This window comes from Tenacibaculum caenipelagi (assembly GCF_004363005.1).
GTDB classification, from domain to species: domain Bacteria; phylum Bacteroidota; class Bacteroidia; order Flavobacteriales; family Flavobacteriaceae; genus Polaribacter; species Polaribacter caenipelagi.
Window position 1 is genome coordinate 288,357 of sequence record NZ_SNYH01000001.1, and the last position, 57,671, is coordinate 346,027.

A 57,671-nucleotide genomic window follows, 5' to 3' on the forward strand; every position below is an offset into this window, starting at 1 on the left:
TACCTTCAAAAGAAAGCATAAAAAAAGCCCCAACATAGTTGAAGCTTTTTCCACTCTTAATTCAAATTCAATTCAATGAGATAGTTTGATTTCGTTTTAACAACTGTTAGCGATTTGGAAAAATTAATCAAATATTGAACTGTTTCTTGTTTTGGTTCCATTCTAAAATCCGAAGATTTTTCAGAGTAAATCTGCATCATATATAATCCCTTTTATTATTTATAATCAATGATTTAACGAGGGATTTTTGTAAATATTGTCTAATTTACTAAAATAATTTTATTTTTTTCAATTATTTTTCTGAGGTTAATTAAAGCATAGCGCATTCTACCTAACGCCGTATTAATGCTAACTCCCGTATTTTCTGATATTTCATTAAAACTCATATCATTATAAATACGCATTTTTAATACTTCTTTTTGTTCTTCAGGAAGCTCTTCTACCAATCCTTTTACATCAGATAAAATCTGCTCTTTTATAATTTTATTTTCTGCATTTAATGTTCCATCACTCAATACCGAAAAAATATCGAACTCATCGCTGTTATTAAATGTTGGAATTCGGTTATTTCTTCTAAAATAATCTATGATTAAATTATGAGCTATACGCATAACCCATGGTAAAAACTTTCCTTCTTCATTATAATTTCCTTTCTTAAGCGTACGTATTACTTTTATAAAAGTATCTTGAAAAATGTCTTCTGTAGTATCTCGATCTTGTATTTTGCTGTATATAAAGCTATACAATCTCTGTTGGTGGCGTTTAATCAATAATTCAATAGCCAATTCATTACCGTTAATGTAATTTTTTACTAATACACTGTCATCTACTATGTTTTGCATAATAATTACTTTTTTAAAAGAGTAACTAGATAGTTCTCTTTTGGTTAGGGGATTTTAAGTTATAAAAGTAATTATCTAACTATAGGCTTTATTTATTGATTAATAATAAGTTACAAAGATTAAATTTTTTATTATAAAATACAAAAAAAACTATTAAAAAAGAGAAAAATACTGTTATTTACTCAATAAAATCACTATAAATTGGTACTTTTATCGCTTATTTTTCGAGCACATGAAGACTGATATTTTAACAGCAAACCCTAAAGAAAACATCATTATAAAAGGAGCTAAACTCCACAATCTAAAGAACATCGATGTCGTTATCCCTAGAAATAAATTAGTGGTAATTACTGGACTTTCTGGATCGGGAAAATCTTCATTAGCTTTTGATACGTTATATGCAGAAGGACAACGACGCTATGTTGAAAGTTTAAGCTCGTATGCTCGTCAGTTTTTAGGTAAACTACACAAACCAAAAGTAGATTACATTAAAGGAATTGCCCCCGCAATTGCTATTGAACAAAAAGTAAATTCTACCAACCCTCGTTCCACAGTAGGAACTTCGACTGAAATTTACGATTACATCAAATTATTATACGCCCGCATTGGCAAAACCTTCTCTCCTATTTCTGGTAATGAAGTAGAAAAGCATACTGTTTCGAATGTTATCAATCATGTAAAAACTTTTGATGAACGCACCAAACTTTTACTACTTTCACCTATCGCTATTAATGAAAAAAGAGACGTTAAAACCGTTTTACAAGTACTAAAGCAACAAGGATATGCACGTTTAAAATATAAGGATACGGTGCATAGAATTGAAGAATTTCCTTCGGATGATTTTAATGGCGCTACCTTATTTTTAGTAGTTGATAGAATTGTAGTTCAACACGAAGAAGATTTTTACAACCGCTTAGGAGATGCCATTCAGACAGCATTCTTTGAAGGAAAAGGAATCTGTTATATTGAAAATTTATCTGACGGAAATACTACTGAATTTAGTAACAAATTTGAATTAGATGGGATTTCCTTTTTAGAACCCAACACACATTTGTTCAGTTTTAACAATCCATATGGTGCCTGTCCAACCTGTGAAGGTTATGGAAATGTGATAGGTATCGATGAAGATTTGGTAATTCCTAATACAGGATTATCTATTTATGAAGATGCTATTTTTCCATTTAAAACTGATAGCTATAAAAAATACAAAAACGATTTAATTATACATGCCGAAGAATTTGGAATTTCTATTCACAAACCTTGGTTTGAACTTTCTGAAGAACATAAAAGTTTAATTTGGAACGGAACTAAAAAGTTCAAAGGAATCAACCATTTATTCAAAAAACTAGAAGAGAAAAGCTACAAAATTCAAAATAGAGTAATGCTTTCTCGCTATCGCGGAAAGACAAAATGTACCGAATGTGAAGGAAAACGTCTACGAAAAGAAGCAAATTATGTGCAAGTATACGGTAAAACAATTTCCGAATTAGTTACACTTCCATTAGACGAATTAGCTGTATTTTTCAATAGTATTCAACTAAGTAAGTATGAAGAAAAAATAGGAAAACGTCTATTAACTGAAATCAACAATCGCTTACAATTTTTAACCGATGTTGGATTGAGTTACCTAACCTTAAACCGTACTTCAAACACGTTATCAGGAGGTGAAAGTCAACGTATTAACTTAGCTACTTCTTTAGGTAGTTCATTAGTAGGCTCTATGTATATTTTAGATGAACCAAGTATTGGTTTGCACCCTAAAGATACCGAAAGATTGATTGGTGTTCTGAAAAATCTACGTGATTTAGGTAACACTGTAATTGTGGTAGAACATGATGAAGACATCATGAAAGAAGCCGATTATATTATTGATATTGGTCCTGAAGCTGGAACTTATGGTGGAAACGTAGTTGCAGAGGGAACTTTTGATGAAATTCTACAATCTGATTCGTTAACTGCCAAATATCTTTCAGAAGAATTAAAAATTGAGATTCCAACAACCCGAAGAAATTCTAAAAATTTCATAAAAGTTATAGGGGCACGCGAAAACAACCTAAAAAACATTGATGTTACTTTTCCACTAAACAACTTAACCGTTATCACAGGGGTTTCTGGTAGTGGAAAAAGCACTTTAGTAAAGAAAATTTTATATCCTGCTATGCAGAAAAAACTGATAGGATATGGTGATAAATTAGGGCAACATACGGATGTTACTGGAAGTTTTGAAACCTTGAAACATGTAGAATTTATAGATCAAAATCCTATTGGGCGTTCATCTCGTTCAAATCCTGTTACTTATATCAAAGCATACGATGATATTCGTAAACTACTATCGGATCAAAAGTTATCAAAAATTAGAAACTATCAGCCTAAACATTTTTCTTTTAATGTAGACGGTGGTCGTTGTGAGGTTTGTAAAGGTGAGGGTGAAGTAACTATTGAAATGCAGTTTATGGCCGATGTACATCTAGAATGTGAAACTTGTGGTGGAAAACGCTTTAAAAAAGAAGTTTTAGAAGTTACTTTTGAAGGAAAGAACATCGATGATATTTTAAACATGACTATCGATGATGCTGTCGCATTTTTTACAGCACATGAACAAACGAAAGTTGCCAAAAAGCTAAAACCTCTACAAGATGTTGGTTTAGGTTACGTACAGCTTGGTCAGTCATCTTCTACCCTTTCTGGTGGTGAAGCACAACGTATAAAACTAGCTTCCTTTTTAGTAAAAGGAAATACCAAAGACAAAGCTTTGTTTATTTTTGATGAGCCTACTACCGGATTACACTTTCATGATATTAAAAAATTATTAGCTTCTTTTAACGCACTAATTGAAAGAGGACATTCTATCATTGTTATTGAGCACAATATTGAACTGATTAAGTGTGCTGATTATATTATTGATCTTGGTTTAGAAGGCGGGAAAAAAGGTGGAAACTTAATCTTTTCTGGTACCCCAGAAGACTTAGCTAAAAATAAAGAATCCTATACCGCTAAATATTTAAAAGAGAAGTTGATTTTTTAAAAAATTGTAAAAACAGGAAAGCCACCCAACCTCTCGGTCGGACAGTCTTTCACAACAAAAATTAACAAAATTTAATAATTACTGAAAACTTTTATCTCCAGCATTAGAGTTATACACATAGTTAAATGTATAATATTGGGCTCCTGAGTTGACAGGATCTGCTGAATTGGAACTATCCATATCTTTATAATAACTTAGAATTTCCATTTTAGCATAGTGACCATCAACCGTTTTAACAATTATCACCTTTCCTGCCGTTGCACTGACCAAATGATTTGCTGGATTGTATGTATACCACGTTCCTTTTGGTAAGGCTAGTCCTTCCTCTGAATCTTGTACAAAATCAGTATCTGTGGGCGCTACCGTAATATCTGCGAAAACACCTTCTTCTATCGCTAACGCAGCATTACCAGTTCTTTCTGGTTCACCTGAAATTCCTGTTTTATCTCCTCCATTTACAAGAATTGTAGTTCCTCTAAAGGCAATATCCCAGTTATTCCCTGTTACTATTCCTCCTGTTTTGAAACTAAACTTCACAAATTCCCCCGACACTAAAGGTGGACTTACCGAATAATCGTTAGTTTCTTTTGCATGTAAATTTTCTACTTTTTTAGACACTACTGTTTCTAGTGTGCTTTCATCATTATCACTACATGAAACAGTTACAAAAGCTAACATAGTTATTGCTAAAATTGATTTTAAAATCCTCATTTTTTATTGATTTATATTAAAAATTAAATTGAATTCTTCCGTAATAAGTTCTCCCCAAGCGCAACACACTGTCGTTATTTGTAAAACTGTCTTTATTTTCTAATCCTCTTTCGTCAAAAAGATTGTCAACACCTATTTGAACATTCATTAATTTGAAAATAGTTTTATCTACAGCCATATTTACTTGAGTATTGGCTGAAACAAAATCATCAAAATCGTCTATAATTCCTTGGCTATCATTTGTATCAAACAAAGCATATTTACTTCGGTATATCACTCGAATATTTGCCGAAAAATTATATTGAAAATTCTCGTAGAACACCTTTAGATTTCCCATATGTTTTGATCTATTTGGTAATCCATAGTAGTTAAACAATGTCATTCTTTGAGCAGGTGAAGCAAGAGTTTTTCTAAAGAAAACAGTACCAGATTTAATTTTCTCTTCTTGATTTTTGTCTCCAGTATCTAAAAACTGATACCCCCCTAAAATTCTAAAGTTATTACTAAGCTTGTAGTTTACATCTACCTCAACACCTTGCGTGTATACCTCATCAATATTTCGATATGAAAATGTTCTTGTTCCCGATTGTAAGTTTAATTCAGAAGCTTTTAATTGTGTATCAAATGTATCTATCAAATCTTTAATATCATTTCTAAACAGATTGATATTCAGTTTCAAACTTGACATGGGTTGTGCCTGAAAACCAAAGTTATAACCAATAGAACTTTCTGGTTTTAATTCTTTTTCTATTGTTTGTACTGTTGACAAATCTCCATACAAATCATATAAAGTCTGTGTACCCAACACAATATATCCACTTGCTGTATTTTTAAAATTGAAGTATAATTGGCGGAAATCTGGAGCTTTGAATCCATAACCTACAGAAGCTTTAGCCATTAACCAATCATTTATCTGATAACTAGAAGATATTTTAGGAGTAAATGCTGATTTGTATTGATTGCTATCTTCAAACCTAGCTCCTATAATTACATTCAAATTGTTGATTGGATTAAAGTCAAACTGACCAAAAACATAAGGAGTGTTAAACTTTTTTACACCTTCAAACTCCGTTCTTTCTAAACTTTCTAAGTTAGCCCCCACTCCAAAAATTAAAGTACCTGTATTGAATGTGTTTTTGGATTTTATCTCTGGTCTTAACAGCGTTTGATCGTAATTCGTTTTTTCATTATTAAAAATACTTTCTGCGTTGTACTTAGTTACGTAAAAAGTATAATCTACATTCCATTCATTTGTTATTTCATGAGATAATTTTGTAGTAATATTCCAATCTTCTTGTTTATTTTCTTCGGAATTATTTCCTTGTATTTGAGAAAAGTAACGTTGAGAAATTGTTCCTTTTAACTTATCAGAAAAATCATACATGACTTTTAAATTTCCTGTAAAATTTTGGTGAGGTGCTGTTGTTCTTGAAACTGTTTCTGGCGATAAGTCAAACCCTTCACTAGAATTTAAGTTCACTCCAGCTACACCCCCTAACTTTTTCTTTTTCCAAACAACGTTTGTGTTTATATCCAGTTCGTTTTTTGCTCCACCTCTTGCAAAATAACTTAATGAACCTTTAAACTGCTCGTGCTTTGGTTTCTCAGTAATTATATTAATTACACCACCAATAGCTTCCGAGCCGTATAAAGAAGAGGAAGGTCCTTTTACAATTTCTATTTGTTTTATATTATTAACGGTTAATCTATTTAGATCAATATTTCCTGAAGTTCTTCCAACAATTGGTACACCATCTAGTAAGATTAAAGTATAATCGGCAGCAACACCCTGTAACTGCACTCCTTCAGAATTTCCAAAGTCTGAAACAATGGTAATTCCAGTTTGTTCTAATAGAATATCTCTCAACCTAATCGATCCCGATTTTTGTAATTGCTCTTTAGTTATTAGCGTAACTGGCATTGGAACTGAAGATAATTGGCGTGATGTTCTAGTGGCAGTCACAATCACTTCATCTAAATCATAGCTAGAAGTCACATTCTTCACAACACTAGTGTTTTCTTGAGAAAAACCAAAAAAACTTAGTAACATAAAACTTAGTAGTACTTCTTTATTTAGAAACATTCTTAATAATTTTCCTGCAAATATATTCTTTATTTTTAATCAATCTAAATAAAAGTTATATTTTTGTCGAAAAATAAATTCAAACAAAACTCATGATGAAAAAAATAATATTAGGTAGTTTATTAATACTATCTGCACTCACTATTAATGCTCAAAACAAGAAGAAAAAAGATAGAGAAGCTATAAAAAAAATGTGTGGTTGCTATGAAGTAACCTTCAACTTTGCTGAAACTTTTAACAATAGTAAAGATTCTCTTTACATGCCTTCAAAAACAAAAACAGATAAAGCTTTAGAATGGGCAGAGTTAATTGTTGACGAGAACAACAAAATTTCAATTCAACATTTATTACAAGTTGGAAGTCCATCAAATCCACATATAGTCAAGCATTGGAGACAAAATTGGCTATATGAAAACACTGATTTTTACATGTATAATGGCGATAACAATTGGCTATTCCAAACCAAGTCTAAATCAGAAGTTAAGAAACAATGGACTCAAAAAGTATATCAAGTAGATGACAGTCCAAGATATGAAGGTTCTGCTACTTGGGTTCATGTAGATGGTAAAAGCTACTGGGAAAATACTACTGATGCCCCATTACCAAGAAGAGAATACACTAAAAGAAGTGATTATAATGTAACTGAAAGAGGAAACCGTCATGAAATTACAAACTACGGTTGGTTACATGATCAAGATAACAAAAAAATTATTAGAGAAGCTAGTAAGAAAGATGTTGTTATTGCATACGAAAAAGGGTACAACACCTATGTAAAAGTAGCAGACAGCAAATGTAAAGCAGCACAAAATTGGTGGAAAAAGAATACAAATAAATGGCAGCTAGTTAGAAATAAGTGGTCTGAAGTTTATGGAAGAAATACCAACCTTTCTTTAAAACAAAAAGTAGATGATAAACCTTTATACAAACACTTATTTTCTGAAAAGACTTCAGAAAAAGCACAAATTGATGAAGCTATAGAATCTTTTGTAAAAAAGTAATCTAAAGATTAAAAAAGCTCTCAAATAGAAAAAAACTACAGTAACTATTGTTTTAAAAAAGGTAGAATTATTATGATTTGCGTTCTATCGGAATACTAAAGGATATTAATAGTGCATTAAAAAAATTAAATCAAAACTAGAAGATAAAAAACCACTTATTTACTAGAAAACATTCAAAATATTTAGATTACCCAATCATTAGGTTACTGGATGATTGGGTATACTTTTTTCTATATTCTATTACCTTTCACATAAAAAATAACGAATTCTAATTTATCTACTACGAATTCTAATTTACTCCCAATTTACCTATGCATCTGTGGTAATTTTGATCATATAAAAACAACAATTATGTGGTCAAATAACAATTATTCATCGGTATTAAAAATGTATTTAGGAAAATACACAAGCTTAAAATTACAAGTTAACACAGACGGATTAATCGCTTCTGTTGAAAAGCAAGAGAACGGTCAATGGGTTAGCGATAGAAACTTACCTAACATCTTAAATAAACTATCAACTGATTTTAATTTAGGTAAAGATGTAACCATCATCTTACAACAATAACATTATAACTATAACCTTAAAACAAAAACTATGAAACAAAACATTTTAAAAGTAGGTACAGTAATGGGATTACTACTACTTATCGGAGTATTTGCTAGCTGCAACGACACAAAAAAGAACGACAAAAACCAAGAATTGGGAAACATTGCTCAACTAGAAGAAACTACTAAAAAATCAGTAGTAGAACTAAGAAAACCAGTGGTTTTTATTACTGGGAATGACAAAGGAAGTAGTCATTTCTATGATAGCGCTCGAGTTTATTTTAAAGAAAGAAACTATGAAGTTATTAATGGTAAATATTCTTTAGAGGAAATTATTTCTTGGATGAACAAGAATGCTACCAAAAATCCTTATGGAGAAGTTCATATTGTAAACAACAACAACCCGTTTAAAGCAATGAACTTAGAAACAGTAGTAAATGGTGAAAAAGTGACTGTAGAGAGTTTGCAAAAAGCTATAAACGAAGACAGATTACCCTCTTTAAAAGATGAAGCGATAACAGACAGTACAAAAATTATTTTCCATACCAATCAGTTAGCAACAAACACTAATTTGATAAACACATTAAAGAGTGCCTTTATAACAGAAAATAAAATACCTCAGGTAGTTGCCTCTCCTTATTACAATATATTTGGAGGCGAGTTTTCAAACCATTATTTAGCACAACCTTACTATGTGTTTTATCCAACAGCAAACTCTCCTGGAAAAGTAGATTTATCAAAAGAAATTGCTAAAAAATATCCAGAAGAGAAAGAAATTGATTGGTACGATGCTTTGAATAATGAAAAAGAGCGTTATGTAGGTGAACCATACACTATTCAATATAGTATTCCTGTAAACCTAGAGTTAGACTATCATAATTCAGACAATGAAATTCCACATTTTGTAATGCAAGAAGAAATCATGGATTTTATTGCTAGTGAAGAAGCTTTAATGAAAGAAGTACAAAAAACAAACATTCCTGTAGAGAAATTTAGATGGACATACATTGTGAAAGACAGTCAATTAATTATCAAAGGAAAGTCATCAGCTTTATGTGTCTTAAAACCTTTAATTAAACCATATGGTGATTTAGAACATGTAAAACCAGACACCAATAACAAGCGTTTATATGCTATGAAATAACTGATAATTGTTGAACAAACGTCATTACGAACAAAGCAAAATCAAATTACTTATAAAAGTAACAACTCGACCCTCTTGCTTTCGTAATGACGTTTAATTTAAGTATGTTTGTTACAATGAAGTTTCTTAGCCATAAAATTAATAAAACAACCTCTAATACCAATTTTGTATTGAAAGCTCACAAGCTCTTGATACAAAATTTCATGTGTACATTCTTGTGTGTTTTTTTGATTGGTATAACAAACTCATTAGCTCAAAATTTTCATCTAAAAAACTTCTCCCAAAAAGATGGACTTCCTAGCTTACACATTCAAAACTGTACACAGGATAATACAGGCTATTTATGGATAGCTACAAACAAAGGATTGGTTCAGTATGATGGAAGTGATTTTACAATTTACACTACAAAAAACGGTTTGATTTCTAACAATGTAAATGTTATTTCTACAAAAAACAATACCGTTTTTATAGGAACCAACAAAGGACTCAGCATTAAAAGCTATACTGGATTTAAAAACTTCGAAAGCAGTAACGTAAACTGTATTTTAACAGTTAAAGACCACACCTTTTTAGGTACAAACAAAGGGATTGTTCGTGTTCGTGAAGGCTACCTTTCTCCCATTCGTACCAATTTCCAAATCGATTTAAATCAAGTAAATGACATACAATTTGACGGAAGCTTTTATTGGATCACTACCAACAAATCACTTTGGAAGCTCGATAAACTTATCAGTCCTACTGTTTTAAAAAGAATAGATCTTGACAATTACACCTCTATTCTTATCAACAACAAAACTGTGATTGCCACCACCTATGATAACGGCATTAAACTTATTACAGAAGGTGCAATAGAAACACTAACTACTACCGTACAAAATATTAAAGGAATAAAAAAAATCAATAATCAATTTTGGGTTATTTCAAAAGATGAAGGTATTGAAGTATTGGATGACAGTTTTAGTTTTGAAAGAACTATTAACAAATACAATTCATTAACTACAAACCAAATAACTTCTATTTTTCAAGATACTGATAAGAATACTTGGATTAGTACTGAAAATAATGGACTTTACCTTATAAAAAACGACAAACCAATACAAAGGAAACCTACTATTTCTTTTGAAAACATTTCCGTTGTTTATCAGACATTAGATAGTATCAACATTAACAATTATCCTAAAACTCTACAACTTCAACCTAATAAAAATCACATCTCTTTTTACTATAAAACAGTCGATATTAACAATCCTAACAAAATAGAATATCGCTATAAACTGAATAATCAAGCGAGTCCATGGACAACAAAAAATTCGGTTGACTTAGCCTATTTAACTCCCGGGAATTATACCTTTTCTGCCCAATCAAGAGTTGGTAAATCAGAAAGCACCCCTATTGAGTTTAACTTTTTTATCGATACCCCTCTTTATAAAAAGAAATGGTTTATATGGTCTAGTGTAGCTTTAACCTGTCTTATTTTAAGCTTATTTATTTGGCTATACATTAGAAGAATACAAACAAAGAACAAAGCCAAGGTAGCTAAACTACAATTAGAAAATCATTTGTTAGCGCTAGAACAAAAAGCACTTCAATTGCAAATGAACCCACATTTTATTTTTAATGTTTTGAACGGAATTAAAGCGTTAGGTAATTCTGGGAATTCTGTAGAATTAAATTCAACCATTAGTAAATTTGCAACACTCTTACGTGGTATTTTACACAATTCAAGACAAGAAGAAATAAGTTTAGCAGAGGAAATTAACACTCTTAAAAACTATATTGAGTTAGAACAGCAAATGAACTCAAATATATTTGAATACACAATATCAACCAATCTCACTATAGCTTCTGAAGAAATCTTAATTCCGCCAATGCTCATCCAACCTTTTGTTGAAAACAGTATTAAACATGGTATTTCTTCAGTAAAAAACGGAAAAATTGATATTAATTTCTCTATTAAAAATGATTTTTTACATTGTAAAATACTAGATAATGGTATTGGTATTCATCAATCAAAAAAATTAAAAAAAACAAGTACTCATCAATCTATTGCTCTGAGTGTTACGCAAGAAAGAATTCAAAATTTATCTAAAGAGAGTACTTTTTCTATTAGCGAAATATATAAAAACAATGAAGTAACAGGAACGAAAATTTTATTTAAAATTCCTTTAAAAACTGACTTTTAAACATGACAAAACTAACTGCAATTTTAGTAGACGATATGCCAACAGCCTTAGAAATGTTGCAAAATGACCTTACTCAATTTCATCCTGAAATTGAAATTATAGGTACTGCTAAAAGTGTAGTAGAGGCTTCTAAGGTTTTGCGAAAACAACAACCTGATATCTTATTTTTAGATATTATGCTGGGAGATGGTACTGGATTTGATGTGCTTGAAATTCACCCAAATTTATCTTCAAAAATTATTTTTGTTACTGCAAGCGACGAGTACGCTATCAAAGCTTTTAAATTTGCTGCAATTGACTATGTATTAAAACCTTATTCTAATGAAGATTTAGCCAATGCTATTCATAAAGCAAAAAGCCAAATTCGCCCCGATAAAGAACAGCTAACTGTACTACAACAATCCATTACCCAACCTAATCAAAGACCTAAAAAAATATCATTAAATACCTCTGATAAGATAATGGTTGTGAATTTAGATGATATTATTCGTTGTCAATCCGATAATAATTATACTGAGTTTTTTATGAGCGATGGACAAAAAATATTAGTAGGTAAAACCTTAAAATATTTTACCGATATACTAAAAGAATATGATTTTTTAAGAGTACACCAAAGTCATCTTGTTAATATTCAATTTATTAAAGAATTCATAAAATCTGATGGTGGATATTTGGTATTAAAAAATAAAACTACCATTCCTGTCTCTGTAAGAAAAAAAAATGAAGTCGTTGACATTTTAGCTAAAATGTAATCACCGTTTTTTTCCTCTTTTTACCCGTATTTTAACATTTTTGTTAAATTTTTATTAAATTTTTATTTACCTTAGTGTTTATAAATTATAAAGCATGGTCGTACTTAAGCCAGAAAAAGGTAGATTATTAATTGCTGACCCAGCAATTTTGAATGATTGTTCTTTTAAAAGAACCATTGTTTTGCTTACTGAACATACTTCAAAAAGTTCGGTGGGTTTTATTTTAAATAGACCTTTAAATTACGTACTTAAAGATTTAGTTCCCGAAATAGATTGTGAATTTACTGTTTACCAAGGAGGACCTGTTGAACAAGATAATTTGTACTTTATTCATAAAGTACCTCACCTACTTCCTAACAGTATAGAAGTAGCTAAAGACCTCTATTGGGGTGGTGATTTTGAGCTTTTAAAAGATCTTCTAAATGATAAGCGATTAAAATCAACAGACATTCGTTTCTTTTTAGGGTATTCTGGTTGGGCAGCTGACCAATTAAATGAAGAGCTCCTTATAAACTCTTGGTTTATTGCCGAGAATGATTACGATAATATTTTAACCGCTAACGACCAAAACTTTTGGAAAGACAAACTACTTCAAAAGGGAGGAAAATATAAAATCTGGGCTAATGCCCCTAGTGATATTCAAATGAATTAACCTGTTACTATAGCTAGCTGTAAACTGCTTTTTATCTTATCTGTAATCTCTGTTACAAACTCTTTTTTGCGATAATTAGTTACAGATTGAACTCCTATAATTGCATTAGTGATAAAAACTTCATCAGCTTTTTGAATTTCGAAAGGAGAAATAGTCGTTTCTTCAATAGTATACTTTGGATGCTTCTCTATAATTTCAATAACTTTTTTTCTAATAATTCCTTTAATACATCCTTCAGTTAAAGCAGGTGTTTTAACCACATTTCCTTTAATGATGAAAAGATTCCCATTGATTGCTTCTACCACTCCTTTTCGCTCATTTAACAAAATGCAATTATCCAAATCATTTTCTTCTGCAAAAACTGCGGCTAATGTATTTAACATTCTATTAGTTGTTTTTACTGTTGACAACAAACCAGAATAATTATAAAAATCTTTATATATATCAATCTTGTATACTTCTTTCTTAATTACTTCAAGTGGAGCTCCTTCAATAATGTAATCTACCTCATTAGTAACAGGTGTATACAAACCACCATCTTTTCTATAAACAGTTAATCGTACTCTATATATTGATGAGCTTGGTAATTCTCTTGTAAGTTTTAAGATTTCTTCTTGTAAAAATTCAAGAGTAAATTTCATAGGAATTTTCATACGAAGCATACGCATCGAAGCCATTAATCTAAAATAATGATCTTCAATAAAAACAACTTTACCATTTGTAACTTTAATAGTTTCAAAAATAGCATCACCATATTTAAATGCTCTATTTTTTGTTGAAAGTTGTACTTCGTTATCAGAAATTAAAGTTCCATTAAAATTTACCATTTCTTTAAAAATTTGAAATGCAAACTTACAATTTAGGGAAGTATTAGCCACAAAAAAACTCGACAATTTGCCGAGTTTTTCTTTTTAAATACATATATAAAATGTCTTAAGCTCCTATATTATGTTTTAATTCCTCTATTTGATTTTCCCAAAGCATTTTTGCTTCTTCTACATCATCTTCATCATCGGCAAAATCAGTTATTATCACTGCTACATCCTTTGTTAAAGGATCTACCTGAATTTTAAACTCAAAATAACTTTCATCATCCTCACTTTCTGTCCATTTAAACTTAATACGTTCATCTGTTTTCTTAGTAATTATCTTCGCTTCTTCTTCAGAATCTTCCCAAAAAAAAGTGATGATTTTACCTCTTGAATTTACTTTATCTGCAAACCATTCTTCTAAACCTGCAGGCGTTGCAAAATATTGATATAACATGCTCGGAGAAGCATGGATAGGAAACTCTAGTTCAAATTTAACTTTACTCATCTATTTTTTTGTTTGAGTGACAATATATATAATTATTTTTTAAAAAAAAATTTTAATGTTTTGTTGTCTAAAACTAAAAAGTATTTATATTTGCACCCGCAATCAGGCGAGGTAGCTCAGTTGGTTAGAGCGCAGGATTCATAACCCTGAGGTCACGGGTTCAAATCCCGTCTTCGCTACAAAACCCAAATCTTAAGATTTGGGTTTTTTTATGTTTATATTTGAGCATACATTTTATAATGAGGACCTACTTTTTTCACTTCAAACTCCTCACCTATAACCTGAAAACCGAGCCCTTCATAAAATTTTGCAGCTTCTTTTCGTGCATTGCACCATAGAATAGTTATTCCCTTTTGCTGTAAAATTTCTTTTGCTTTTTCTATTAGTTTGCTTCCATATCCTTTTCCTCTAACTTCTGGTAAAGTTGCCATTCCTCTTAATTGATATTGACTTCCTTCAATATCATTTATATTGTTTTTTATAAAAGTTGCAATACCTACTAATTTCTCTTTATAAAAAGCTCCTAAATGAAAGGTATCCATATCTTTATCTTCCAAAAACTTATAAGGTAAATCAATATTATTTCGTAAAACCGTTAATCGTATATTATAGGTTTCTTGAGCAGATATATTTTTTATTTTTATCATATTAATTTCTTTAATTCAAAAATACAGAATGAATATTCATTTTAAACCCATACATAAAAAAAACATACTAAGCATTCTTCCTCTTTTACAAAAAATCAACACAACTACTCCTCTTGATATCTTAAAAATAAGAGTTTTAGAAATGATTGATTGTTCAAACTACGAATGTGTTGGAGTATACGATGAAAATAAGTTGATTGGTATTTCTGGTCTTTGGTATAGTGTTAGGCATTATGTTGGTAAAAGTGTAGAACCAGATCATGTAATTATTGACGAAACTTATAGAGGCAATAATATTGGCAAACAGTTTTTTAACTGGATTTATGAATACACAAAATCAAAAGGCTACGAGGCCATTGAATTAAACACCTATACTGGCAACAGAAAGTCTCATAAATTTTATTATAATGAAGGCTTTGAAATCTATGGTTTTCACTTTGTGAAAATTCTAAGAGATGATAATACCTTTTACTAGAAAATATAAAATACTGTCCCTTAAAAAAAAGTAACGCAAAACCTTACTTATATTACGGTTTATTTTCTTTTAACTCATTTTAAATAACTTAAGTTTAAAAAACTTAAATTATTTTACCATGTTAAAAAACATTTCAAACTTAGGAACCACTCTAAACAAAACTGAACAACAATTTATTAATGGAGGAAAAAAACAATGCCTTCTTCCTGACAATACTTGTTCTGAAATTTGGATTGGGTGTGGAGAACCGCAGTGTCAACCACAACCTTTTTAAAATACTAAGCAGGGTTTCCTGCTTTTTTATTCCCCTTTAATGCATTAACCATTCAATCTACACTTTTATTAGGGCGACAAAAATCACAATTAAAAAAGTTTGTTTTTACGGTTAAACCTTACTTTTTTTACGTTTTTTTTATTCTAGTATTCATTAAATTCTAGGTATCTTTGTAGTGCTTAAGAGACGTCTTAAGTTCTTTTTCATAGCAATTTTCCCACTCAATCTTTTTGAGTGGGTTCTTTTTTTATCACTCATACTATCTTTTTATTTATAAATTAATTTCATGTGTTTAATAACACCCACATTAATGGATTATTCTTCCTACAGTTTTGCTCTATTTTTTTTACTAATTTTGAGTCATGTATGAAAAATTTCAAATCACATTATTTTGGTTGTTCGCTTTCTTCATTATAAGAGCAGGAGGAAATTTCATTGTTAATAAACTTCATCAATCTCATAAAAAGAGTAAAACAAAACTTGCTGATAAAGAAGAATTATTCAACGTATTCAAACTCTTTTTTAACTATTTCTCATACTTCTGCATCCTGTTTATAATGCTTTTATGGCTAAATTTTATTTAACTACTGTTTTTTTAACCTTGTCACTATTTTTTTTAATGTTTTTGTATTATCTCCTAGTTGTTTTTATCTTTGATAGAAAAAAAAATGGATTTTCAAAAAGAATATGATCGTATCGCAGATCAAATAGGCAGAAAAAACATTCTATTAAGTTTTTTATACAACAATGAAAATAAGACAATAGAATATCCTAATGCCAAGATAGAATACTTACCAACAGGAGAAATATACCTTGGTGATATATTTGATGATAAACTAGCCAATGCTTTGTACGCTATCAAACAATTAAAAAGAGATTTAAAATAATTTTTCATTGTTACTACTGTTTGTTTATATTTGATTCATGGATAATATTCTTGAGCTCATTTATAACATTTTAGATTTCTTTTTTTCACCTCCTGATTCTTTTCCTAAAAAGAAGAAACGTAAAAAATAACTACAGTTTAACCTTACTCCTTTTTTGCTATTTTTACTTCATGTTTGTAATATTAGTATTCGGAATTTTCTTTATAATTGATGTAATATCAAAAGCTAATCACTTTTCTATTAATTATGTTGTAAACAAACTTGGTAAACAACAAGAAAGACTTTTAAGGATACTTATTGGAATTACTCTTATTATAACATCTATCTACCTCTAAATTCTACAGTTTAAAAGCACAACATATAGTCCATATTCTATTTATAACTCTTGAGTTTTGAGTTTAAATTCGATTTTATTTTAAAAGATGATTCGTTTAAAAATTGAACATAAAAAAAAGACTATCTTTTCAGATAGTCTCTTTCGTATAATTATGTTTAGTTATAAACTAACCACAACTTTAGTCTAAAATCTCTACATTAAAAGCGTTTAAGCCTTTTTTACCTTGTTCGGTATCGTAACGTACTTTGTCATTCTCTCTAACATCGTCAATCAATCCTGAGTTATGTACAAAAATATCTTCTCCTGATTCTGATGATGTAATAAACCCAAATCCTTTTGAGTTGTTAAAAAATTTTACTGTGCCTTCTTGCATCTTGCTTAAGTTTTAAATTATTATGTAATGTTTTGTAAAAGAAGAACCTTTATATAACCTCCTATAATGTAATTACATAATTACAAAGGCTATCATGCTTATAAACACTTAAAAAATAAAGGAATAATGAGATAAAAAAAGACAAGAAGAGAATAAACTCAAAAAACTAATTACTATATACTACTTTGAAATAATTAAGATGTTCTACTTGAACGACACAAAGATACTCTTTTTTAATTGATTATTGGGAAATTAGCTTCTTTTTAATTTTAAACACCATAATTTCATACGCTACACGTATAATAAAAACCAATTTTAATACTCTTTTTTACTATACAAGATTATATTTTACATTCACATTTATAAAACTACCCTTGCAACTTATAAAATCTTTATAAACCTATGTTATTCACTTTCTGAAAGCTACCTATTAAAGATATCGTTTTTGTTATTTTTTTCAAAAAAATATTTGCAGATATTAGAAACAGTCTTATATTTGCAACCGCTTTACTGCGGGAGTAGCTCAGTTGGTAGAGCGTCAGCCTTCCAAGCTGAATGTCGCCAGTTCGAACCTGGTCTCCCGCTCAAATTTTTACATAGTTGTAAGAAATTACAAAAGTCTTTACCGCGGGAGTAGCTCAGTTGGTAGAGCGTCAGCCTTCCAAGCTGAATGTCGCCAGTTCGAACCTGGTCTCCCGCTCAAATTTTTACATAGTTGTAAGAAATTACAAAAGTCTTTACCGCGGGAGTAGCTCAGTTGGTAGAGCGTCAGCCTTCCAAGCTGAATGTCGCCAGTTCGAACCTGGTCTCCCGCTCAAAAAAAACCGAAACATTAGTTTCGGTTTTTTTTATTTATTTAGTTTTAATTTATCTCCAAAGAAAAATAACCCCAGAATAATTAGCGCCATAATACCAACCATTATTGTATGATTTGTTATTACACTTGGTCGTAACACTAATGTTATCAAATATCCACCAATAGCACCTCCTAAATGAGCTGAATGACCGATATTACCTACTTGGTTTTTCATTCCATAAATTGAATACAACAAATACCCTATACCAAAAACATACCCTGGAATTGGAATTGGTATCGGCAACATAATCAACTCCATACTTGGGTACAACATTATTGAAGAGAAAATAACTCCCGAAACTGCACCTGATGCTCCCACAGCACTATAATACAATTCTCTTTTATGCTGATACAACGAATACATACTCCCAGCAATTAAACTGGCAAAGTATATTAACACAAAATTGATTGTTCCAAAACTAGAATCTACCACTTTTCCAAATAAATACAATGCATACATATTAAACCCTAAATGCAACCAATCTACATGTAAAAAACCAGATGTAAGCATTCGTTCTTTTTCTCCTCCTAAAATTCTTTGTATTTGAAATTTATAGCGATCAAAAAAAAGAGAACTACTAAAACCTTTAGCAGATACTAATACATTAGCTACAATTAATCCAATAATAATTTGACTCATAATTTATTTATATACCCACAAACATAAACAAAAGTTAATAAAGTAAATGATTGATAATTTAATGCGATATTTGCCCCAAAATATAACTTAATGAAACTACTCATATTTATTATTGTCTATCCACTAATATGGATATTATCAATTTTACCCATGAGATTATTATATATAATTTCTGATTTTTTTCGTCTTGTTGTTTTCAATTTTATAGGATATCGCAAAAAGGTTGTTATTCAAAATTTAAAAATGGCTTTTCCTGACAAAAATGACAAGGAAATAAAAAGCATTGCAAAAAAATTCTACAAACATTTTATCGATTTAATTTTTGAAAGTATTAAATCTTTTACCATATCAAAAAAGCAAATTGAGAAAAGATATGTGTACAAGAATATAGAGGTAATAAACAATCTAGCTGCCCAAGGTAGAAGTATTATTTTATCGGGTTCTCATCAAGCGAATTGGGAACTGTCTTTCGGTCTTCCTCTTAAAGCTAATCTTAGCTGTTATGGAGCCTACACAAGAATTCAAAATCCTTATTTTGAAAAAGTCATCAAATCATCTAGAACAAAATTTGGCTACGATGGTGTACCCACTGGACTTTTCAATAAAAAACTAGAAGAACGAGTAAAAAACAATATTCAAAGTTTATATGTTTTACTAAGCGACCAATCTCCCCAAGTACATAAAACTAGGTATTGGGCTACTTTTTTAAACAACTGGGTTCCTGTACACACCGGGATGGAAATTTTAGCTAAAAAATACAATTTTGCTATTGTTAATATGAATGTTACTAAAGTAAAAAGAGGATATTATGAAGCTAATTTTGAACTCATAACTGAAACTCCAAAAGAGTTTGAAAACTTTGAAATTACTGATAAATACTTAAAAATTACTGAAGCCCACATTAAAACTCAACCAGAGTTTTATTTATGGACACATAAACGTTTTAAGCATAAAGACAAATACGAACAATGGCTAGAAAACAGAAAAGCTTCTCAATAAACTGAGAAGCTTTTTTTTATTCAATCCTAATTTTAAAAGGTAAATTTAAAACACAAAAAAACCTTCTCAAATTGAGAAGGTTTTGGGTGAAAGACCGGGTTCGAACCGGCGACCTCCGGAACCACAATCCGGCGCTCTAACCAACTGAGCTACAATCACCATGTAACTTGCGGGTGCAAATATACAAGCTTTTCATATTTTGACAAAATTTTTTTTTAAATTAATTTACTTAAATTTTCAACAGCAACGTAACGTTCTGAATTAAAACCTTCTGCAAAATCAACTCCAATCAATCTTCCTAGATCTCTTGCTCTGTATTCTATACTATCTGTAAAGTTTCTGCTTGTAATCGGGGTTTCTGGCTCCTCACTTTTTGGATCATAAAACTGTGATGAGTACGCCATGACTGAAGCTACTTTTTTATCTATAAAACCAGTTACATCTACCACAAAGTCAGGTTCTATATTTTTCCATTGAATGTAATGATATACTTGCTTCGGCCTCCATTTTTCTTGTTGAACTCCATCCAATTCTGTTTCTATCTTTAACAGCCCACTTAAAAAACAAGCATCAGACACTAATTGACTTCCTTTAGGATGGTCTATATGACGATCATCAATAGCATTGCACAACACTATTTCTGGTTGATACTTGCGTATCATTTTGATAATTTCTAACTGATGTTCTTTATCATTCCTAAAAAAGCCATCTGCAAATCCTAAGTTTTCTCGTACTGAAACTCCTAAAATGTCGGCTGCTATTGATGCTTCTTTATCTCGTAACTCTGCAGAACCTCGTGTTCCTAACTCACCTCGAGTTAAATCGACTATTCCTACTTTTTTCCCTAAAGAAATTTCTTTGGCTATGGTGGCTGCACATCCTAATTCAACATCATCAGGATGCGCACCAAAAGCTAATATATCTAGTTTCATTATTTCAATTTTAAAATTGATATTACTACAAAAACAACCATTTGAAAAGCAAACATCAACATTTCATCTTTCGTTACTCTTCTTTCTTGAAAAAAATCATACCTACTCCCTTTGCACGGCATTACAAATTCTTTTCTATTAAAATACAAGCTATACACTCTTAATAACTGGTATAATAAAAGATAAAACCATGTCATACTCATTTGTGATATGGCTATTCCTCTTTTCATTTGCACAAATGAAAAGTTCCTTATTTTAAAATATAAATATAAATGAATTAATGAAATAAAAAGCCAATACAAAAACACATTGAGCTTTCTCATTGAGGAGTAATTAAGCATTATAATGAACAAAATAGTCCCTGTTGAATAAAATAAGTAGAACTCAGAGCTATATGAAAATAAATCTGGGTAAAAAACAATAATGAAAGTCAAAATTGAATATACGGACATTGAAACCTTATCCCATAAATCGAGTTTTCTCACATAAAATAAAGGTAAACCTTTAACCTTTACCTTTTCTAATATTTTATTAACTCTAACTAGACTTGAACTGTTTTCCATTTTCCTTTTCTAAAAAGCCAAATTCCTACAATCGCAATTAAAACTTCAGCTAAAGTTATCGCTGCAAATACACCAACAGGACCAAAACCAAAGGTTATTGCCATCAGATACGCAAATGGTAACTGAAATAACCAAAAACACACAAAATTGATATAGGTTGGTGTTTTGGTATCTCCTGAACCATTAAACGATTGAATTACTACCATACCGTAAGCATAAGCTATGTATCCTGCTGCTATAATTTGTAAACATAAAGCTCCGTTTTCAACTACCATTGTGTTCTCAGAAAACCACCCTAAAAATGTAGGAGCAAAGAACATATAGATTAACGAAACAACTCCCATAAAAAAGGCACAATATTTACTAGTTATCCAAACCGATTTTTCTGCTCTTTCTGGTTGTTGTGCTCCTAAATTTTGACCCACTAAAGTTGCTGCAGCATTACTCATTCCCCAAGCAGGCATTAAGGTAAACATCATAATACGTATCGCTATTGTATAGCCAGCTAAAACTTCACTACCAAACTCAGATATAATACGCATTAAAAATACCCAGCTAGAAGTACCAATAATAAATTGTCCTATTCCGCCTAACGACACTTTTATTAAGTTTACCATTACAGCTACTCTTATTACTAAGTCTTTTACTACTAGTTTTATTTTCCCTGCTCCAAAAAATAGTATTGACAATTGTGTAATTACAGCAGTTCCTCTACCAATAGTGGTTGCTATTGCCGCTCCTTCTACCCCATAAGCAGGTATTGGACCTAATCCAAAAATGAATATTGGATCTAAAATAATATTCAATCCGTTTGACAAAATCAAAGTCCACATCGCTATAGAAGCATTTCCTGCTCCTCTAAAAACAGCATTGATTAAAAAGAGTAGCATCACAGTTATATTCCCTCCTAATAATACACGTGTATAACCGTATCCTTCAGCTATTAAATCAGGTTCACCACCCATCAACTCTAAAATTTCCTTAGGATATAAAATTCCGACAATACTAATAAGGACTGAAATAAATATTCCTAAAAAGATAACTTGTACAGCTGTTTGATTTGCTCCTTCACTATCTTTTTCTCCTGTCCTTCGAGCCACCAATGCGGTTGCAGCCATACTTAGTCCGATAGCCACTGCATATACCAAAGTTAATACCGATTCGGTTAATCCAACTGTAGCTACCGCATTCACGCTCACTCTTGAAACGTAAATAATATCTACCAGGGCAAAAATAGATTCCATTAACATTTCTAAAATCATCGGAATTGAAAGCATGAATATTGCTTTTTTTATGCTTCCTGTGGTAAAATCTTGCTGCCTACCTAAAACAGCATCTTTAAAAAGTGAAAATATAGTTTGTTTTGAAGTTTGATTGTTATTAGTCATTATAAGTTTTTTAAATACATTAATCTCCTTAAGAAAAACTTAAGGCGTAACTACTTGTTGCTCAAGCAACGGTGCTATGTGTGCGACTTATACAATCATAATGATACAAATATGCAAAAATAATTTTAATTAAATTCAATATCTTCGTGCTATGATTAAGATTGCCATTATAGGGGGCGGTAATGTAGCTACACATTTAGCCAATGCTTTTAGCAAAACAAACTATGTATCACTGGTACAAGTTTGCGCTAGGAATATTGAGCAAATTGAGCATTTAAAAAACGTTACTTCTATTACAAATAGTATTGAATTATTGAAAAAAGCTGACGTATATGTTATTGCCGTTTCTGATGATGCTATAGGAAGTGTTTCAAATAAAATTAATCACCAAAACAGCTTGATAGTCCATACTTCGGGAAGTGTAGAAATGCAATCGATTCAAACCAAAGGACGTAAAGGTGTTTTCTATCTTTTACAAAGTTTTTCTAAAAATAAAAAAGTGAATTTTGATGAAATTCCATTTTGTTTAGAAGCTGAAAACGAAAGTGATTTACAATTATTAGAAACTCTAGCCAAATCTATCGGGAAAAAGATATATCATATCAATTCAGAACAGCGAAAACAATTGCATGTCGCTGCTGTTTTTGTAAATAATTTTACGAACCATATGTATAAAATTGGTGCTGATATTTGTAACAAACATCAAGTTCCTTTTGAAGTATTACAGCCTTTGATTAAAGAAACAGCTCAAAAAATAACAAAACTAAGTCCTGAAGAAGCACAAACAGGGCCTGCCAAGAGAAATGATCAAAAAACCATTCAAAACCATTTAGCGTTATTGAATGCTGAACAGCAAGAAATTTATAAACTTATTACAAAATCAATCCAACAGAATGGAAAAAAGCTATAAAGAATACTTACCTCAAATAGATACCTTTATTTTTGATGTAGATGGTGTACTAACTAACGGAATTGTAACTGTTTTTCCTGACGGACAACTCGTACGCCAAATGAATATTAAAGATGGGTATGCTTTAAAAACTGCAGTAAAAGCTGGTTTTAAGGTGTGTATAATCTCTGGAGGAAAAAATGAAGGAGTTCGTACTCGTTTAGAAGACTTAGGGATTACAGATATCTATTTGGGAGCTCACGATAAAATTCAACAATTCAACGAGTTGATTGAAAAATACAAATTGAACCCTGAGAATGTGGTATATATGGGAGACGACATTCCTGATTATCCAGTTATGAAGTTAGTAGGTATGCCTGCTTGTCCTAACGATGCTGCTCGTGAAATACAACAAATCTCAAAGTATGTTTCTGATAAAACTGGCGGTAATGGTTGCGCTCGCGACATTATAGAACAAGTTTTACGTGTGCAAGGAAAATGGGATAACAACTTTGATGCACAATACGATTAATTGGAATAATTTTTGAAAAAGATATCTCTAAAAATTTATACATGATGAAAAAAACAATTTTTACTTTAGTACTTACTGCTATTAGCTTTTCTATAAACGCACAAACTATTTTTGGTAAATGGGAAAACCGTGACGAAGAAACAAACAAAGTAGACTCAGTAATTGAAGTATATGAAAAAGACGGAAAAGCCTACGCCAAAATTGTGGAAATCACTAATAAAAAACGCCAAAAAGCAGTTTGTGATAAATGCAGCGGAAAACGTAAAAATAACCCAATTTTAGGTATGAATATTTTAACTGGTTTATCGAAGGATGGTAATGAATGGAGTGGTGGAAAAATTTTGGATCCTAAAAACGGTAAAGAATACAAGTGCTACATAAAACTAGATGGCAAAGACAAACTAAAAATTAGAGGTTATATAGGTTTTGCTGCTTTTGGTAGAACAGCCTATTGGCACCGTAAAAACTAAACTTTAATACACGCAATTTAAAGCATCATTTTTAATGGTGCTTTTTTTAAAAAAAATAAAAGACAAACATATCTTTTATAAAAGAAATTGATATCTTTGTCCCATAAATAAGTATATGTTTTCAAAATCTTGTGAATACGGTTTAAGAGCAACTATTTTTGTTGCAGAACAATCTAGCTTAGATAATAAAGTTGGTGTAAAAGCAATTGCTACTGCAATTGATTCTCCAGAAGCTTTTACGGGAAAAATATTACAAATTTTAACGAAGAATAATATTATCGATTCTATAAAAGGACCGTATGGCGGATTTGTAATTAATAAAGCTAACCTTAAAAAAATTCGTTTAAGCGACGTAGTTCGTGTATTAGATGGCGATAGTATTTATACAGGATGTGGATTAGGATTAAAACAATGTGACGATAGCTCTCCCTGCCCTCTTCACTTTAAATTCGTAGAGATTAGAGATAACTTAAGAAAAATGTTAGAAGAAAACACGCTTTACGATGTATTATACACCAATGATAAAAAAAATACTTTCTGGTTAAAACGTGAATAAAAAAATTTACAATAATAAAAGACAAAAAGGTCTTTTTATTTTTTATAGAATATAAACTGAAACAAAATGGAAATAAATAACAACTCAATAGTAGCAGATATAGTTGCAAACAACTATAAAACAGCTACAATTTTTAAACTATATGGTATCGATTTTTGTTGCAACGGGAACAGAACAATTCAAGAAGTTGCTACAAAAAAAAATATTGTTCCAGATACCTTGATAAATAAACTTATTCGTATCGACAGAGGATCTAAGTCAAATATCGATTATCAAAACTGGTCCTTAGATTTTTTATGCGATTACATTTACCAAAATCATCACACATATGTTGAAAAACAAATTCCTGAGATTCTAGAATACCTAACTAAAATAGCTAAAGTACATGGTGACAACCATCCTGAGTTACACGAAGTTTTACAGCTTTTTAAAGAAAGTGCAGGGGAACTTACCACACATATGAAAAAAGAGGAACTCATTTTATTCCCTTTTATAAAAAAATTAGTTGAAGCGAGTAACACAAATATTCCCCTTCCTCCTCCTCCATTCGGTACGGTAGAGAATCCTATTAATATGATGCATACCGAACATGATAATGAGGGTAGTAGATTTAGAACAATTTCAAAACTTACCAATAATTATACTCCGCCTGAAGACGCATGTAACACATACAAAGTTGCATTAGCTATGCTACAGGAGTTTGAAGAAGATTTGCACAAACACATTCATTTAGAAAACAACATTCTATTTAAAAAAGCAATCAACGTAGAAAATCAATTAAATTAAATAATCATTAATCAATGAGAAAAATTTGGACTGGATTTATTGCAGTAGTGGTATTATCATTTATTGCATTAATATGGGTAGGTACAGAAATTTATCAAACCCAACCCCCTATTCCTGAAACAGTAAAAGTTAAGGGAAGTAACGAAACTATTTACACTAAAAAAGATATTCAAGATGGACAGAACGTATGGGAGTCTATTGGAGGAATGGAAGTCGGCTCTATCTGGGGACACGGAAGTTATGTTGCTCCTGATTGGACTGCAGATTGGATTCACAAAGAAGCCGTTTATTTATTAAACTATTGGGCTAAAAAAGATTTTAATACTAACTATGATGCTTTAGATGAAGAAAACAAAGCTGCCTTAAAAGCTCGTTTGGTAAAAGATATTAGAACCAACACTTTTAATGAAAAAGACCAATCAATAACGATTTCAAAAGAACGAAAAGAAGCCATTGAATCAAACTCTGCATACTATGCTAACATTTTTTCAAAAGGTCATGAAAAATATGCCATTCCAGAAGGTGCATTAACCGATACTGAGAAACTAGCTAAACTTAATGCCTTTTTATTCTGGACTTCTTGGGCTGCCAGTACAGAAAGACCTGGTCAAGAATATACCTATACATCTAACTGGCCTCACGAACCGTTAATTAATAATACAATCACTCCCGATTCTCAAATTTGGTCAGGGTTCTCAATAATTCTATTACTGTTATTTATAGGAATATTGACCTATTATTATATTAGAAATCATGAAAAAGGGGAAGCCGTTACCAATCCTGGTAAAGACCCATTACTTGATTTAAAACTATTTAGATCGCAAAAAGCCGTACTAAAATACTTCTTAGTCATTTCTTTATTGATAGTATTACAAGTAGTTTTAGGAATTATTACTGTACACTATACAGTAGAAGGTCAAGCTTTCTTTGGTTTTAATTTATCTGAATATCTTCCGTATTCAATCTCTAGAACATGGCACACGCAGCTTGCCGTTTTTTGGATTGCCGCTACATGGTTAGCAACAGGATTATTCTTAGCGCCAATTATTAGTGGTAAAGAAATGAAATATCAAGTTTTCGGAATCAACTTCTTGTTTATCGCCTTGTTAATTATTGTCTTAGGCTCTATGTTAGGAGAATGGCTAGGGGTACATCAGTTTTTAGACTTAACCACTAATTTCTTCTTTGGTCACCAAGGGTACGAGTACATGGATTTAGGTAGATTTTGGCAAATATTCTTGGGCATCGGTTTAATTTTATGGGTTGTCATGGTAGGACGACACGTATTATATGGTATCCATAAAAAAGACGATTCTAAACATTTACTTTCCATCTTATTAATAGCCGTGGTTGCTATTGGTATGTTCTTTTTCTCTGGATTAATGTATGGAGAAAACAGCTCATTACCCGTAATTAATTATTGGAGATGGTGGCTCGTACACCTATGGGTAGAAGGGTTCTTTGAGGTATTTGCTACAGTAATTATCGCCTATATTTTCTCTCGAATGAAAATTATTTCAACCAAAACAGCAGGAAAAACCGCTATTGCTTCCGCAACAATTTTCCTAGCTGGTGGTATCATTGGTACTTTACATCACTTGTATTATTCAGGAACTCCAGTACAAGCTATTGCCTTGGGAGCTACCTTTAGTGCTTTAGAAGTTGTACCACTAACCTTAATGGGCTTTGAAATCAGGGAAAACTGGAACCTATTAAAAAAGAACGTCTGGATTCAACGTTATAAATGGCCGATATTTTTCTTTATTGCGGTTGCTTTTTGGAATATGGTAGGAGCTGGTGTATTCGGATTCTTAATCAATCCTCCTATTGCTCTATACTACATCCAAGGATTAAACACCACTGCGGTACATGCCCATACTGCCTTGTTTGGAGTATATGGTATGTTAGGTATGGGCTTTATCTTAATCTGTTTACGCCTGTATTCGAACATTCCTTGGAATGAAAAATTAGTAAAAAATGCATTTTGGTTTTTAAATGGAGGATTGATATTAATGGTCGTATTAAGTTTGTTACCAGTAGGTGTAATTCAAGCATATACTTCAATTACCAAAGGGTACTCTTTTGCCAGAGACCCAGAATTGCTATACAATCCGACCGTACAAACACTTAAATGGATGCGAATGATTGGAGATATTGTATTCTCTTTGGGTATTGTGTGTTTCTGTTGGTTTGTGGTAAAAACTACCATCAAAGCAATAAAACAAAAATCGTAACCCCTATTTATTTTACTAAAAAGCCTGTATGGAATGCTATCTATACAGGCTTTTTACATCAAAAACTTAAAGTACCTTTTCAAAAACACGCCTTAGTCGCAACAAAATAGAAAATATTTTATGGTTTTCCCTTATTTTTTTACGGTTTTATTCAACCATTTAATATCTCAATACTTTAAGTTTGAGAAATTAAAAATTCAAATTATGTTAAAGAACATTTCAAGTTTAGGTTTCACCCTAAACAAAAACGAGCAAAAAAATATTAAGGGTGGTACTTATCGCGAACAAGAAGATTCAAAATGTGGTCCTGAAATGTCAGCAGAAGAACACAATCATTGCTGTTTAGTTGATCCATTTAGCATTTATTGTTAAAAATCTTTTTAAGCGAACTTTTGTTCGCTTTTTTCTTTTTTATTTACATACTTTCTTTGAAACAAGAAAACCGTCAAACTCCTACTTTATGGAGTTTTTTTAGTTTTAAGCATAACTTTTAATCAGAGAGAGAGAGAGAGAGAGAAAAATGTTTAGTTCTACGAATATAAATCTCTTTAAAAATAAGTAATTCCATTTCTCAAGATTTTTTCGCTCTTGATGAGCTTAATAGAAAAGCAGATTGCTTCGTCCTACCCTCCTCGCAATGACGAAAACTAACAAAAACAACGTCATTACGAACAAAACGCAATGGAGTGATATAATCTTAAAAATAAAATAACTGTCATTTCGAGTGATAACGAGAAATCTCATAAATCAGAGTAACTTATACAATCTTAAGATTTCTCCCGCTGGTCGAAATGACGATAATCAAGAAAAGATTGCTTCGTCATACCTCCTCGCAAAGACGGAAATCAACAAACAGCAACGTCATTACGAACAGAACGCAGTGAAGTGACGTAATCTCAAAAATAAAATAACTGTCATTTCGAGTGATAACGAGAAATCTCATAAATCAGAGTAACTTATACTATCTTAAGATTTAGCTCCACTGAATCTTAAGATTTCTCAGTCGCATACTCCTTCGAAATGACGAAAATCAACAAACAACAACGTCATTACGAACGAAACGCAGTGAAGTGACGTAATCTCATGAATCTAAAACGGTCATTTCGATTGATAACGAGAAATCTCATGAATCAGAGTAACTTATACTATCTTAAGATTTCTTCCGCTGGTCGAAATGACGATAATCAAGAAAAGATTGCTTCGTCCTACCCTCCTCGCAATGACGAAAATCAACAAACAACAACGTCATTACGAACGAAACGAAGTGGAGTAACATAATCTCATGAATCTAAAACGGTCATTTCGAGTGATAACGAGAAATCTCATGAATCAGAGTAACTTATACTATCTTAAGATTTCTCCTACTGGTCGAAATGACGATAATCAAGAAAAGATTGCTTCGTCCTACCCTCCTCGCAATGACGAAAATCAACAAACAACAACGTCATTACGAACGAAACGCAGTGAAGTGACGTAATCTCATGAACCTTAGTTACTCATAACATTAAGATTTCTCAGTCGCTCATAAAATCACTTCTTCGAAATGACGGTCACCAAGAAAAAAGATTGCTTTGTCCTACCCTCCTCGCAATGACGGAAATCAACAATCAACAACGTCATTACGAACAGAACGTAGTGAAGTGACGTAATCTTGTGAATCTTAGTTACTCATAACATTAAGATTTCTCAGTCGCTCATAAAATCGCTTCTTCGAAATGACAGTAATCGAGAAAAAGATTGCTTCGTCCTTCACTCCTCGCAATGACGGTAGTTAGGAAGCAATTTATTTCAATCGTTAACACTCCTTAACAATGACATACTAAACCTACGGAAATCCACATTTATTTCTTCATATATCACCTTTTTAATCAACTTATTATCAGATAATTTTGCTGATATATAAAATATGAATTATGGAAGAGATTGTTTTTAAAACCTTATTATCAGACACTAAGTTTAGCAGAATAGAAAACTTTATTCAAGACGTTATTAGTAGTAATAAAAATAATGGAGCTACCTATGAAACAGTAAGGGAATCCCTTATAAAACTGATTTTATATCGATTTATCAAAATAGATACTAACGCTTCTAACGATTGTATTTTAAAAGAACCTAATTTTTACCAAGCTCGTGAATTAGGAAGTGTGAGTTCTTGGTTAGAAAAGCGACGCGCTTATAGATCTTCTTAATACAATTACACAATAGTCCCCCACTTTTAGGAGGGTTTAATGCTTTCTTATTTGATTGTAAACAAAACCTTTGTTAGATTTTAGAAAGCGAACTTCGGTTCGCTTTTATTTACAGTACAACATCTTTTTAGGTAAATATAAACTCTTAACATAGCGAGAAGTTTTTAACAATAAAACAGGCTATCTTAATAAATTTAAGGGAAACCCTTACTTATTTTATGGTTTTTCAAAAGCTTAAACCATATCTAGATTCTATTTTTAAGAAATTAAAAAACAACCTATTATGTTAAAAAAAATCTCAAATTTAGGATCAATACTAACTAAAGAAAGCCAAAAACTTGTGCAAGGTGGAGCTATACAATATTGCTCTATATGTTTAAACCTTTGTAGAGCACAGAACTTTCCAACTAAAGAAGAGTTTAGCGCTTGTTATAATGATTGCAAACAAGAATTTTGTTAAACTTCAAAAGCGGACTAAGTCCGCTTTTCTTTTTTATCATATTCCTCTAAAATACCGTTCTTATAGATTCTTTATGTATTTATATGGTAATACCAACTTTGATAATTGTATTAGTGGCAACTGAGTTTCGGTTACCGCTGAGAATACAGATAAATCAAATGAAAAATAGGCATCTGTTGTCATAGGCTTATTCTCTTCGTACCATTTTTCTAACGCTTCTGCTAGTTGACATACAAAAGGCGTACTAGTTGTAATTTCTCGAGAACATCCACCTTCTGGTATTGTATAATCTTCAGGAATCATAAAAGAAAAAGGAGTATATAACAATATCGGTAATTGAATTGATGGTAAATCACTTTTCGTTTTATCTTGTAAATAGTAATTCCATGCTCCAGTTATTTTAATTGTTTGCTCTTGCAACTCATCATAAGTAAAAAATGTTTTAAAGAACGTTGCCAAGTGCTCTGATAAGGATACTGTGCTTCCGTTTTCATCTATTATTTTAGCGATATTAATTTCTGTATTATTACTCAATAGTGGTATTAATTTATTCGAAAATTTTACCAAAGGAGTTCTGTAAATAAACTTAGTATTTGTAGGATTATCTTCTACCAATCCTTCGTTTCTAATGACAGCAATTCCTGCCCAAGTATTTTGAAATTGTAATATATTTAATCCATTTACCTCAACCGTTCTATTTGGAATTTCAAAAGAACAAGGATATCCTAAATATTCCTTCGGATTGGCTTCAGGATCTTTTACATACCAATATGAATTTTCAATAGGTGTACCAGATTCATCCGTCGCTTGTACTCTTGTGTAATCTTTTATATTAATTACGGGAATATCTGGAATCTCAGCCTGTTGAACAGCTAATTCATCTATAAATAATTTCTTATCTATTTCAGACATATCTTGAGGAGGAACTATAGTTACCACCAAACGCTTACACTCTTCATTGCCTTGACAGTCGCAAGTAGTCGTAAAATATGGATCTTCTTTTTGCTGTATGATAAAATCGTAGGCACTTATAGTTTCTTGAGACGATTGTAAGAGCATTGTATTTTTATTGTGCTCTGTCCAAGCCAAAGCCAAGTTATGGGTTAATTGCACCATTGTTTGCATGGCATAAAATGCATTATTAAGATTTGGATCAGTCTCATCAGATGCAGGTGAGATAAGTGTTAAATATTTGGTCATATCATTTAGCACTGGCGTCCATACACTTACCATTTGAGCCATATCGTTAAATAGATCTCGAGAACTACTATAACGTGAAGCTTTATTGTTTTGACTATCAAAAGTATTAAATCTAATATCAGAATAAATCTGATCTTGTGCAGCCTGATCTTCAGAGTAAGTGTACATAAAATTCCATTCAGAAGCTTTTTCAAGTTTCTCTTTGGTTGTATCACCTGTTACCGATACCGCTGTACCTTCTTGTGTAGTTAAGGTTGGTGGTTTAGGATAGTTACGAAGTACAATAGGAATATCTACAGTACCCAGAGATTGCTGTAACGGAGAATTGTCAAAATCAGGTTCAGCGGTCTCTGCTAAATTAATAGGAACTATAAATGTTAACCATTTTGACGCTTGATATCCTTTTACATCAGGAACATCAGTAATATCAAATTCAATATGAGTAATTTGATAATCCATATCAAGAGAAACAGTAGTAAATTCTTTACTATTTTTAGTTGAGAAGATAAAAGACATATCTGATGTTTCTTCTCCTCCTTCATAATCCAACTGTATTTTAGCATTCGAAATCGAATACAGTTTGCTCTCTCCTTCTGGGTTGTTAACAATACTCGGAGTACCATACAAACGAGGAGCAATCTGATCTTTACCTTCTCTTGCTATTCCAGATTGAGCAGTCACTTGCATCTGTACCACAGCATTAATAGAATAGGTGTTTCCTAATTGCATGAGTAATTGTTGTTTAAACTTTTCCTGAGCACTTAAAACTTCTGTCTCACTTACCTCAGGTGCTGTAAGAATTGGGACTACCTTGGTTGAAATGGCTTCTGCCAGTAATGATTTAGCATTAGTAATAGCCTCAAGGTAAGATGTAGCATCAATTTCTTGTTCTTGTAAAAATGCTTTTTCTTCTTCAGACTTTAATTGGTCTACCAAAAATCCTGGTACTGCATATTCTGAACTTAAGAAAAGATCTATTGCATCTAAGCATTGTTTTCCCCAAATATCCATATCAATACCTGTAAAATTCTTTACAGAACCTTTCTCACAATCTAGCCCTTTACCTGTAACGTAAGAACATATCGGTACATCTTTTTTAGATGTTAAACTAGTAGAAATTGGTAACGGTGCATAAAAAGACGCATTTAATAGGCTATAAGTATAAATCTGTATCTGATATGTGGTAAACTCTTCATTGGTTAAAACCCCTTGTAATGCTTCATCAAAACTGGTTTTACTCAAATATATAGTTCCGATTAACGGTGTAAGTTTATCCGTTACAGAAACAGGAACTCCTACTGCTGTTAATTTAGAAATAGAATCGCTTGTAAGTTCATAAGACCCTGAAGGTTCAACACTCCAGTAAATACCATTACCCGGCTTTAATCCCATTCTTACAATATAAATAGATTCATCTTTTTGACTTCCAACCAACTCTTCATTTATACCTGTAGCAATTTTAAGTATATATTCATTTTCTTGATAGAACGTTTTTTCAAAATTGATAGCAAATTCAGTTAATGAATAATTTTGAGTTTTCTCACCAGCACTATTTTCTTGCCCAATAGTTGGAACATAAGTATTAGGCTGAACAAAAGTACTTGTTGAAGTAACCGATGGACTATCTTTAAAGTCGTTATTAACAAAAGATAAATCTCGTTCCATATGCAGCACAACTGTTAGTTCAAAAATAGAAGCTGTTTCCAAGTTTTCTATTGCTACTGGTTGTTTTATTGAACTCATTGTTGGAGCTGTAGGTACCGTTTGACAGTAAGCAATAGTATATAAATAAGAGTAAATTTCTTTTACAAAATCATTAATTGGCTCTAAATCTACATCAGTTTCAATCTCTGGAAGTAACGAAGTACTTAATGTAAGTGCAACCGTGTTTTGACCTTCTTTATAAGGGTTGTATTGATTTATTTGATAATAAATATTAGTATATACAGCTAAGTCGTGTAATGCATTTTTTTGGTACTCTGGAGCATCTGGATCATTAGGATCTGATACGCAAGGTTTACCATCTGTATTTTGATATCGTGTAATATCAAAAGAGAAATTTAATAACAGCTCTCGGTCTGTATCATTTTCTAAGGTTACATCATAAGTGATAAACAAACTTGGCCATTGCGAGAACCCTTTTAATTCATCAAGATACCCTACTTGAACTGGTGGATTGTTAAGAGGCGATTTTGTATTTAGTTCTGGGTCGCTAAATGGTGTTACTGTCTCATTACCATAATAATCAACCCAATCAAAATGTATTTGTAATGTGTTTCCGATACCTCTATATGGGTTATCTTCTTTTTGAGGAAATCCTGCAGGATAAGAATTATTAGGATTGTCTACCGCATATTCTGCAATAGGAATTACTTGATTATAATTCCAAGGCGAATCACTGTTCTCTTCGTTTTGATCATCAGTACTCTCCGGACCAGAAGGTAAACCTACAATACTTTTGTTAAAATACCTATTGGCTACTATTTGATAGTTTAACAGATTGTATAAATTATTCAAATAGATTTCGGCATAACCAGAATCATTTGGGTTATCTGGCGGAGTTCCAGGATCTGTTCGAGTTAACTCAAACCCTGCTGTACCTTGCTGTATTGATGATACTTTATGAACTACCTGATCAACTATAGCAAATGTTGTATTGACATCAAAAACAGCTGCATCTTTAATTATAAAAGATAATGTATCAACATCAATAAAGTAGTAATTGGCTATACTTTGCATCGTATTACCTGGAGTACCTTCTCCTGTCGTTATCTGATAAGTAACTGTAGGTATTTCTACCAATTGCCACACAGGTAAACTATCCCAATTGTCAATATTTGGATTAAGGTTCTTAACATCATCTGGATTCACATTAAAATATTCTGCAATGGCAGTTAAATTATTAGACGGTGTATCAGTTGAAAGACCAACCTCATATTGCAATCCGTTCAAAACAATTGGCTTTGCTGATGTATTAAGTTTTACATCCGTTTCATTAAGGTTAGCGAGCTCACTAATTAATATATTATATTGAAATGAAATGCTTTGTAACGTTTCATTTGCTGAAGTCGTTGTATAGCTTAAATCTTTTTGAGCTTTAGACTCTGCATAAACAATAGAAGATGACGTATCGATTTTATCTCCCGTTACAGCACAATTCATAAAATCTTTAAGAATATTATTGTATGAATTACTATAAGTAACCAGTAATGAAATTGTCCCATTTCCTGAACTGTCAAAAATAGTATCAGGGAAACCAGTATTTCCTTCAATTTCGTTGTATAATAAATAATATCCTCCAGACCTCGTAATACTACACTCCCATAATAATTTTACAAAATCGTATAATGTGTTTAAAACTCCGTTAGGTTTTATAGCTTCCGCTTCTTTCCCTAAATAAAAGGCAGTAGGTTGTGCAGGGTTTGTTTCTGTTGATAAATTAGATTGAACAATAAATGTTTTCATATTTAGGTTTCCAACAGAAAGTAATCCATCACTTCCTTCATACAACCACTGTATATCTTCTATTACTCCTTGATTATTATTAGAAGAATTTGAATCTAAAACTCTTAATAATCTCTCCAAAATTTGTGTACCAGATTCATTCGCCCCAATTAATTCGTACGTAAATGCACTTGTTCCTGGAGCAGTATCATCTGCCTGTTTTTTAATATCTATTTCTAAGAGCGTAGACCAACCATAATAATCAGAATTTTTATAATCCATAACTCCTTTTGCGGCATTATACGTTCCTATTTGAATATCCATTGCAGATCCAGCCTTTTTAGGTAACGCTATTTGCTGTAAAAGACTTGATGGGAAATTCCAAATTAAAGGAGAAATTTCTGTTTGATTTCCTAAACTACCATAAGGAAGATTTACTACTCCTGAGGTACTCCATTGCGTAACGGTTTGAAAAGTATATTGAACTGGAGCTAAATTATAAGGTGTCATAGCTGCCAGTTTTAAAATATCTGGTTCTATTCCTGTTGTCTGAGCATAATTAATCACTGTAGAAATTTGTGATATATCTTCTGCTGTTAATTTTATTGGTAATACGGCTTTTTTAGGATCTCCTGAAGGAACCTCTCCATTGAATTGTAACCAATCTAATGTAGTGTTGATTAAATTGATAGTAAACCCTTCTTTTACATCGTTCGGAATTTTAAATTGCTGTCCTGTCAATCTATACAAAGCACAATCATCACCCGTACAAGAAGAATTTGAATTAAGTGTTAATCCAGGTAAAGTAGTTGGTAATCTCATTCCATGAAGTTGGTATCGAGACACCATACCTGATAACTGTGTATATGATTGATTTGCTTTAAAATAATCTAATATACTTTGTACATCTAAACATCTTAATTCAGGAATGTTTGCTGTACTGTAATTATCTGAATCATAGAATAAATTATTTAACTGTTGATTATTATAATTGGTTCCTAAAGTTTCAGAAGTTGTACTATATTTTTGAGCTATTTTACCTAAGGTTTCTGCATCTTCAGGACTACTAAAAGTAATAGTTGTATGAATAAAAGGCTGAATTAACAATACCCCCAAAGGTTGCACCTGTAATGATTGAACTTCGATATCATTAGCAAGATCATTTACTGTTACTGTATTGTCAGGAGTACTTAGTTTTTTTGCAATCCCTGTAAGAGTATCTCCTGGTACAATTTCATAAGTAATGCCATCATAAACAAATGAATTACCCGCTATAAATAACTCTGGAACAGATTGATTTTGTAATAATAAATCAGAAACAGAAATGTTATTATAAACAGTACTAGCTATGTAAGTAAAGGTTTCTTCGCTTTTTGCTGTATAATTTGCTGCAGCTATAATTAAGCATGCTTCAGTAGTTAAAAGTGTATTTTTCTGAAAACTTGAATCATTCGCTAAATCGACAACTGTAGTCTGTAGCCCAGTAGCTACCTCATTAATAGTATCTGTAGCTTTTACTGTATAGGTTTTAGAGTTATACGTAATTTCTTGAACCTGTAATAACCCTGGAATAGCTGCATTTTGTGTAATAAATAATGCTGTTTCTAATGCATATTTAGCACCAATAGAAACAAAATTGTCTCCATCGAGAATAGTATACATTACTCCTGTAATTTGGATACCAATTTCCCCATTTAAAGGATGAGATTGGTTTGCCTTAGAAAGGTCACTTACCTCAACAGCATTGGTTGTTCCATCAGAAGTACTTATACTATTAGCCCAGTTTGCCATGGCACTTAAACTATTACCTTTAGATAATGAGTATGTATAATTTTTTAATGCATCTTCTGCATATCCTATAAGTTGTTTTCCTATAAGTACAAAATAGTCTTCAAAGACAAATGTTGATAAAGAATGTTCAACTGATGCACTTTTTTTCAGAGCAGTATTATTGCTTTCTTCAGATACTTTTACCGCTAGTTCATTAAACCACTTTTTAACTTCAGAAAGATACTCATCTGTTGCCATATTATAAGTACTGAAATTAACATCAACTCCTGCATCTGGAACTGATAATTCCAAATCGAAGAGCATTGGAAATACAGCTGCTGTTTCTGGTTTTGAGCTTTCGGTCACATTTTGAATATTAACAGCCTCAAAAGTATCTTCAAGGAATGATAATAATTTATCTATAGGAATAGGCAATGGTGTTTCTTCATTTGACAGTAAAGCAAGTAACATCTGTAAATCAGCTTCTGATACTGCTAATCCATCTGCCGTAACTCTTGTACTTTCTGTACCAGTTTCGTCAGCATAATTTTGTATTAACCACCTAAAAAAATCTTGACTTAAATACTCAAACGACGAAATAACTCCACTTTCAGAATTTTCAGCATCAGGAGCATCAATCCAAAGTGTGGTAACATACTGAGCTACCTGATCTTTTAATTCTCCATTCTCAGCTCCAGCTACAGTTAAATGTGGAATTAGATAAATATTAAGTGTAGGTGATTTCTCTTCTGTACTTGCTACTACTAATTTAGAATTATAATGCATTGTTTTGGTAGGAAGTACTACTAATCGACTTGTTTTTGCAGTATATACCAAAGATTCACCATCCATAGAATCTAAAAGTTGCCTGTTCCAAGGTGCCATGCTTGTTTGATCTGTACCAATGGTAAGATCGGTTCGTATTTCCGCTTTGAAACTAAAGTTAATTTTAATTGAAAATAATCCTAGATTTATTTTTGCAGAGACTTGTACATCTACTGACGCTACAATTGCCAAAGGCATTTTGTTATAGGCTTCTAAGGTTGCTTGCGCATATACTTTTACGGTAATATTTACAGAAGCCGAAATAATTCCAAAATCTAGAGAACCATAAAGCTTACCTATTAACCCCAAAGTCCCTTGTAACCAATAATAATAAGAGGTTTCTACTTCGGTCTTATTGTTTTCTTGAAGTACTCCTTGATATGGATGATAAGTGGCAATTACTCCTTCAAGAATACCAAAAATTGTAACACTAAATCCGGCACTTAATACACCATAATTAATACTGTAACCAACTCCTACCTGTAAACCAATTCCAAAAACAATTACTGGATTAAAATCACCATAATTAGTTTGTGGTACCTTTTTAGTAGTAACGCTACTTAATTTTCCAAAATAAAAACCTCCTGACCCCATCGCTGGAATACCTGGCGGTACAATGGCTTGTATAGTGAAGGATCTAGAAAAATCAAGTTTATACGGAAATCCTATATCTACCATAAAATCACCATTGGTATAAATGGCTAAGGCAATAGAAGGAAGTGTAATATTAACCGCTCCGAACTGCAAATATCTCAAGGCGTTTGGTAGTGTAAGCGCTATTTGATATACTCCTACTCCGTCTGAGATTTTTTTATACATAATCTCAAAATCTAAGCCAGCAAAAATTTTGGCTTTGTCACCTGCCATTGCAATTCGTAAACCGTATAAATTAGGGTCGTTGAATACAGCTTGCATTTCTAATGTCCATACTGGTTTTTCTTTGGTACCAACGTTAAGGATTCCAAAATCGGTACCTATTAACCAATTTGAATTTTCGTTAAAAGAAAGTAAGGAATTTCCTGAGCCCGGACCAATAGGCACTTTACCTTTTTCTGGAGTATCAAATGCTTTCTCCATAGCGTCAGTCACTTCTTTTATTGATTGGTATTGAGAGGCATTATTTAACTCAACATGTTGCCCCATGGCTAATAAACGTAGCTCAAAGTATTGAGTTCCTTGTCCTGGAACTTCTGGCATGTTTCTTACATCTTGTCCTTTTTCTTTATTAAAAACACTACTGTCGTTAACAGAAGGTACTACCGAACTACCATCGAATGCAATCTGAACACCTTGTGCATTTTTGGTAAGTTTGATTCCATTAATTGTAATAAATATTAAATCAATACTTTTAGGTAATTTATAATCTACTACAACCTCTTTAGTATCTAAATTATAAGTAACCTTAAATCCGTCTAAACTTATTTTATTGAGGATATCCCATGGAGCATCTAATTCAAAATTAGGATCGAACAACATCTTCATAAATGAGGTAAGTAATGACCCTACACTCCAGTTTTTAATCTCAAAAATGATAGTTCTGCTTTCTCCCGCAACATTATATTTAGCTACAAATCCTTCCCATTCAATCATTAATAATTGATCATCACCATCAAAATTATAACCAATCTTAACTTCTGCATTAAAGTATTCAAGTAAAATACTTCCCATTACACCGCCTGAATATTGCTTTCCTTCTGCTTTTGTGGCATCATATTTTAAAGCTAAAGCTGCTGTAATATCTATTCGCTGATTAATTATAGGAAAAGTAAACTTCCACTCTATACTGGTTTTAACTGCATAAGAACCTTTTTCTGTTCCATTTGGAATATCTGCGGTTAAATCAAAACTAGTAATTGACAAATCTGCTGGTAAAAAACTAGTAGGTAACTCAAAGCCTACTTTTTTAAACAACCCATCCATCAATTGCCCTAAGTTTAACTTATCACCCACAGGCATGTTTATGCTTAAATCCCACCCTCCATCTTCTGTTGAAGAATTATAGTTTACTGCTGATTGCAATCTTAGATCTCCAATAGAGAAAAGACCACTAATAGCAGCTGTATATACATTCGAGCCTGTTCCGCTTACTGGAGAAGTAGAGGTAAGTTGTAATGCTGCATCAGTTAATGATATATTTGTAATAAGGTTCATTTCAATATCTCCAGATGCAAAAAATGCATAGTATTTACTATTGATATCCATATCAATACCAAATCCTGTAAATACTACACTTACCAAACTTTCTGGTATTTTTATAAAACCACCTGTTATCGCTGCTAATAAATCATTGATTGAAACGGTTCCATCAAAAGCTGCTGATAAAGTAAGATCAGAAGTAATTTCTACATCAAAACCTCCTTTGAATATGGTTGGAAAAAAATTTACTCTTGATGAGAAAAAGATACTTTGAGCATTGATTGTTCCTGGTCCTGTAACTAACCAATTTACATCAAATTCTTGAATAGTAAAATTATCAAAAAGATTCCAAGCCCCGTTAGACCCGACCAATGTTGATACACTATTAATGCTTAAACCATCTGTAAAATCAAGTGAAGTACTAAATCCTTTAAAAGCTATACTATTTAAAAACTGTTGTAATGTTGGAGGCACAATTGTAAACCAATTGTTCCCTGCCATTAAAGAAAATAAATTTAAGGGTGTTACTGGTTTATTAGGGTCTGATGTTACATTAATATCAAAAGCAGAAGATTCTGTAATTATCCCTGCACTGAAATCCATAGAAATATCATCTCCTAAGTGTAATGTGAGTTGAAAATATAAAACTGGAGTCTGTGTTTTTTCGGTTTCTTCTTCAGTAATACTACTAATATCATCTATATCTGAATCTTGACTTACAAGCTCTTCTATTGTTTTAATTTGAAATCCTACTCCAGGATTACTCACCTCTAAAAAACCTAAAGAAATTACAGTAGCATCTATAGCTACATAAAGATTCATCTCTGGGTAAATAATTTCTTCGTTATTAACAACAGAAGGATCTAAACTTCCTACTAATGCTAACCGAGTACTTGACGACCAAGACGTAAGAAAATCTACTACAGGTTTTAACCATTTGGTTAGTGTAATGAGAGAAGCAAAATTTTGTCCTATTATCAAAGGTACAGTTTGATTTTGCCATGAAAATTTAACTATATCTTCTGTACTAAAAATAAAAGCTGGAGAGCTATACGGAATATTATCAAATACACCACCTGTCATATATTTCCAACTAGTTTCAAACTTCCAGTCGTTTAAATCAATCAATATTGTAAATTGAACATCATTACTTTCATTAACAGTAATAGTTAGAGTAACTTCTGTATTTGTTCTATCTACATTAAGTATTGCAGCCGTAGCATTTTGTATTGTTAAGGTATTTCCTACTGGCTCTGGAATTGTGGTACCCGATGTATTAATTAATAAAGATTTTCCATCAGGTAATTGATACCCCTTAGTTAACAATTCATCCAGACCTTCAGGAGGTATTAATTGAGAATCTGTAAAAGTGACTGCATTAATAGTGATATTACCATTATTGGTGTCTGCCTGTTCTCTAAAAGTGGTTGTAAGGTTAGAAAGACTCATAATACAAAATTGTGTGCTGTTATATATCAATAATTAATGCCATATGATCACTGGTGCTTCGTATTCTCCGATAGTTAGCCCATCCTTTAAATCTACTTAAAGCTCCAATATCTCCTGGGTTGTATCCTCCAACACCATTAGGCCCAAAAGGAGGTAAAGGCAATGCAACAGGAAGATTGGCTATGTTCTGATCCATTCCTGTTTCATAAACATAATATCCTTCAGGAGCATTACCTGGTGGATTTACAATTCTATTATAAGGAGTTCCTGTAACCCTATTAGCAATGGTTATATTAGCTGCAGGCCCTCCTGCATTAGCACCATATCTTGTTAGTATATTATCTACACTAGAAAAAGAATCTTGAATCACATATTCGTACCCAGAATATCCATTAGTATCCCAAGGTCTTGCATTATTGTGAGATCGTAACATAGTACATACATATCCTTTATCAGGCCACTGGTTAGCTGTTGGATTTATGGCTCGAGTATATCCAGCAGCTCCTGTTAAATTATTATATGCTATAGGTTCAAAATATGTATTGAAAATATCTACATTAAAATCTCCTACAATAACCCCTACTTCATTAGCAGCAAGGTTTACAGTCATTTCTTGAATATTAGATAATTGATTTGTTCCATTAGCCGCCTGATTTTTTTTTGGCGAAGCATGAAAAGACATCAGTTTAATGGTTCGATTATTCGCATTATCCCAAAAAGTCGTGAGGTAGGGAGTTCTATTAAAGTTATTAGGAAATCCCAATACGGGTCCTGGTGCCACGCCTACTCCTGGGCCTCTAAACTGCCATTGTCCTGCAAGTTGTCTAAAAGCACGATTAGCATTAATATTAGAATTTGCATTTACATTGCCTAAAGGGAGAATAGTATTCCAAGGGTGTGCATAGTTTACAAGATTCATAGCGCCTATATTAGCAACAGAATCAGAAGCATTGCCTCCTCCTTGCCAGCCCCAAGGCCCAGTAAAATCAAGGTTTGCACTGTTATAATATACCGATATTCCTTCAGTAACTCCATTCAAACCCAGCCTAACAGGAGGTATTAACATCCAATTAGCTCCCAGCCAATTACGTATAAGCCCCAAAAGGTAACGGGATCCTGTAGATCCTCCTGCGCTTATCAAAGTTCCTGGAGCTCCACCTCCTGTACTTGTTTCTACCACAACAAAGATATCAGGAGTATTTTGGGTTAATGTTGTTCTGATTACATCCCGTCTGTATCCTGATTCTGGGGTTTGCAAACGATTACCATTAAGGTCTCTTTTTTTACCTATTTGATTAATCTTATTAATACCAAACTGCTGTATATTCCAATAGAGTATTCTCGCCATGACCTATGATTTAGTTTTATTATACGCAGCGTACCACCCTAAACTTTTGGCAGTAGCTCCTGGGTTTGGATTTCCAAAAAGCAAAAAATTGGTACTTCCTCCTGGTGGAAGTTTGAGAATCCCTAAAAATTTTAAGGCTATTTTACTCAATGTCATTAGGTATGACTGTTGAGCTTCGACATATTCTAACTTTAAAGTATCAATAGATAATTTTAAAACTCCTTGTAAACTAAGAAGTTTGGCGTTACTGCTAGTTCCTGGAAGTTTTATCCCTACAAAGGCATTATAAGCAGTATCGGTAGCTTTGTTCCCCGGACTCCAAGCAATCAATAAACTTGCATTAAAATCAAGTGATGATGCTAACTCTCCAGGTGTTCCCATATTTAAAGTCATTTCGAGTCCATACCAGTTTCCTGATAGTCCCCTAGTATTAATCCCTGGTAAACTTAAATTAAGGTACCCTAAACTAGGAGGCATAGTATCATCATCTCCGCTGACAAGATTATTGATTTGAAGTGCAAAATTGGGATATAAACTTAGTTGCCTAGCTGTACTGAGGTTGGAGTTAAATACTATGTTTGAAGCATCAAAAGCGTAATCTACCACAGTAGGTGTGCTGATATCAAATGCCATATCAATATATAAATTGCTATAATTCAAACCATCTATAATATCTGAATCTGTACCATCTCCATTTCCAAAAGAAAAAGCATCCAAAACAATAGTATTTTCTTCTATTTCATCAGTTGCGGGAGTGGTAGTTTTCATTACTGCATAGTTTAAATATCCCCACATCGTAAAACGAGATTCTATATAAGTTGCTATAGGATCTGTCGTTAAGGTGTTAAATTGAATCTTTGTAATCTCTACATTTTTAAGAAGGTTACTATCAAAGTAGAATAAATTGTCATCGTTATTTTCAAATACATATACCGGTGTACCATCATGATCTTGATATGTACCATCTAGCACTACCGTATTTAGAGTTTTAGAACCATATTTATTATTCGTACCTATAATGGTATCAGAAAATAAATTGTTCATTGTTAATTGCACCTTACTCTGGAAAAACTTAATAGCAGTGTTTTCAAAAAGAACTTGTAATTGAAGTACCTTAAAATCGTAAGTAGCCCCGGCTAACGGTGGTACAGGTTTATTAATATTTAGTCCTTGTAATAGTTGTTGTTGATAAGCTGTATCTAAATAGTTGATGAGTCCAAAAAGAGAACTGTTTTTTTCCATTTGAATTTCACCATCAGCATTGACTTTATTGACTTCTATTCCAAAATGATGTGCATTAAATCTAGTTAGATTGATACCAGATATCAATCCTTTTAATTGCTGAGGAAACTCTTGTAAATCAATATCTGCTTTGAGCACTAAAATTCCATTCCATTCTTTATTATTGATAATATTATGGAACTTTTCATACAGAATCGCCTGATTACTTTCAGGATGTTCCAGACCATATTGATAAGCTTTTTCAGCATCTTCTATATAACTCTGTATCCAAGAAGAAATAGCAATCAACTGTTGATAAGCATTCGCTGGGTCATCTACTCCTTCTGTATTAAAAGTATTAGGTTGAGTCCACGTTTTCGGATCTTTAACCCTTTCTAATAAGGTTCCTTTACAAAATTTAAATATGACTACGTTGTTATAATCAGCATATGTATTTGTGGTTCCTACATTAATATCAAATGGCCAATCCTCTATAGACATTTTATTATTAAATATAGCTTCTGCTGTAGTTTGTCCTCCTTGTTCTCCACTTTTAGAAAATAGTGTTCCTAAATGATTACTTTGAGTTGCTACCAAAAACTGCTGATTGGTTAAAAAAGCGCTTTGTAAGGTAGTAGATAGGTTAATAAAACTCATCTGGTATTGAGATGGGTTAGTTGGCACCTGATTTTCAGGATATAAATATTCAGGTATCGCCCCTTGATGAATATCATTTTGCCCAAGATTGAGCATACTCCATGATCCATTATCGTTTACATTAGCTATTAATCCTTGGGGAGTTGTAGAGCTTGTATAACTACTATCCTCATTACTTAACAGCTTTGCTCTTTTAATTGCACTTTTTGACGCTCTTTGCTGAGTTAATTGTTTTGTTATAAGAGTTTTTCTTTCTTTACTAAGTACTTCAGACTCGAAAGTCGTCAAATTATCGTCTTCTGGTTTTGGGGAATCCACTTCCATTCCTAGGTATGGAGCAATAGGTACATAAAAATCTTGTTGAGGCATATCTATACTGGGTTCATAAAACCCCAATAAATTAGATTTACCTGTATTAGCCTGACTTACCCCATGATCTTTAGCAAATAAAGAGGCACCTTCTGGTTGAGAAACATATTGAACATTTTCTGCTATCTCTGATATAATATTTGCCCAACTTGTTAAATAAGTATTTTCTAAGGTTGGATTATTGGTTCCTGGATTGATTAGTGAAAGTTCTTGTGCAGGAAAATTGGGTGCGTAAGCTGGTTGTTTACTTTTAAATCGTATTATATCTCCGGTTGGAGCTTCATTTTTTATTGAATACGGTGTGAAGGTAATAACTTCAGTTCCTGATAACCCTGGTAAAAAATCAAACTGACCATTTTCATCTGCTTGATTCGATTCTGGATCCAGAAAAAAATCTCCCTCAGGTTGTAAATAGAATCGTTCCGTTTCATTGATATCTCTAGGTGAAATAAGCAATAAGGAACTATTAGGCAAAGGGGTTAAGTTATTAGAAGGATTTGTGTTTTCAATTAAATTGACTTTTGGCCATAAAGCAATAGGATACCCTGTGTTTATTGAAAAAAAACTGGGTAAACAACAAGGTTTCTCCTCTTTTGTGCTGCTGTTAAAAGTAGTTCCTGTAAAAGCAAAATAAGTATTTAAGTCATTTTTATTCCCTATATCTAAAGGATTAATCGCTGCTTGAGTCATTGCATACTCTACTTCAGATTGGGGCTTAAAAATTGGGTAGCTGTATTTTACAATACTACTATTGGTTGGTTCTTGATAGTAGTAAGAAGTATCTAAAAAAAAGGCTTTAAAGTCACTTTCTAAATTAAAACCTAACGGAAAGCTAAATGCCCCACAATTATATTGAGTAAATGAGACAGACACATCTTTATTAAGTAAAGTATTGCTCCCGTATTCTTTACTGTCAAACGAAATATTAGGGCTATTAGAATCATAGCTTAACTGTATTTGTGTAGCTGCTCCTTCTGGAATAAAAGATACTTCTGTATTGTTTCTTATAGATAATGTTGCAAAACCATTTCCCATAGTATAATTAAAGGTTTGACTAACCTTAATTACATTTTGAGAGTTCACATAAAAGTTAATCGCTATAACATTCTCTTTGGTCGGTTTTGAATTTATATCTAATAACCAAGCTGTGGTTATATTGTTAGTAAAGTTCTGTCTATATGCTTGCAAATAAGCTCTGACTTCATCAATGTACTCGGTAATATTTTCTTTATCAGGAGTCGTTTCGGCAAAAAGAAAATAAACAGAAAGAGTTGTTGCTTTTGATAAGGTAAGTGTTGATTCTTTATAGGTTGAATCTTCTGGTAATACTACAGCTGACCACTCACCAAGTTCTGGCGTTATATTTGTATATAATAATGGATTACCAGAATCTACATTACTAAATAGAGTTCCTGTTGTATCTTGAAGGGTTGATGCCATAATATTAGAATAAGCTAGCTGTGTGTAAAATAATGTGGTAATACAATGTGAATATCACAACCGAGCTACAGAAAATACAACTCAAAAAAGTGTTATGACATACTACAAACTATTTATCCTTAGGACATAAAATAGATACAATTACTATTATGTCGTAAGGTGATAAATTAGATACAATCAGTTGACTTCCTTTAAAATCTGCAACAGCAATAAGTTGTTGTCTAACTGTCAAAACATGTATACCATTAAATGGGGTATTATCGTTAAATTTTACATTATTAGTATCTCCAGTATTAACAACAGTTGCCTGTTGAGCTTTACTAATATTATTGATATAACAAATACATTGAGACCCATTATTGGTATTTAATACAGCATATTCATTCTTCAAAAGCACTATCGTATCCAGTTTGGATTTTGTAATGCTTTGAGAAAACGCTGTATTACTAGCAAATACAAAAAAGGCAAGGATTGTACATATAATATACAATCCTTTTTTTTTATTAACCTTGAGTAGTTTGTGCCTGAATTTCAGCAGTTGCATCATTCTGAACGTTAGTAATGTTGGAAATGGTTACTTGAGCACCTAAAAAATCTCCATTACACACCACACTATAAGAAGGTGAATTTGGCGGAACGTTGAATAATCCGTTTGCAGGCTTAGCAACGCCATTATCATAACAATTAACGCCTCCAGGTACACCTGCGATAGTAAAAGATAAGGTATTAGCTCTACTCGAATTTGTAATAGTAAGAGTAGATTGCGAACCGTTTGCAGTATTCCAAGTTGCAAATTGACCTGAATCAATTGCTGCTGAACCTTGTTGATTAATTACTGGGTTTTGTGTTACTGTAGTTGACATGATATAAAAAGTTTAATTAGTTAGTGGTAACGAATTTACCTTCTTTAACTAATCATATAGAAAAAAAAACTATAAGCGTAATGATACAAAGTATTAATGGTTATAAATTCAATATGAGTGTTTTAAATAAAAAATATACTAGTCTTCTTATCAATTATTGAGTACTCTTTACCCCTAAGTCTTACTAGGTTTTCTACACACTATACCAATAACTGCCATTATCTTTTTAACTTAATATTTATCAAAAACAAAAAAACCTTACTATTTCTAGTAAGGCTTTATGTGATCGCGACAGGATTCGAACCTGTGACCGTCTGCTTAGAAGGCAGATGCTCTATCCAGCTGAGCTACGCGACCTTTGTTTGTCGGGGTGGCAGGATTCGAACCTGCGACCTCCTGCTCCCAAAGCAGGCGCGATGACCGGGCTACGCTACACCCCGATTGGGTCATCTACAATTTTTTGCGGAGAGACCGGGATTCGAACCCGGGCATCCCGAAGGATGACAGCTTAGCAGGCTGCTGCATTACCACTCTGCCACCTCTCCTTAATTCTTACCGAAGTGTGAATTAAAAATTGCGAGTGCAAATGTATAACTATAAATACGTTTCTACAAACTTTTTCTTGAAAAAAAACACCTATTCTGGATACTCAACTCGTAAGTGATAGATATTCATCAACTTATTCTTAATAATTTTTTTAATTTTTTCTATCTCTCTAAAAGTAATATCCGAATTTATGAACTGATTATCGTTTTTTTGCTTATCAATAATTCTATCGATCAACTGATCTATAGATTGTGCTGTTGGATTTTTCAAGCTCTTAGAAGCAGCTTCAGAAGCATCACACATCATTAAAATAGCTGTTTCTTTTGAAAACGGAATTGGTCCTTTGTATTGGAACTTCTTAATATCTACTTCAGGATTATTTTCTAACTCCATTTTATAAAAATAATAGGTAACACTTGTTCCGTGATGAGTTCGAATAAAATCGATTATTCTGTCTGGTATCTTATGCTTTTTAGCTATTTCTATTCCGTTAATTACATGATCTAAAATGATACGAGCACTATCTACTGGTAACAAATCATTATGCGGATTCACTCCTGTGGATTGATTTTCTGTAAAGTACATTGGCGTCAACATTTTTCCTATATCATGATACAAAGCTCCAGTTCGTACCAACATCGAGTTTGCTCCTATTTCATTAGCTGCTGCTTCTGCCAAATTAGCTACCTGCATAGAATGTTGAAAAGTTCCTGGTGCTTTTTCATTCAAATCTCTTAAAAGCTTTGAATTTGTATTAGACAATTCTAGCAATGTTACATCAGAAACCAATCCGAACAATTTCTCATAAAAATAGATAAAAAACACTGCTAAAAAAGATAACAATCCGTTAGCCGCAAATAGTCCAAAATACATCCAGTTTATTTTATCTGCATTTCCTTCTTTTAAAATAGAAAAAGCAAAATAGGTAATCATATAAATCAATGTAATTTGCCCTATTGACATAAATAAGCTCGCACGCTTATACAGTTCAGAAACCGTTAAAATAGTTACAATTCCTGCTATAATATGTAAATAAATAAATTCAAAACTGTTAGGAACAATAAACCCTAGTAATAATACTGTTAGAACATGAGTAAACAAACCTAAACGCGCATCAAAAAAAGCTTTTAATACAATTGGTAAAATACTTAAAGGCACAACATACAAATAATCAGAATTATACTTAACCACCATAGTTTGCACTAAAATCATTAAAAAAACATTGAAAAAGATGAATGTTACTTTGTTGTTGTCATTAAATATTTCAAGTCTATACCTTTCTAAAAAAAGCAACAACATTAACAATGCAAACGCTACTAGAATTGTATATCCAAAAACAATCCAACTATAATTTGATTTTGTCCAAATTTGAGAACTTGAAGCTACTTCGTACGATTTTAAAACATTGTATTTTTTTCCTTCAACAATATCCCCCTTTAAAATTATTAACTCTCCTTTTGAAACCTTCCCTTTAGCATAAGAAATGCTTTTTAAGAGCTCTTCCAGTTCTTTTTCACTATACTTATAATCATACGCTACATTTGGCTTTAAATTGCTCGACAAGTAATTTATCAATATTCTTTGTTTATAATATTGAAGCTCTTCTGCATTAGTTCGTAAAAAACTTAAAATATCTTTGGATTGTATTAACCTAGAAAAAGGAACATCATCAATTGAATTTCCTTTTCTTAAAACTACTACATCATTCCTATTCGCTTTATCTCTACTCGCATCATCTAAAAAACCATAAGCATATATTTTATCAATAATAGCTTCTCCTTTTTTAATTAAATCTCTTATGGTGTAATTTGATAAAGAATCTAAAGAATTGAGATCTCTAGAAAAGGAAGTGAATACTTCTTTTTTCACAGTAGTATCAAGTACAAAATATTTTTTAGAACTCGACACAAGTTCTTTTCTTTCGGTTTCTATCTCTTCAGAAGTTTTCTGAATTGCAAAATCAAAAGGAGCATATAAATTATCATACTGCCAAGGTTTTCCTTGTGGGAAATCATACTTAAATTGTCCTCCTTTCGGAAATAAATACACAATAGCTATCACAGTTATTAAAAACAACAACACTTTATAAATTATGGTATTGTTTTTATACAACCTATTGATTAAATCGTTCATTTTTGATGTTTATAAAATGTAAATATAACCTTTCTCTATTATTTGAGTACTTGTTATAAAATGGTTATTTTCGCAAAACAAATCTTAACACAACGTATTCAATACAATAAACCTACCCTAGTTATGGTTTATGAATAGAGAATAAAATTAACAATATAAGCACATGAAAGAAGTAGTAATAGTATCAGTAGCTAGAACTCCGATTGGTAGTTTTTTAGGAACCTTATCAACTACACCTGCACCAAAATTGGGTGCTGTAGCCATTAAAGGAGCTTTAGATAAAATTAACTTAAAACCAGAAATGGTTGAAGAAGTTTTTATGGGAAATGTAGTTTCGGCAGGTTTAGGTCAAGCACCAGCTCGTCAAGCTGCTATTTATGCAGGAATTCCCGACACGGTACCTTGTACTACTGTAAACAAAGTGTGTTCTTCAGGAATGAAAGCTATCATGTTAGCTGTACAAACTATTGCTTTAGGTGATGCTGAAATCGTTGTCGCTGGTGGTATGGAAAACATGAGTATGATTCCTCATTACCAACATGCTAGAACTGGTAGTAAATTTGGCCCTATCAAAATGGAAGATGGAATGCAAAAAGATGGATTAGTAGATGCTTATGAGCAAGTAGCTATGGGAGTTTGTGCTGATGAATGTGCTGTTGAATATGAGTTCTCAAGAGAAGATCAAGATGCTTTTGCTGTTGAATCATACAACCGTTCTGCTAAAGCTTGGAGCGAAGGAAAATTTGCAGATGAAGTTGTTCCTGTTGAAATACCTCAACGTCGTGGTGAGCCTATCATCTTTTCAGAAGATGAAGAGTATAAGAATGTAAAAATGGAAAAGATTGCTGCTTTACGCCCTGCCTTTACAAAAGAAGGTACAGTAACTGCTGCGAATGCATCCACTATTAATGATGGAGGAGCTGCTTTAGTATTAATGTCTGCTGAAAAAGCTGCTGAATTAGGGTTAACTCCATTAGCTAAAATTAGAGGATATGCCGATGCTGCTCACGAACCAAAATGGTTTACAACAGCTCCTGCAAAAGCCTTACCAAAAGCCTTAGCTAAAGCTGGAGTTTCTATTGATGATGTTGATTATTTCGAATTAAACGAAGCTTTCTCTGTAGTAGGGTTAGCCAATATGAAAATCTTAGGTTTATCAGCTGATAAAGTAAACGTAAATGGTGGTGCAGTATCTTTAGGACACCCTTTAGGTGTTTCTGGTGCTAGAATTATTATTGCGTTAACTTCAATATTAAAACAAAACAACGCTAAAATTGGTGCTGCCGGAATTTGCAACGGTGGTGGTGGTGCTAGTGCAATGGTTATTGAAAGAGTTTAATTTTTTTAAAGTCCCAACTAGCAGATGCCCTTTGGAATTTGTAACTTAAGTATCGTTCCTCTTCGGTTAGAACCTTCTGATGCTTCAGAAATGGTAAACCAAGTTGTTTTCGGCGAACACTTTGAAGTTTTAGAAAAGTCTAAAAAATGGAGTAAAATCCGATTAGCTTTCGATGACTATGAAGGGTACATCGACAATAAACAATATGAAGATATTTCAGAAGAAGCACATGTACTTTTATCAAAAGAAAAAAAACATTACGCTGGCGAGTTAATTGATTTTATTACTGATAATAAAAATAATCTAACCACCATACCTATGGGAGCTCGTCTTCCTTTATTCAAGAACAATAAGATTAGTATTAATGATACTTCTTATTCTTATGATGGTAAAGTTTGTAGTGGTAAATTAGCAAAATCAACCATAATTGAAACAGCTTTTTTATTCTTAAACGTCCCTTATTTATGGGGTGGAAAATCTCCTTTCGGAATCGATTGTTCAGGATTTACCCAAACTGTATATAAATTATGTGGACACGACCTTTTACGCGATGCTAAGCAACAAGCTACGCAAGGTGAAGTATTAAGTTTTATTGAAGAGAGTGAACCTGGTGATTTAGCTTTTTTCGATAATGAAGAAGGCATCATTACCCACGTCGGCATTATTATGAATGATTATAACATCATTCATGCACATGGTAAAGTTCGTATTGACAAATTAGATCATAGTGGTATTTATAATATAGATACACATCAACACACACATAAGCTAAGAGTTATTAAACGATTAATAAATTAAAAAACAACTCTTTTAAACATAAAAAAACCGAAACTAATTAGTTTCGGTTTTTTTATTTAAACTTTAATATTATTTCATTGATTGGTATAAATCTCTATATTCAGATGCTTTATCACTCATCTCTAAAACTTCATATAAATTCATTAAAGTCTTAACTGTATCTAAAGATCTTTTTAAACTATCAGCCTTTTCTAAAAATGGTAGAGCTTCTTTATAAACTCCCTTTTGTTTTGCTGCTAACTCATCATATTTTTTGAAATTTGATAAGTTTTTATTCATTTCCTCTACAATAGCTTTCTCTTGATCTAAAACCACTACAGCCAAGTTCATATAAGCATCAGCATAATCAGGTTTTAACTCAATTGCTTTATTGTAATACTTTTTAGCCTCTTCCATTCTACCTTGGTTAAAGTTTACAACCCCTAGATTATAAAATAAAGTAGGGTTATTTGGATCTAAAGCAACAGCCTCACTCATTAACTCTCCAAACTTATCCATTTTACCTAACTTTACATACATATCTGCTTCGTTAAGTAACAAATTTAAATCTTTTGGATTCGCTTTTCTTGCTTCAGCTAAAGCTGCTATAGCCTCATCAGTTTTCCCTTGCTCTTTTAAAATTAAAGCAACATTCTTAACTATTGTAGCTGTTTTAGATTCTGAAGCTTTTGTTTCTGGTTTAACATAACTACCCGACTTAACCATTAAATCTCTTTGTTTCTTTGACCCTAAATCTTCTACTTTACCAGTAGCTTTATTAGTCGCTAAATATTGAGTTTCAATACCAGTATAACCAATTTTCTGTAGTTCTTTATAATACTCAATAGCTTTATCATAATCTTGAGCCTGAGTAGCAGATACCGCAGCATTATAAGCAAAAGAAGTATCTGTAGGACTTAATACATATGTTAAATAAAAATTATCAGCAGCATTTTTATAATCTTTTTTATTATTATATAAATCTACTGCCTTATTTGACACTTCTTGAATCATTTGATTCATAATTGGTTGAGCCTCTCCAGAATATTTACTTTCCTTCATTGCTAACAAAGCCTTGAAAGATTCTGCAGCTCCTTTGTAATCTTTTTTAGCAGCTAAAGCCTTCCCTTTCAAAAAGTAGAATTTAGATTTATATTTATCTTCACCATTCATCATTAAAGATCCTTCAATAGTATTAAGGGTATTTAATGCCGTAGTAAAATCTTGTTTCTTTATCGCTTTTTCAGCATCTTTTAATTCTGATTTCTGAGCCACCGCCCCTAACGACATTAATCCTAAAGAAAGGGCTAAAATTTGATTTTTCATTTTAGTTATGATTTATTTATTGTTGTTCTTGACTTTCGTTTGTTTCGTTTTCAATTTCCATGCCATTTTCTTCTTCGTCATTTTCATGCATAACTTTTGCAACAGCAGCAATATCGTCACTATCTTTAATATTGATTAGTCTAACTCCCTGAGTTGCACGTCCCATGACACGTAAATCTTCTACTGCCATACGGATTGTTAACCCAGATTTGTTGATAATCATTAAATCATTAGAATCATCAACATTTTTAATCGCAACTAAGTTACCTGTTTTTTCTGAAATATTCAATGTCTTAACTCCTTTACCTCCACGGTTAGTAATACGATAATCTTCTATTTTAGAACGTTTTCCGTATCCTTTCTCAGAAACTACTAAGATATCACTCTCTAAATCATCAACAGCAACCATACCTATTACCTCATCTTTATCATGTGCTAAAGTAATACCACGAACCCCAGAAGCTGTTCTACCCATTGGACGTGTTTTTTCTTCTTCAAAACGAATAGCCTTACCTGACTGTAATGCTAACATCACTTGACTATCTCCTGTTGTTAATTTAGCCTCTAGTAATTCATCTCCCTCTTTAATGGTAATTGCATTAATACCATTAGCTCTTGGACGAGAATATTGCTCTAAAGGTGTTTTCTTAACTTGACCTCGCTTTGTTGCCATAATAACATAATGATTGTTGATGTAATCTTCATCTTTTAAATCACCTGTTACTAAGAACGCTTTTACTTTATCGTCTTGCTCAATATTTATTAAGTTCTGAATAGCTCTACCCTTTGTGTTCTTTCCTCCTTCTGGAACTTCATATACACGCATCCAGAATACTTTACCTTTTTGAGTAAAGAACAACATATATTGATGGTTGGTACCAACGAATAAATGCTCTAAGAAATCTTCGTTACGAGTAGTTGCGCCTTTTTGTCCACGTCCTCCTCTATTCTGAACTTTATATTCATCAAGATTAGTACGCTTTACATATCCTGCATGTGAAATAGTAACTACTACTTTAGAATTAGGAATCATATCTTCGATTCGCATGTCTCCTCCTGCATATTCAATTACTGAACGACGCTCATCTCCATATTTTTCTTTGATGTGTAATAATTCATCTTTAATAATTTGGTAACGTCTTGGTTCATTGGCAAGAATATCTTTCAAATCTGCAATAGTCTTAATGATTTCATCATACTCAGAACGTAATTTATCTTGCTCCAGTCCTGTTAACTGACGTAAACGCATTTCAACAATGGCACGTGCTTGAATTTCTGTTAATTCGAAACGCTCCATTAATTTTTCACGTGCTTCATCTGCATTAGAAGAACCTCTAATAATTGCAATAACCTCATCAATATTATCAGAAGCAATAATTAATCCTTCCAAAATATGTGCACGAGCTTCAGCTTTCTTTAATTCATACTCTGTTCTACGTACAATTACTTCGTGTCTGTGCTCTACAAAATAGTGAATTAACTGCTTTAAGTTTAATTGCTCTGGACGACCTTTTACTAAAGCAATATTATTTACACTAAACGATGTTTGTAATTGCGTATATTTAAATAATTTATTTAAAACAATATTAGGAATCGCATCTCTTTTTAATACATAAACAATACGCATTCCGTTACGATCAGATTCATCACGAATACTTGCAATCCCTTCTAATTTCTTTTCATTAACCAAGTCAGCAGTTTTCTTAATCATCTCTGCCTTGTTAACTTGATAAGGAATTTCAGTTACAATGATACACTCGCGTCCTTTAACTTCTTCAATCGTTGCTTTTGCTCGCATTACGATACGACCTCGCCCTGTATGAAAAGCATCTCTTACACCATCATATCCATAGATAATACCTCCTGTTGGAAAGTCTGGAGCTTTGATGTGTTGCATTAACTCATCAATTTCAATATCTCTATTATCAATATAAGCAATCGTACCATTAATAACTTCTGTTAAGTTATGTGGCGCCATATTAGTAGCCATACCTACGGCAATACCTGATGCTCCATTTACTAGTAAGTTAGGAATACGAGTAGGCAATACAGTAGGTTCCTGTAAAGTATCATCAAAGTTTAACTTATGATCTACTGTATCCTTTTCAATATCAGACAACATTTCTTCTGATATTTTTTGCATACGCACCTCAGTATAACGCATTGCTGCTGGACTATCACCATCTACCGAACCAAAGTTTCCTTGCCCATCAACCATCATATAGCGCACACTCCAGTCTTGTGCCATACGTACCATAGAATCGTATACCGAAGTATCTCCGTGTGGGTGATACTTACCCAACACCTCTCCTACAACTCTTGCAGATTTTTTATATGCTCCAGTAGCTTTAATTCCTAACTCATGCATACCGAATAAAACTCTTCTATGCACTGGTTTTAAACCATCTCTTACATCTGGTAACGCTCTGGATACTATCACCGACATTGAATAATCGATGTATGCTGACTTCATTTGCTCTTCGATGTTGATAGGGATCAACTTTTCGCCATCTGCCATATATTTTCTTTTAAAACATTAGTACTTATTTTCGTCAAAAAAGTGAATTTTACACTTGATAAAACTCACTTTTGAAATGCGCTATTATTTGCTGCATTTTCTAAAACATTGCAAGATAATACAACCCTCAGTTTTACACAAAAAATATCTCTATTGTTTTAATATACTTATTAACAATTTCGCTAGTTTTTAAACACAAAAACGCCTTATTTTATTAGTCAGAATGTCAGTTAAAAACTATTGGCACTTTTTTTGTAATTTTTACAAAAAAAACTTATTAACTTTACAGAGACAGAAAACAAATTTATGGACGATAATTTTTCACCACAGGTTAGAGATGTTATTACTTTCAGTAAAGAGGAAGCCTTACGACTAGGCCATGACTTTATTGGAACAGAACATCTTTTGTTAGGTTTGATAAGGAAAGGTGACGGAAAAGCCATTGAAATATTAACTACTTTTGATGTAGACTTAGATTTAGTTCGCAATAAATTAGAAAAGTTAAATCCGACAATTCCATCCATAGCAAACTCTCAAAGAAAGAGCTTACACCTTACAAGACAAGCAGAAAAAGCAATAAAAACAACGTTTTTAGAAGCTAAATTATACCAAAGTAGCGCTATTGACACAGCTCATTTATTGTTATGTATTTTACGTAACGAAAATGATCCTACAACAAAACTACTTCAAAAGTATGATGTAGACTATGAGCAAGCAAAAAGCTTATATAAAGAATTACATGTAGATGATGACACGTATATTTCACCAGTAGATGAAACACCATCTGATGATGATTTTGCTGATGAAAAAACAAACCCTTATGGTCAACAACCACAAAAAGGAAAGCAAGTAAAAAAATCTAAAACTCCAGTTTTAGACAATTTTGGGCGCGATTTAACTGCCTTAGCTATTGCAGGAAAGTTAGACCCTGTAGTTGGCCGTATAAAAGAAATTGAACGCGTTTCTCAAATCTTAAGTAGACGTAAAAAGAACAATCCAATGCTAATTGGTGAACCTGGTGTTGGTAAATCTGCTATTGCAGAAGGATTAGCCTTACGCATTGTAAACAGAAAAGTTTCAAGAATTCTATTCGACAAACGTATTGTTTCATTAGACTTAGCTAGCCTTGTAGCCGGTACAAAGTATAGAGGTCAGTTTGAAGAACGTATGAAAGCGTTAATGAACGAGCTTGAAAAAAATGATGACATCATATTGTTTATTGATGAGATCCACACTATTGTTGGTGCTGGAGGCGCTACAGGTTCATTAGATGCTTCTAACATGTTAAAGCCTGCTTTAGCTAGAGGTGAAATTCAATGTATTGGAGCCACTACTTTAGATGAGTACAGAACAAATATTGAAAAAGACGGTGCATTAGAGCGTCGTTTTCAGAAAGTAATTGTAGATCCTACTACTGTTGAAGAGACAATACAAATTCTACACAACATTAAAGGAAAATACGAAACACATCATAATGTTACTTTTACCGATGAGGCTATTGAAGCTTGCGTAAAATTAACCAACCGTTATATGACCGATCGCTTCTTACCAGACAAAGCTATTGACGC

General features: G+C 32.2%; 44 protein-coding genes and 8 tRNA genes (2 of these 52 cut by a window edge). 29 read left to right on the forward strand and 23 right to left on the reverse strand.

Annotation, left to right across the window (positions count from 1 at the left end; genetic code table 11):
• Positions 1-21, forward strand: partial view of an endonuclease III domain-containing protein gene (locus tag DFQ07_RS01225; RefSeq protein ID WP_133534467.1) — the 3' portion only. The gene continues 636 nt to the left of window position 1, outside the view; only the last 21 of its 657 coding nucleotides appear in the window; its start codon lies beyond the left edge, outside the window; the stop codon is at positions 19-21.
• A gap of 239 nt (positions 22-260) precedes the next feature.
• Here DFQ07_RS01225 and DFQ07_RS01230 read toward each other — a convergent pair whose 3' ends face one another.
• Positions 261-842: an RNA polymerase sigma factor gene (locus DFQ07_RS01230; RefSeq protein WP_208107660.1), complete on the reverse strand. Its 582-nt coding sequence runs from the start codon at positions 840-842 to the stop codon at positions 261-263.
• A gap of 232 nt (positions 843-1,074) precedes the next feature.
• Between DFQ07_RS01230 and uvrA the strand changes: the two genes are divergently transcribed.
• Positions 1,075-3,867, forward strand: coding sequence for an excinuclease ABC subunit UvrA (gene uvrA / locus DFQ07_RS01235; protein ID WP_133534469.1), 2,793 nt, complete (start codon positions 1,075-1,077; stop codon positions 3,865-3,867).
• Between the two features lie 78 nt (positions 3,868-3,945).
• Here the strand turns inward: uvrA and DFQ07_RS01240 are convergent, their stop codons facing one another.
• Both DFQ07_RS01240 and DFQ07_RS01245 read right to left on the reverse strand, forming a co-directional pair.
• The gene (locus DFQ07_RS01240; protein WP_133534470.1) at positions 3,946-4,578 is read right to left on the reverse strand and encodes an HmuY family protein; all 633 of its coding nucleotides are present in this window, start codon (positions 4,576-4,578) and stop codon (positions 3,946-3,948) included.
• 16 nt (positions 4,579-4,594) lie between these two features.
• The gene (locus DFQ07_RS01245; RefSeq protein WP_133534471.1) at positions 4,595-6,661 is read right to left on the reverse strand and encodes a TonB-dependent receptor plug domain-containing protein; all 2,067 of its coding nucleotides are present in this window, start codon (positions 6,659-6,661) and stop codon (positions 4,595-4,597) included.
• Between the two features lie 95 nt (positions 6,662-6,756).
• Here DFQ07_RS01245 and DFQ07_RS01250 point away from each other — a divergent pair, with 95 nt between their 5' ends.
• The 6 genes from DFQ07_RS01250 to DFQ07_RS01275 all read left to right on the forward strand — a co-directional run bounded on the left by DFQ07_RS01250 (position 6,757) and on the right by DFQ07_RS01275 (position 12,938).
• Positions 6,757-7,659 (forward strand): DUF6607 family protein, encoded by a 903-nt coding sequence (locus DFQ07_RS01250; protein WP_166627693.1) that lies wholly within the window; start codon positions 6,757-6,759, stop codon positions 7,657-7,659.
• 351 nt (positions 7,660-8,010) lie between these two features.
• Positions 8,011-8,226, forward strand: coding sequence for a hypothetical protein (locus tag DFQ07_RS01255; protein WP_133534473.1), 216 nt, complete (start codon positions 8,011-8,013; stop codon positions 8,224-8,226).
• Between the two features lie 30 nt (positions 8,227-8,256).
• Positions 8,257-9,351, forward strand: coding sequence for a hypothetical protein (locus DFQ07_RS01260; RefSeq protein WP_133534474.1), 1,095 nt, complete (start codon positions 8,257-8,259; stop codon positions 9,349-9,351).
• Between the two features lie 203 nt (positions 9,352-9,554).
• Positions 9,555-11,534, forward strand: a complete 1,980-nt coding sequence (locus tag DFQ07_RS01265; RefSeq protein ID WP_166627694.1) for a sensor histidine kinase — start codon at positions 9,555-9,557, stop codon at positions 11,532-11,534.
• A 2-nt stretch (positions 11,535-11,536) separates the two neighbouring features.
• On the forward strand, positions 11,537-12,286 hold the full coding sequence (locus tag DFQ07_RS01270) for a LytR/AlgR family response regulator transcription factor (protein ID WP_133534476.1): 750 nt from the start codon (positions 11,537-11,539) through the stop codon (positions 12,284-12,286).
• A gap of 94 nt (positions 12,287-12,380) precedes the next feature.
• Positions 12,381-12,938, forward strand: a complete 558-nt coding sequence (locus tag DFQ07_RS01275) for a YqgE/AlgH family protein (protein ID WP_133534477.1) — start codon at positions 12,381-12,383, stop codon at positions 12,936-12,938.
• On the opposite strand, the gene DFQ07_RS01280 is transcribed toward DFQ07_RS01275, so the two are convergent.
• A complete protein-coding gene (locus DFQ07_RS01280) occupies positions 12,935-13,765 on the reverse strand; it encodes an aminotransferase class IV (protein ID WP_133534478.1) in 831 nt (276 codons plus the stop codon). The two genes, DFQ07_RS01275 and DFQ07_RS01280, sit on opposite strands and share 4 nt — an antisense overlap.
• Before the next feature lie 106 nt (positions 13,766-13,871).
• Positions 13,872-14,255, reverse strand: coding sequence for an START-like domain-containing protein (locus DFQ07_RS01285; protein ID WP_133534479.1), 384 nt, complete (start codon positions 14,253-14,255; stop codon positions 13,872-13,874).
• A 105-nt stretch (positions 14,256-14,360) separates the two neighbouring features.
• On the opposite strand from DFQ07_RS01285, the gene DFQ07_RS01290 reads away from it, so the two are divergent.
• Positions 14,361-14,434: transfer RNA gene (locus DFQ07_RS01290), tRNA-Met, on the forward strand.
• Positions 14,435-14,470: 36 nt separating this feature from the next.
• On the opposite strand, the gene DFQ07_RS01295 is transcribed toward DFQ07_RS01290, so the two are convergent.
• On the reverse strand, positions 14,471-14,902 hold the full coding sequence (locus DFQ07_RS01295; RefSeq protein ID WP_133534480.1) for a GNAT family N-acetyltransferase: 432 nt from the start codon (positions 14,900-14,902) through the stop codon (positions 14,471-14,473).
• Between the two features lie 28 nt (positions 14,903-14,930).
• On the opposite strand from DFQ07_RS01295, the gene DFQ07_RS01300 reads away from it, so the two are divergent.
• The 3 genes from DFQ07_RS01300 (at position 14,931) to DFQ07_RS01305 (ending at position 16,538) form a co-directional block, all read left to right on the forward strand.
• A complete protein-coding gene (locus DFQ07_RS01300) occupies positions 14,931-15,377 on the forward strand; it encodes a GNAT family N-acetyltransferase (RefSeq protein WP_133534481.1) in 447 nt (148 codons plus the stop codon).
• A gap of 118 nt (positions 15,378-15,495) precedes the next feature.
• A complete protein-coding gene (locus tag DFQ07_RS15455; protein ID WP_166627695.1) occupies positions 15,496-15,651 on the forward strand; it encodes a hypothetical protein in 156 nt (51 codons plus the stop codon).
• Positions 15,652-16,319: 668 nt separating this feature from the next.
• Entirely contained in the window at positions 16,320-16,538 is a 219-nt protein-coding gene (locus DFQ07_RS01305; protein WP_133534482.1) for a hypothetical protein, read from the forward strand.
• Positions 16,539-17,053: 515 nt separating this feature from the next.
• Here the strand turns inward: DFQ07_RS01305 and DFQ07_RS01310 are convergent.
• Positions 17,054-17,248, reverse strand: coding sequence for a cold-shock protein (locus tag DFQ07_RS01310; RefSeq protein ID WP_133534483.1), 195 nt, complete (start codon positions 17,246-17,248; stop codon positions 17,054-17,056).
• A gap of 512 nt (positions 17,249-17,760) precedes the next feature.
• Between DFQ07_RS01310 and DFQ07_RS01315 the strand changes: the two genes are divergently transcribed.
• The 3 genes from DFQ07_RS01315 to DFQ07_RS01325 all read left to right on the forward strand — a co-directional run bounded on the left by DFQ07_RS01315 (position 17,761) and on the right by DFQ07_RS01325 (position 18,063).
• Positions 17,761-17,833: transfer RNA gene (locus tag DFQ07_RS01315), tRNA-Gly, on the forward strand.
• Between the two features lie 42 nt (positions 17,834-17,875).
• Positions 17,876-17,948 (forward strand) — tRNA-Gly (locus DFQ07_RS01320).
• A gap of 42 nt (positions 17,949-17,990) precedes the next feature.
• Positions 17,991-18,063 (forward strand) — tRNA-Gly (locus DFQ07_RS01325).
• 33 nt (positions 18,064-18,096) lie between these two features.
• Here DFQ07_RS01325 and DFQ07_RS01330 read toward each other — a convergent pair.
• A complete protein-coding gene (locus DFQ07_RS01330) occupies positions 18,097-18,744 on the reverse strand; it encodes a rhomboid family intramembrane serine protease (RefSeq protein ID WP_133534484.1) in 648 nt (215 codons plus the stop codon).
• A 66-nt stretch (positions 18,745-18,810) separates the two neighbouring features.
• On the opposite strand from DFQ07_RS01330, the gene DFQ07_RS01335 reads away from it, so the two are divergent.
• The gene (locus DFQ07_RS01335; RefSeq protein WP_262708947.1) at positions 18,811-19,743 is read left to right on the forward strand and encodes a lysophospholipid acyltransferase family protein; all 933 of its coding nucleotides are present in this window, start codon (positions 18,811-18,813) and stop codon (positions 19,741-19,743) included.
• Between the two features lie 84 nt (positions 19,744-19,827).
• Here the strand turns inward: DFQ07_RS01335 and DFQ07_RS01340 are convergent.
• The 4 genes from DFQ07_RS01340 to DFQ07_RS01355 all read right to left on the reverse strand — a co-directional run bounded on the left by DFQ07_RS01340 (position 19,828) and on the right by DFQ07_RS01355 (position 22,626).
• Positions 19,828-19,903, reverse strand: a tRNA-His gene (locus DFQ07_RS01340).
• Between the two features lie 55 nt (positions 19,904-19,958).
• Positions 19,959-20,675 carry a bacillithiol biosynthesis deacetylase BshB1 gene (gene bshB1 / locus DFQ07_RS01345; RefSeq protein WP_133534486.1) on the reverse strand — a complete coding sequence of 239 codons (717 nt, stop codon included), beginning with the start codon at positions 20,673-20,675 and terminating at the stop codon, positions 19,959-19,961.
• The gene (locus tag DFQ07_RS01350; protein WP_133534487.1) at positions 20,675-20,905 is read right to left on the reverse strand and encodes a hypothetical protein; all 231 of its coding nucleotides are present in this window, start codon (positions 20,903-20,905) and stop codon (positions 20,675-20,677) included. The genes bshB1 and DFQ07_RS01350 overlap by 1 nt, the downstream gene beginning before the upstream one ends.
• 311 nt (positions 20,906-21,216) lie before the next feature.
• Positions 21,217-22,626 (reverse strand): MATE family efflux transporter, encoded by a 1,410-nt coding sequence (locus DFQ07_RS01355; protein WP_133534488.1) that lies wholly within the window; start codon positions 22,624-22,626, stop codon positions 21,217-21,219.
• 151 nt (positions 22,627-22,777) lie between these two features.
• Here DFQ07_RS01355 and DFQ07_RS01360 point away from each other — a divergent pair, with 151 nt between their 5' ends.
• The 10 genes from DFQ07_RS01360 (at position 22,778) to DFQ07_RS01390 (ending at position 30,282) form a co-directional block, all read left to right on the forward strand.
• Positions 22,778-23,536 (forward strand): Rossmann-like and DUF2520 domain-containing protein, encoded by a 759-nt coding sequence (locus DFQ07_RS01360; protein ID WP_133534489.1) that lies wholly within the window; start codon positions 22,778-22,780, stop codon positions 23,534-23,536.
• On the forward strand, positions 23,520-24,047 hold the full coding sequence (locus tag DFQ07_RS01365; RefSeq protein WP_133534490.1) for a KdsC family phosphatase: 528 nt from the start codon (positions 23,520-23,522) through the stop codon (positions 24,045-24,047). Before DFQ07_RS01360 ends, DFQ07_RS01365 begins: the two co-directional genes overlap by 17 nt.
• Before the next feature lie 44 nt (positions 24,048-24,091).
• Positions 24,092-24,517, forward strand: a complete 426-nt coding sequence (locus DFQ07_RS01370; protein WP_133534491.1) for a DUF2147 domain-containing protein — start codon at positions 24,092-24,094, stop codon at positions 24,515-24,517.
• A 115-nt stretch (positions 24,518-24,632) separates the two neighbouring features.
• A complete protein-coding gene (locus tag DFQ07_RS01375; RefSeq protein ID WP_133534492.1) occupies positions 24,633-25,073 on the forward strand; it encodes an RrF2 family transcriptional regulator in 441 nt (146 codons plus the stop codon).
• Between the two features lie 66 nt (positions 25,074-25,139).
• A complete protein-coding gene (gene ric, locus DFQ07_RS01380) occupies positions 25,140-25,859 on the forward strand; it encodes an iron-sulfur cluster repair di-iron protein (RefSeq protein ID WP_133534493.1) in 720 nt (239 codons plus the stop codon).
• A 14-nt stretch (positions 25,860-25,873) separates the two neighbouring features.
• Positions 25,874-28,093, forward strand: a complete 2,220-nt coding sequence (locus tag DFQ07_RS01385) for a nitric-oxide reductase large subunit (RefSeq protein WP_133534494.1) — start codon at positions 25,874-25,876, stop codon at positions 28,091-28,093.
• A 204-nt stretch (positions 28,094-28,297) separates the two neighbouring features.
• Positions 28,298-28,465, forward strand: coding sequence for a hypothetical protein (locus DFQ07_RS15460; RefSeq protein ID WP_166627696.1), 168 nt, complete (start codon positions 28,298-28,300; stop codon positions 28,463-28,465).
• A 753-nt stretch (positions 28,466-29,218) separates the two neighbouring features.
• A complete protein-coding gene (locus DFQ07_RS15465) occupies positions 29,219-29,371 on the forward strand; it encodes a hypothetical protein (RefSeq protein WP_166627697.1) in 153 nt (50 codons plus the stop codon).
• 46 nt (positions 29,372-29,417) lie between these two features.
• Entirely contained in the window at positions 29,418-29,570 is a 153-nt protein-coding gene (locus DFQ07_RS15470) for a hypothetical protein (protein ID WP_166627698.1), read from the forward strand.
• 436 nt (positions 29,571-30,006) lie between these two features.
• Positions 30,007-30,282, forward strand: coding sequence for a hypothetical protein (locus DFQ07_RS01390; RefSeq protein ID WP_133534495.1), 276 nt, complete (start codon positions 30,007-30,009; stop codon positions 30,280-30,282).
• A 520-nt stretch (positions 30,283-30,802) separates the two neighbouring features.
• Here the strand turns inward: DFQ07_RS01390 and DFQ07_RS01395 are convergent.
• The 9 genes from DFQ07_RS01395 to DFQ07_RS01435 form a co-directional block, all read right to left on the reverse strand.
• Positions 30,803-41,566 (reverse strand): LysM peptidoglycan-binding domain-containing protein, encoded by a 10,764-nt coding sequence (locus DFQ07_RS01395; protein ID WP_133534496.1) that lies wholly within the window; start codon positions 41,564-41,566, stop codon positions 30,803-30,805.
• A 19-nt stretch (positions 41,567-41,585) separates the two neighbouring features.
• A complete protein-coding gene (locus DFQ07_RS01400; RefSeq protein WP_133534497.1) occupies positions 41,586-42,914 on the reverse strand; it encodes an exonuclease/endonuclease/phosphatase family protein in 1,329 nt (442 codons plus the stop codon).
• A gap of 3 nt (positions 42,915-42,917) precedes the next feature.
• Complete coding sequence (locus DFQ07_RS01405; RefSeq protein ID WP_133534498.1) at positions 42,918-46,601, reverse strand: hypothetical protein; 3,684 nt, start codon at positions 46,599-46,601, stop codon at positions 42,918-42,920.
• A 109-nt stretch (positions 46,602-46,710) separates the two neighbouring features.
• Complete coding sequence (locus tag DFQ07_RS01410; protein ID WP_133534499.1) at positions 46,711-46,998, reverse strand: hypothetical protein; 288 nt, start codon at positions 46,996-46,998, stop codon at positions 46,711-46,713.
• Positions 46,999-47,104: 106 nt separating this feature from the next.
• Complete coding sequence (locus DFQ07_RS01415; protein ID WP_133534500.1) at positions 47,105-47,464, reverse strand: hypothetical protein; 360 nt, start codon at positions 47,462-47,464, stop codon at positions 47,105-47,107.
• A 283-nt stretch (positions 47,465-47,747) separates the two neighbouring features.
• Positions 47,748-47,821 (reverse strand) — tRNA-Arg (locus tag DFQ07_RS01420).
• 8 nt (positions 47,822-47,829) lie between these two features.
• Positions 47,830-47,904, reverse strand: a tRNA-Pro gene (locus tag DFQ07_RS01425).
• A 23-nt stretch (positions 47,905-47,927) separates the two neighbouring features.
• Positions 47,928-48,009: transfer RNA gene (locus DFQ07_RS01430), tRNA-Ser, on the reverse strand.
• A 91-nt stretch (positions 48,010-48,100) separates the two neighbouring features.
• A complete protein-coding gene (locus DFQ07_RS01435) occupies positions 48,101-50,143 on the reverse strand; it encodes an HD family phosphohydrolase (RefSeq protein WP_133534501.1) in 2,043 nt (680 codons plus the stop codon).
• A gap of 163 nt (positions 50,144-50,306) precedes the next feature.
• On the opposite strand from DFQ07_RS01435, the gene DFQ07_RS01440 reads away from it, so the two are divergent.
• Both DFQ07_RS01440 and DFQ07_RS01445 read left to right on the forward strand, forming a co-directional pair.
• The gene (locus DFQ07_RS01440; RefSeq protein ID WP_133534502.1) at positions 50,307-51,482 is read left to right on the forward strand and encodes an acetyl-CoA C-acyltransferase; all 1,176 of its coding nucleotides are present in this window, start codon (positions 50,307-50,309) and stop codon (positions 51,480-51,482) included.
• A gap of 24 nt (positions 51,483-51,506) precedes the next feature.
• Positions 51,507-52,280 carry a C40 family peptidase gene (locus tag DFQ07_RS01445; RefSeq protein ID WP_133534503.1) on the forward strand — a complete coding sequence of 258 codons (774 nt, stop codon included), beginning with the start codon at positions 51,507-51,509 and terminating at the stop codon, positions 52,278-52,280.
• A 69-nt stretch (positions 52,281-52,349) separates the two neighbouring features.
• Here the strand turns inward: DFQ07_RS01445 and DFQ07_RS01450 are convergent, their stop codons facing one another.
• Both DFQ07_RS01450 and gyrA read right to left on the reverse strand, forming a co-directional pair.
• Positions 52,350-53,585 carry a tetratricopeptide repeat protein gene (locus DFQ07_RS01450; RefSeq protein WP_133534504.1) on the reverse strand — a complete coding sequence of 412 codons (1,236 nt, stop codon included), beginning with the start codon at positions 53,583-53,585 and terminating at the stop codon, positions 52,350-52,352.
• Between the two features lie 16 nt (positions 53,586-53,601).
• Positions 53,602-56,103, reverse strand: coding sequence for a DNA gyrase subunit A (gene gyrA / locus DFQ07_RS01455; protein ID WP_133534505.1), 2,502 nt, complete (start codon positions 56,101-56,103; stop codon positions 53,602-53,604).
• A gap of 306 nt (positions 56,104-56,409) precedes the next feature.
• Between gyrA and DFQ07_RS01460 the strand changes: the two genes are divergently transcribed.
• Positions 56,410-57,671 carry the start of an ATP-dependent Clp protease ATP-binding subunit gene (locus tag DFQ07_RS01460; RefSeq protein WP_133534506.1) on the forward strand. The gene runs 1,300 nt beyond the window's last position, so only the first 1,262 of its 2,562 coding nucleotides appear in the window; it begins with the start codon at positions 56,410-56,412; the stop codon falls past the right edge of the window.

What these genes read in the sequence shown, in the direction of transcription:
- DFQ07_RS01230 (WP_208107660.1), bottom strand. Translation starts at nt 842, where the DNA reads ATGCAAAACATAGTAGATGACAGTGTATTAGTAAAAAATTACATTAAC.
- uvrA (WP_133534469.1), top strand. Translation starts at nt 1,075, where the DNA reads ATGAAGACTGATATTTTAACAGCAAACCCTAAAGAAAACATCATTATA.
- DFQ07_RS01240 (WP_133534470.1), bottom strand. Translation starts at nt 4,578, where the DNA reads ATGAGGATTTTAAAATCAATTTTAGCAATAACTATGTTAGCTTTTGTA.
- DFQ07_RS01245 (WP_133534471.1), bottom strand. Translation starts at nt 6,661, where the DNA reads ATGTTTCTAAATAAAGAAGTACTACTAAGTTTTATGTTACTAAGTTTT.
- DFQ07_RS01250 (WP_166627693.1), top strand. Translation starts at nt 6,757, where the DNA reads ATGAAAAAAATAATATTAGGTAGTTTATTAATACTATCTGCACTCACT.
- DFQ07_RS01255 (WP_133534473.1), top strand. Translation starts at nt 8,011, where the DNA reads ATGTGGTCAAATAACAATTATTCATCGGTATTAAAAATGTATTTAGGA.
- DFQ07_RS01260 (WP_133534474.1), top strand. Translation starts at nt 8,257, where the DNA reads ATGAAACAAAACATTTTAAAAGTAGGTACAGTAATGGGATTACTACTA.
- DFQ07_RS01265 (WP_166627694.1), top strand. Translation starts at nt 9,555, where the DNA reads ATGTGTACATTCTTGTGTGTTTTTTTGATTGGTATAACAAACTCATTA.
- DFQ07_RS01270 (WP_133534476.1), top strand. Translation starts at nt 11,537, where the DNA reads ATGACAAAACTAACTGCAATTTTAGTAGACGATATGCCAACAGCCTTA.
- DFQ07_RS01275 (WP_133534477.1), top strand. Translation starts at nt 12,381, where the DNA reads ATGGTCGTACTTAAGCCAGAAAAAGGTAGATTATTAATTGCTGACCCA.
- DFQ07_RS01280 (WP_133534478.1), bottom strand. Translation starts at nt 13,765, where the DNA reads ATGGTAAATTTTAATGGAACTTTAATTTCTGATAACGAAGTACAACTT.
- DFQ07_RS01285 (WP_133534479.1), bottom strand. Translation starts at nt 14,255, where the DNA reads ATGAGTAAAGTTAAATTTGAACTAGAGTTTCCTATCCATGCTTCTCCG.
- DFQ07_RS01295 (WP_133534480.1), bottom strand. Translation starts at nt 14,902, where the DNA reads ATGATAAAAATAAAAAATATATCTGCTCAAGAAACCTATAATATACGA.
- DFQ07_RS01300 (WP_133534481.1), top strand. Translation starts at nt 14,931, where the DNA reads ATGAATATTCATTTTAAACCCATACATAAAAAAAACATACTAAGCATT.
- DFQ07_RS15455 (WP_166627695.1), top strand. Translation starts at nt 15,496, where the DNA reads ATGTTAAAAAACATTTCAAACTTAGGAACCACTCTAAACAAAACTGAA.
- DFQ07_RS01305 (WP_133534482.1), top strand. Translation starts at nt 16,320, where the DNA reads ATGGATTTTCAAAAAGAATATGATCGTATCGCAGATCAAATAGGCAGA.
- DFQ07_RS01310 (WP_133534483.1), bottom strand. Translation starts at nt 17,248, where the DNA reads ATGCAAGAAGGCACAGTAAAATTTTTTAACAACTCAAAAGGATTTGGG.
- DFQ07_RS01330 (WP_133534484.1), bottom strand. Translation starts at nt 18,744, where the DNA reads ATGAGTCAAATTATTATTGGATTAATTGTAGCTAATGTATTAGTATCT.
- bshB1 (WP_133534486.1), bottom strand. Translation starts at nt 20,675, where the DNA reads ATGAAACTAGATATATTAGCTTTTGGTGCGCATCCTGATGATGTTGAA.
- DFQ07_RS01350 (WP_133534487.1), bottom strand. Translation starts at nt 20,905, where the DNA reads ATGAAAAGAGGAATAGCCATATCACAAATGAGTATGACATGGTTTTAT.
- DFQ07_RS01355 (WP_133534488.1), bottom strand. Translation starts at nt 22,626, where the DNA reads ATGACTAATAACAATCAAACTTCAAAACAAACTATATTTTCACTTTTT.
- DFQ07_RS01360 (WP_133534489.1), top strand. Translation starts at nt 22,778, where the DNA reads ATGATTAAGATTGCCATTATAGGGGGCGGTAATGTAGCTACACATTTA.
- DFQ07_RS01365 (WP_133534490.1), top strand. Translation starts at nt 23,520, where the DNA reads ATGGAAAAAAGCTATAAAGAATACTTACCTCAAATAGATACCTTTATT.
- DFQ07_RS01370 (WP_133534491.1), top strand. Translation starts at nt 24,092, where the DNA reads ATGAAAAAAACAATTTTTACTTTAGTACTTACTGCTATTAGCTTTTCT.
- DFQ07_RS01375 (WP_133534492.1), top strand. Translation starts at nt 24,633, where the DNA reads ATGTTTTCAAAATCTTGTGAATACGGTTTAAGAGCAACTATTTTTGTT.
- ric (WP_133534493.1), top strand. Translation starts at nt 25,140, where the DNA reads ATGGAAATAAATAACAACTCAATAGTAGCAGATATAGTTGCAAACAAC.
- DFQ07_RS01385 (WP_133534494.1), top strand. Translation starts at nt 25,874, where the DNA reads ATGAGAAAAATTTGGACTGGATTTATTGCAGTAGTGGTATTATCATTT.
- DFQ07_RS15460 (WP_166627696.1), top strand. Translation starts at nt 28,298, where the DNA reads ATGTTAAAGAACATTTCAAGTTTAGGTTTCACCCTAAACAAAAACGAG.
- DFQ07_RS15465 (WP_166627697.1), top strand. Translation starts at nt 29,219, where the DNA reads ATGAATCAGAGTAACTTATACTATCTTAAGATTTCTTCCGCTGGTCGA.
- DFQ07_RS15470 (WP_166627698.1), top strand. Translation starts at nt 29,418, where the DNA reads ATGAATCAGAGTAACTTATACTATCTTAAGATTTCTCCTACTGGTCGA.
- DFQ07_RS01390 (WP_133534495.1), top strand. Translation starts at nt 30,007, where the DNA reads ATGGAAGAGATTGTTTTTAAAACCTTATTATCAGACACTAAGTTTAGC.
- DFQ07_RS01395 (WP_133534496.1), bottom strand. Translation starts at nt 41,566, where the DNA reads ATGAGTCTTTCTAACCTTACAACCACTTTTAGAGAACAGGCAGACACC.
- DFQ07_RS01400 (WP_133534497.1), bottom strand. Translation starts at nt 42,914, where the DNA reads ATGGCGAGAATACTCTATTGGAATATACAGCAGTTTGGTATTAATAAG.
- DFQ07_RS01405 (WP_133534498.1), bottom strand. Translation starts at nt 46,601, where the DNA reads ATGGCATCAACCCTTCAAGATACAACAGGAACTCTATTTAGTAATGTA.
- DFQ07_RS01415 (WP_133534500.1), bottom strand. Translation starts at nt 47,464, where the DNA reads ATGTCAACTACAGTAACACAAAACCCAGTAATTAATCAACAAGGTTCA.
- DFQ07_RS01435 (WP_133534501.1), bottom strand. Translation starts at nt 50,143, where the DNA reads ATGAACGATTTAATCAATAGGTTGTATAAAAACAATACCATAATTTAT.
- DFQ07_RS01440 (WP_133534502.1), top strand. Translation starts at nt 50,307, where the DNA reads ATGAAAGAAGTAGTAATAGTATCAGTAGCTAGAACTCCGATTGGTAGT.
- DFQ07_RS01445 (WP_133534503.1), top strand. Translation starts at nt 51,507, where the DNA reads ATGCCCTTTGGAATTTGTAACTTAAGTATCGTTCCTCTTCGGTTAGAA.
- DFQ07_RS01450 (WP_133534504.1), bottom strand. Translation starts at nt 53,585, where the DNA reads ATGAAAAATCAAATTTTAGCCCTTTCTTTAGGATTAATGTCGTTAGGG.
- gyrA (WP_133534505.1), bottom strand. Translation starts at nt 56,103, where the DNA reads ATGGCAGATGGCGAAAAGTTGATCCCTATCAACATCGAAGAGCAAATG.